Below are 57,021 nucleotides of genomic sequence, written 5' to 3' on the forward strand. Positions count from 1 at the left end.
CCACGATGGCCGCGTGAAATGCCATGTTCGCGCTGCCCACCCCGCGCCAGTCGCCGGCCTCGCGCGCGATGCGGGCCTGGGCCACGCATTCGGCCATGCGCAGCACCGCCGCGTGGCGGGGCCAGGCCTGGGCCAGGGCCGGCACCTCGATCAGGCGGCGGACGCGATAGATGTCCAGCACCCCCGCCATCGTCGGCACCGCGACCGAGACGCCGCGATTGGGCGCATGGGTCAGCAGGCCCTCTCGCGTCAGCAGGCGGAACACCTCGCGCAGCGTGTTGCGCGACACGGACAGATCGCCTGCCAGCCGCGTCTCCGACAGCCGTTGTCCTGGGCGCAGGTGCCCCGCGATCACCTGCGCGCGCAACCGGGCCGCGGTGTCTTCAGCCAGGCCGGACGGGCTCTGTCCGGTCGCGATGGTGCCTGCGGGATTCGTGTCGGTCATGGGTCGTCCTGTGATGTCGGGTCGATCATGGCGGGACGGCAGGGACAGGGCAAGCGGCCGGTTGCCCTGATTTCGGGCAGATTGCCGCGCAGGTCATGCGGAATTGTTCAACAAAAGACACTTAACTGTCAGATAATCGTTGACGGATCACGGAATCGTGGCAGGCTGGGGGCAATCAACAGCAGTCCGACACGGGGAAACATCCATGACCACCGACCGCAGCGTTGCGGCCGCCAGCCTTCGCGGAGGCCTTCTGGCGGCGATCTTCCTGATGGCGACATCGGCCATCGGCCCGGGCTTCATCACCCAGACCGCGACCTTCACCGCCCGGATGGGATCGGCCTTCGCCTTCGCGATCCTGGCCTCGATCCTGATCGATTTCGTGGTCCAGTTGAACATCTGGCGCATCACCGCCCTGACCGGCAAGCGCGCGTCAGAGACCGCGAACGCGGCCATTCCGGGGGCGGGCTATCTGCTGACGGCGCTGGTCGTCATCGGCGGGCTGGCCTTCAACGTGGGCAACATCGCGGGCGGCGGCTTGGGCCTGAACGCCATGCTGGGCCTGGACCCCAAGATCGGCGGCGCGATCACCGCGGTGCTGGCCATCGCGATCTTCCTGTCGCGGCAGGCGGGGATCCTGCTGGACCGGGCGATCATCGGGCTGGGCATCGTCATGATCCTGCTGGTCCTGTTCGTGGCCGTGCAGTCGAACCCGCCCGTGGGCGAGGCGCTGCGCCAGACGATTTGGCCCGACACGATCGATTTCGCGACAATCACCACGATCGTCGGCGGCACGGTCGGCGGATACATCACCTATTCCGGCGCGCACCGCCTGCTGGACAAGGGCCTGACCGGCCCGCACAATCTGACCGCCGTCACCCGCGCGGCGCTGACCGGGATCGCGGTCACGGGCGTCATGCGCTTCGTTCTGTTCCTGGCGATTCTGGGCGTCGTCGCGTCGGGCGTGACGCTGGACCTGTCGTCGCAGGCGGCGAACCCGGCGGCCCAGGCCTTCCAGGCGGCGGCGGGCGATTGGGGGATGCGCGTGTTCGGCGTGGTCCTGTGGGCGGCGGCGCTGACCTCGGTCATCGGGGCGGCCTATACCTCGGTCAGCTTCCTGGACGTGGTGGGCGTGCGCAGCGATGCGGCGCGGTCCAAGGCGACGGTAGGGTTCATCGCGTTCTCGCTGGCGGTGTATCTGGCGCTTGGCACGGCGCCGGCGGCGATCCTGGTCTTCGTGGGCGGCTTCAACGGGTTGATCCTGCCCATCGGCCTGACGATCTTCACCTATATCGGCTATGCGCGGTCCGACCTGATGGGTGGGCATCGCTACAACCGGGTGCTGCTGGCACTTGGGGCCATCGTTTGCGCGCTGACCTGGTACATGGGCGCGCGGTCGGTCACCACCATCTTTGCCTTCCTGGGCGTGTAAGGAGGATCCATGCCAATCGACCTGAACAGCGACCTGGGCGAGGGCTATGGCCCCTGGACCATGGGGGACGACGCCGCGATGCTGGACATCGTCAGTTCCGCCAACATCGCCTGCGGCTTTCACGCGGGCGATCCGGCGGGGCTGCTGGCGGTGCTGCGTCAGGCGGCGGCGCGGGGCGTCGCGGTGGGGGCCCATGTCAGCTATCCCGACCGCGTGGGCTTCGGGCGGCGCAACTTGGATGTGGCGCCCGACGACCTGACCGCCGACGTGATCTATCAGATCGGCGCGTTGCAGGGTCTGGCGCGGGCGGCGGGCACGCGGGTCACTTACGTGAAGCCGCATGGCGCGCTCTACAACACCATCGCCGATGATGTGCGCCAGGCCGATGCGGTCATCGCGGGCATCAGGGCCGTGGACCCGTCGCTGGTGCTGATGGGTCTGGCCGGGGCGCCCGTGCTGGACCGCGCGCGTGCCGCGGGCCTGACCGTGGTGGCAGAGGCCTTTGCCGACCGCGCCTATACCGCCGGGGGCGCGCTGGTCTCGCGCAGGCAGCCGGGCGCGGTCCTGCACGACCCCGACCTGATCGCCGCGCGCATGCTGCGCCTGGCGACGGACGGCGTGCTGGAGGCCGAGGATGGCAGCATCCTGCGCCTTGAGGCCGACAGCATCTGCGTGCATGGCGACAGCCCCGGGGCGGTGGCCATCGCAGCAAAGGTTCGCGATGCGCTGGTCGCGGGCGGGGTCGCCATCGCGCCCTTCGCCGGGGGTGGGGCATGACCCCGCAGCAGGCGCGGCTGGCCGCGCGGCAGGGACCTGCGCGCCCGACCTCGGGTCAGGCGCCGGGCTTTACCCAGTGCAACATGATCTCGCTGCCCCGCGATTGGGCCTGGGACTTCCTGCTGTTCGCGCAGCGCAACCCGAAACCCTGCCCGGTGCTGGACGTGACCGATCCGGGCAGCCATCGCACGGTCATGGCGCCTGATGCCGACCTGCGCACCGACATCCCCCTCTATCGCATCTGGCGCGACGGCGTGCTGACCGAGGAGGTCACCGACGCCACCGCCCATTGGGCCGAACATCCCGATCTGGTGACCTTCCTGATCGGCTGTTCCTTCACCTTCGAAGGGGCGCTGATGGCGGCGGGCATTCCGGTCGCGCATGTCGATCATGGCTGCAATGTGCCGATGTTCCTGACCGACCGCGACTGTCGCCCGGCGGGGCGGATGTCGGGGCGGCTGGTCGTGTCGATGCGCCCCATCCCCGCCGACCGCGTGGCCGAGGCCGCGATGATCTCTGGCCGCACCCCCGCCGTCCATGGCGCCCCGGTCCATGTGGGCGCGCCCGAGGCCTTGGGCATCGCGGACCTGCAGCGGCCCGATTTCGGCGATCCGGTGCCGGTCGGCCCGGGTCAGGTGCCGGTCTTCTGGGCCTGCGGAGTGACGCCGCAGGCGGCGGTCATGGCCTCGCGTCCGCCCTTTGCCATCACCCATGCGCCGGGGCACATGTTCGTCACCGACGTGCCCGAAACGCGGTGGCAGGCATGACCCGCATCCTGCCCATCGGCCCCCGCGCCTTCCTGGTCGAGCTGGCCGATCTGGACGCGACGCTGGCGCTGTTCGATGCGCTGGCGGCTGATCCGGTCGCGGGCGTGGCCGAGATCGTGCCCGCCGCCCGCACGCTGATGGTGACCACCGATCCCGGCGTGCCGGCCGATGCCGCGCTGGCCCGCGCCGTGCTGGCCCGCCAGCCCGCGCCGGGCACCGCGCCCGCGCCCCGTGCGACTGAGACGGTCGAGATCCCTGTGACCTATGACGGCGAGGACCTGGCCGAGGTCGCGACCCTGATGGGCCTGACCACGGACGAAGTCATCGCCGCCCATCAGGCCGCGACCTGGCAGGTGGCCTTCTGCGGCTTTGCGCCCGGTTTCGCCTACATGACCTGCGCCGATGCGCGCTTCGATCTGCCGCGCCGCCCCGCGCCGCGCACCAGGATCCCGGCGGGGTCGGTCGCGCTGGCGGGACGGTTCTGCGGCATCTATCCGCAGGCCAGCCCCGGCGGCTGGCAGCTGATCGGCCGGACCGAGCTGCCGATGTTCGACCTGACCCGCGACGTTCCCGCGCTGCTGCGCCCGGGCGTCCGGGCGCGCTTCGTGACCGGGTCCGCGCGCGTCCATCCGGTCGCGGTCCCCGACCCCGCGCCGGTCGCCGGACTGCGCGTGGTCCAGACCGCCTTCCCGATCCTGGTGCAGGATGCCGGGCGCATGGGGCAGGCGGGGCAGGGGGTCAGCGCCTCGGGTGCGCTGGACCTCGGCGCGCTGCGCCGCGCGAACCGCGCGGTGGGCAACCCCGCGGGGGAGGCCGCGCTGGAGATCACGCTTGGCCCCGTCCGCCTGCGGGCGGAGTTGGCGATGACGCTGGCCCTGACGGGTGCTGCGACGGCCCGCGTGGGCGGGCAGGCGCAGCCCGTGGCCTTTGCGCTGGATGCGGGGGACGAGGTCACCATCGACCCGCCCGCCCAAGGCATGCGCAGCTATCTGGCGATCCGGGGCGGCTTCGACGTGGCCCCTGTGCTGGGCTCCTGCGCGACGGACACGCTGGCGCAGATCGGGCCCGCGCCGCTGATGGCGGGCGATGCGCTGGCTCCTGCGGGCCGCGCGGCGGGGGCGGTGACCGATCCCGGCCCCGGGCCCGACCTGCCGCAGGCGGGGGCGGTCGTCACCCTGCCCGTGACGTTGGGCCCGCGCACCGACTGGTTCGATGACGTGACCGTCCAGCGGTTGCTGGCACAGGAGTGGACGGTCACGCCGCAATCCTCGCGCGTGGGCATCCGCCTGTCGGGCGAGGCGCTGACCCGCGAGGACGCGCGCGAACTGCCAAGCGAGGGCACCGCGACTGGCGCCATCCAGGTGCCCCATTCCGGACAGCCCGTGCTGTTTCTGGCCGACCATCCGCTGACCGGCGGCTATCCGGTCATCGCGACGCTGCACCCCTCGGCGCTGGATCTGGCGGGACAGCTGCCGCCCGGCACGCGCATCCGCTTTGCCGCCGACGCCCCTTTTGCCGATATCGACCCGGAGGCCTCCGATGTTTCGTGACACCCCCCTGACCCCGATCCGCCGCATCCTGATCGCCAATCGCGGAGAGATCGCCCTGCGCGTCATCCGCGCCTGCGCCGACGAGGGCATCGAATCGGTGGCGATCTATGCCGATCCCGACCGCGATGCGCCCTTCGTGCGCGCGGCCGATCAGGCCTGGGCGCTGGAGGGGCATCGCCCCGCCGACACCTATCTGGACGCGGCCAAGGTGCTGGCCATCGCCGCCAAGGCCCGGGTCGACGCGATCCATCCCGGCTATGGCTTCCTGTCGGAGAACGCCGATTTCGCCCGCGCGGTGCAGGATGCGGGCATCCTCTGGATCGGGCCCGACCCCGACGTCATCGACGCGCTTGGCGACAAGATCCGCGCGCGAGAGATCGCCCAGGCCGTGGGCGCGCCGCTGGTCGCGGGCAGCCCCGGCCCCATCGCCAGCGGGGCCGCGGCGCTGGCCTTTGCCCGCGAACACGGCCTGCCCCTGGCGATCAAGGCGGCCTTCGGCGGCGGCGGACGCGGCATGCGCGTGGCCCGCGACCTGGACGAGGTCGAGGAGCTGTTCGACGCCGCCACGCGCGMGGCGGTCACGGCATTCGGCCGCGGCGAATGCTATGTCGAGCAGTTCCTGGACCGCCCCCGCCATATCGAGGCACAGGTCCTGGCCGACCGGCACGGCACGGTCAAGGTGCTGGGAACCCGCGATTGCTCTCTGCAGCGCCGCAACCAGAAGCTGGTCGAGGAGGCGCCGGCCCCCTTCCTGACCGACGACCAGCGCGCCCGCATCCATGACAGCGCCCGCGCGATCTGCGCCCATGCGGGATACAGCGGCGCGGGCACGGTCGAGTTCCTGCTGTCGGCCAATGGCACGATCAGCTTCCTGGAGGTAAACACCCGCCTGCAGGTCGAACATCCGGTGACCGAGGAGACGACCGGCATCGACATCGTCCGCGCGATGATCCGCGTGGCTCAAGGCGCGCGCCTGACCGATGACGGCGTGCCCGAACCCACCGGCCACGCGATCGAGTTCCGCATCAATGCCGAGGACCCGGGCCGGGGCTTTCTGCCCACGCCCGGCCCGATCACGCTGTGGTCGGCGCCCGGCGGCATCGGCATCCGGCTGGACAGTGGCGTCGAACAGGGCGGCCAGGTCGCAGGGCAGTTCGATTCGATGATGGCCAAGCTGATCGTCACCGGTCCCGACCGCGCCACCGCCATCGCCCGCGCCCGCCGCGCGCTGCGCGAATTCCGCATCGAGGGCGTGGCGTCCGTCCTGCCCTTCCACCGCGCTGTGCTGGAGGCGCCCGAGTTCACGGATGATTTCGCCGTCCACACCCGCTGGATCGAGACGGATTTCGCCGATCGCCTGGCCGCCGCCGTCCAGCCCGCAGGCCGCGTGACCCCCGTCCCGGACCAGCCCATGCTGCGCCTGTCGATCGAGATCGACGGCAGGCGTCATGACCTGGCGCTGCCCCAGGGGGTGCTGGCCGCAGCCGCCCCTGCGGCCCCGCAGGAGGCGGCGTCCGATCCGGATTGCGTCAGTGCCCCGGTCGCGGGCACGCTGTCCTTGTGGCAGGCAGCCGACGGGGCGCAGGTCCAGGCCGGCGAGGTGATCGCGGTGATCGAGGCCATGAAGATGGAGACCAGCATCGAGGCTCCGCATGCCGGTCGCCTGACCCGCCTTGCGGCAGAGGGCGCGACCTTGGCGCATGGGGCGCCGCTGGCCCGGATCGACGCCGACGAAGGATGACCCCATAGGGCTATTCCCGGGGTGGGTATCTGTGATATTCTGCACGTTGTGAATGTCACCCTTGTCCGAGGTCCCGATGAAAGAGCCGACCGCCCATGCCCGGCCGGGCCCCCTGGCCGTTCAGGCACGGGCCGAATTCACGTTGGACATGCTGCGCAACCTTGTCGTGGTCTTCGAGGCCGCCGCCGAGGATCGCAGCGTTCTGGTCGAGATGGGAGACCGCGGGGTCTGGGCCGTCACCCATGACGGACACCGCCTGTTCATTGGTCAGACGGCCGCGCCACCGCCGCTGGATGCCTGATCCGATTGCTTTTTGTCAGAATGCGGGAACGCCTTCGCATCCCGGTCATTGACCCCCGCAGCCACTGTCGGAGGGACCGGGACGATGCGACACCTTTGGGGACCGGTGCGGGATGACGACGGCTTGACCTTCCGCCTGTGGGCGCCGCGCGCGCAACAGGTTGACCTGCTGGTCGACGGGCAGGCGCAGCCCATGCACAAGGGCGATCTGGACATCTGGCAGGCCCGCAGCCATGCCACCCCCGGCGCCCGCTATCTGTTCCGCGTGGACGGCACCGACATGCCCGACCCGGCCAGCCGCTTGCAGGCGGGGGGCGTGAACGACGCATCCGTGGTGACCGACCCGCCGATGCCGCAGGAATGGGCGGGACGCCCCTGGTCCGAGGCAGTCATCTATCAGCTGCATGTCGGCTGCTTCACCCCCGAGGGCACGTTCTCTGCCGCCGTCGACCGGCTGCCGGGGCTGGCGGCGCTTGGCTTCACCGCGATCCAGCTGCTGCCCGTGGGCCAGTTTCCCGGCAACCGGGGCTGGGGCTATGACGGCGTGCTGCCCTATGCCCCGCATCCGGCCTATGGCAGTCCGGGCGATCTGCGCCGGCTGATCCGGGCCGCGCATGCTTGCGAGATGATGGTGATCCTGGACCTGGTGATGAACCATTTCGGCCCGGACGGCGCGTGGATCCACCACGCGGCGCCGGACTTCTTCGACCCCGACAGGCACACGCCCTGGGGCGCGGCGATCGATTTCTCGCGTCCGCAGGTCTGCGATTTCTGGATCGGCTGCGCGATGCACTGGCTGCGGGATTATGGCTTCGACGGCTTCCGGCTGGATGCGGTGCACCAGATCACCGGGCCGGGTTCGGCCGAGTTCATGAAGGACCTGGCCGCCGAAATCGCCACCCTGACCCCCCGCCGCCACCTGATCACCGAGGACGAGCGCAACATCCCCGACCTGCGCGAGGTGGGCTATGACGCCAGTTGGAACGACGATTTCCATCACGCGGTCCATGTCGCGCTGACCGGGGAATCGGACAGCTATTACGCCAGCTTTGCGGTCGACCCGATCGCCGACCTGACGCTGGCCCTGTCGCGCGGCCATATCGAGGAGGGCCAGCCGCGGGAAGGCCTGGACCATCCGCGCGGCGCGCCCTGCGGTCACCTGCCGCCGACGGCCTTCGTGAACGCGATCCAAACGCATGACCAGATCGGCAACCGCGCCTTGGGAGAGCGCCTGCTGACCTTGGCCAGGCCCGAGGCGGTCCGCGTCGCCTATGCGCTGCTGCTGGTCGCGCCCTATGTGCCGATGGTCTTCATGGGAGAGGAGCGCGGAGAGACCGCGCCGTTTCAGTTCTTTGCCGATTATTCGGGCGATCTGGGAGAGGCCGTCCGCAAGGGCCGCGCATCCGAGTTTCCGGGCATCGCCAGCCTGGGCGACGGCGTGCCGGACCCGATCGACCCCGCGACGATGGAGCGGTCGCGCCTTGGCTGGCGCGACGATGCCGACGCCCGCGACTGGATGGACCTGACCCGCCGGGCGCTGGCGTTCCGCGCGGCCCATGTCGTGCCGCTGCTGAACAGCGGCAAGCCCGAAGCCAGCGTCACCCGCGAGGGGCCGGGCCTGATCCGCGCCCTGTGGCAGTTCCCCGGCGGCGGCCTTGCGCTGTCGCTGGCCCTGGGCCAGCCTGACCCGACACCGTTGCCCGATGCCGACCTGTCCGTGGGACAGCCCGGCGATCTCTTTTCCCTCACCGTGAAAGCCTTGTCATGATTCCGCGTATTCCGACTGCCACCTGCCGCATCCAGCTGCGCGAGGGGGTGGATTTCGCGGCCCTGACCGCACGCCTGGACCAGATCGCCGATCTGGGCGTGTCCCACCTGTACCTGTCGCCGATCTTCGCCGCGACCGAGGGGTCGACCCACGGCTATGACATCACCGATCCGACCCGGATCGAGGACAGCCTGGGCGGGGCAGAGGGATTTGCCGCGCTTGCCGAACAGGCCAAGGCGCGCGACCTGGGGATCATCCTGGACATCGTGCCGAACCACACCGCGTTTTCCGTGCAGAACCCGTGGCTGGCCGACGTGCTGACGCATGGCCGGTCCAGCCCGCGCGCCCGGCATTTCGACATCGACTGGCAGGCGGGGCCGCTGGTCCTGCCTTGGCTGCCCGCCCCGTTCGAGCAGATGCTGACCGAGGGCGCGTTCCGCGTCCGCGATGGCCAGTGGATGTTCGGCGATTTGGCACTGCCGCTGGCGCCCGGCACGAATGCCACCGACGATCTGCGGGCCCTGCACGAGGCGCAGCACTGGCGGCTGGTCCATCACGTGCTGGAGAGGGACGGCATCACGCATCGGCGGTTCTTCAACGTCACCGACCTGATCGGCATGCGGGTCGAGGACCCGTCGGTGTTCGAGGACACCCACGCGCTGATCCTGGAGCTGGTGCGCAGCGGTCAGGTTCAGGGTCTGCGGGTCGACCATGTCGACGGGCTGGCCGATCCTGCGGACTATCTGGACAGGCTGGCGGCGGCGTTGCCCGACACGCCGATCTGGATCGAGAAGATCCTGACGGGCGACGAACCGCTGCCCGATGCCTGGGCGACCGAGGGCACGACCGGCTATGAAGCCGGGCGCCTGATCACCCGCATGCTGACCCCCGCCGCGGGGCTGGAGCGTCTGGATGATGCCTGGCATGACGCCATCGGCCCGACGCCGTCCTTTGCCGACACTCTGACGCAGGCCAAGCACGAGATCCTGGACAACGAGCTGGCCGCCGAGCGGATGCAGCTGTCGCGCATGGCGGCCCATGCGCTGGCGCCGGTCTCGGAGGTCGAACCCGGCCCCGAGGCCCTGCGCGAGGCGGTGACCGCGCTGCTGATCGCCACGCCGCGCTATCGCACCTATGTCACCGCACGGGGCGCAGGCGCCGATGATCGCGCGCTGATCGAGCAGGTGGCCGAGGAGGCCGCCAAGGGGTTGCGCAGCGATCTTGTGGTGCGACAGCTGGCCGGGGTCTGGGCCGAGCCGTCCGCGCCCGCGCAGCAGGCGTTCGTCACGCGGCTTCAGCAGGTTTCGGGCGCGCTGCTGGCCAAGGCGCAGGAGGACACCGCGGGCTTTCGCTGGACCCGCTATCTGCCCGCCAACGAGGTCGGCGCCGAACCCGACGAGGCGACCATCACCGGGACCGAGGCGACCGAGGCCATGGCCCGCCGCCGCGTGGGCGACATGGTTCTGACCTCGTCCCATGACAGCAAGCGGTCCGAGGATGCCCGTGCGCGCCTGATCGCCGCAAGCCACCTGCCGGAGGATCTGGCGGCGCTGGATGAGGCCGCAGCCCGGATGCCGCAGGCGAAGGGCGTGGACCCGCGCTGGCGGTGGTACATGGTGCAGACCGCCCTGGCCCTGCACGGGGCCGAGGATGCGGGCGAACGCGTCAACACCCATGTCGAGAAGGCCCTACGCGAGGCCAAGCAGGAAAGCTACTGGACCAACCCCGATGAGGCGGTCGAGGGGCGCATCGCCGATCTGGGCCGCGCCCTGCTGGAGGAGTGGGACCGCGATGCCCCCGCTGCCCTGACGCGGCTCCTGGAACGGGGACAGGCGCTGATCCTGGCGCAGCTGATGTTCAAGATGGTCATGCCGGGCTTTCCCGACGTCTATCAGGGCACGCAGGGCCTGTTCCTGGCACTGACCGACCCGGACAACCGCCGCCCCGTGCCGTGGGATGCACTGGCCGCGGGCGATCAGGGAGACGACATCGGCGCGGTCAAGGCCCGCTGGACCCATCGCCTGCTGGCGTTGCGCGCGCAGATGGCCGATCTGCTGCACGATGCCGACACGCGGGTCCAGATCGACGATGCGGGCATCGGCCTGACCCGCTGCGCGGGCAAGCGACAGCTGATCGCCCGCCTGGATCTGCCCGGCGGGGCGGCAGCGGCCGACGACGGTGCCGCAATTCTGGACTGGCATGGGCCCGACGGCTGCCGGGTGCATCTGAGAGAGGCATGATCCCCTTTCGCCCGATTGATATTTGACGCGCGTGGGAACAACCGGAGGACATGGCGGTTCGACAGGTGACGCGCCACATGCCCTCTTCCATTGGGCAGCATGGCGGGATGAAACCCTAGCCTGCAAGAGATGTCGCCATGTCAGAATACATGCCCGCCGTGCCGCGCCTGGCCACCCCCGTCACCCGTCCTGCGCCCGTCCCCGTCACCGGGGTCGCAACCCTTCTGCTGGCGGGGGGAAAGGGCACGCGCCTGCATGAACTGACCGCCCGCGACAGCAAGCCCGCCGTGCCCTTTGCGGGCGCGAACCGCATCATCGACTTTGCGATGGCGAATGCCGTACGGTCCGGCCTGCCGCGGATGCTTGTCGCCACGCAATACGCGCCGCACAGCCTGCATCACCACCTGCCGACACGGTGGGGCCACCGTTTCCCCCAGGCCGGCTTGGCCCTGCGCGATGGTCAGGACCGGTTCATGGGCACCGCCGACGCCGCGCGCCAGACATGGGACGCGCTGGAGGCGATGGGTGGCGATCAGGTCCTGATCCTGGCGGCCGACCATGTCTATGACATGAACTATGCCGATCTGCTGGCGGCGCATCGCGTGTCGGGGGCGGCGGTGACCGTGGCCGTCGACACGGTACCCCGGGCCGAGGCGCGCGGCTTTGGCGTCATGCAGGCCGATGCGCAAGGTCGCATCCTGTCGTTCCTGGAAAAGCCCGCCGACCCCCCCGGCATGATCGATAAGCCCGATCGGGCTATGGTGTCGATGGGCATCTATGTCTTCGACCGTCGCTGGCTGCAGAAGGCGCTGTTCGACCGTCCGGTCGAGGCGATGGATTTCGGCCATGACGTGATCCCCGATGCGGTGGCGCAGGGCGTGGCCGGCGTGTGGCGGATGCCCGCCGGGCCGTCGGGCCGCGGCTATTGGCGCGACGTGGGCACGCTGGACGCGCTGCGTCGCGCGCAGCTGGATTTCGTGTCGGCCGAGCCCGCGCGCCTGCCTTTCGCCAGCCCGGCATCCGACTGGTACCTGGGACGCGGCAGCATCGCCATGCCGGGCGCCGTGGTGCCCGAAAGCGCCCGCCTGACCTGCACGCTGGTCGCCCCCGGAACGCAGGTCCCCCCGGGACTGGTCACCGGAGAGAACGCGACCGAGGACGCCCGCTGGTTCACCCGCACCCCGGCGGGAACCGTCCTGATCACGCAAACGATGCTGGACCGCCGTGCCGCACACGCGCATATCCGTCGTTCCGTCACCCCMCCCCCTTCCAACCGCCGAGGACTTCATGCGTGATCTGACCACCCCTCCTATCTTTGATGCCACCCAGGCCCGTTCCGACATCCTGGGCGCCGAATTCATGGGCGAGGGGACGAATTTCGCGCTGTATTCCGATCACGCGACCAAGGTCGAGCTGTGCCTGTTCGACGACGAGGGCCAGGAGGAACTGTACCGCCTGCCCTTGCCGGACATGGAGGGGGGCATCTGGTTCGGATACCTGCCCGACATCATGCCGGGCCAGGTCTATGGCTATCGCGTGCACGGCCCCTACGAGCCCGAGAACGGCCACCGCTTCAACCCCAACAAACTGCTCTTGGACCCCTATGCCCGCGAACTGCGGGGCGAGATCATCTGGGACGATGCGCTGCATGGCTATACGATCGGCGAGGACGACCTGTCCTTTGACGAACGCGACAGCGCGCCCTTCATGCCCAAGGGCGTGGTCGTGGACAGCCGCTTTGACTGGGACACGGAACGCGCGCTGCGCACGCCTTGGGCGGACACGGTCATCTACGAGGCCCATGTCAAGGGCGTGACCAAGCGCCATCCCGACGTCCCCGAGGACCTGCAGGGCACGTTCCGCGGCCTGGCGACCGAGCCGGTGATCAGCCACCTGCAGAAGATCGGCGTCACCGCGATCGAGCTGCTGCCGATTCATGCGTTCGCCAACGACCGCTATCTGGTCGAGAAGGACCTGTCGAACTACTGGGGCTATTCGACCCTGTCATTCTTCGCGCCTCACACGCCTTATCTGAAGACGGGCCAGATCCGCGAGGTCAAGGAGGCGATCCGCAAGTTCCACAAGGCCGGGATAGAGGTCATCCTGGACGTGGTCTTCAACCACACTTGCGAAGGGTCCGAGCTGGGCCAGACGCTGTCCTTCCGCGGCATCGACAATGCCAGCTACTATCTGCTGTCCGAGGACAAGCGCCACAGTTTTGACACCACCGGTACCGGCAACACGCTGAACGTCGCGCATCCGATGGTGCTGCGCATGGTGATGGATTCGCTGCGCTACTGGGTGCAGGTGATGCATGTTGACGGGTTCCGGTTCGACCTGGCATCGACCCTGGGCCGCGAATCCGAAGGGTTCGAGCGTGACGGGTCGTTCTTCAATGCCATCCGCCAGGACCCGGTCCTGTCCGGCATCAAGCTGATCGCCGAACCCTGGGACATCGGCGAGGGCGGCTATCAGGTCGGCGGATACCGCTGGCCGTTCCGCGAGTGGAACGACAAGTTCCGCGACGACACCCGCGCCTTCTGGCGCCGCGATTCCGGCCAGCTTGGCGTCATCGCCGAGCGTCTGGTCGGATCGCCGGTGCAGTTCAACCACAGCCATCGTCCAGCCACCAGTTCGGTGAACTTCGTCGCGGCGCATGACGGGTTCACCCTGTGGGACACGGTCAGCTATTCCGACAAGCACAATGATGCCAACGGCGAGAACGGGCGCGACGGGCACGACCACAACCTGTCCGACAACCTGGGCGCCGAGGGGCCGACGGACGATGCGGGCATCGACACCGCCCGCGTCCGCCGCGTGCGCGGCATGTTGGCCACCATCTTCCTGTCGCAGGGCGTGCCGATGATCCTGGCCGGGGACGAATTGGGCAATTCCCAGGACGGCAACAACAATGCCTATTGCCAGGACAACGAGATCAGCTGGCTGGACTGGGACGGCGCGCGCGCCGACATCCGCGATGCCGTGGCGGCGCTGACCGCATTCCGCAAGGACAGCGGTTTGGCACAGACGCATTTCAGCGGACCCGAAGGTCAGCCCGTCGCCCGCTGGTTCCACCCGCGCGGCGACGCGATGACCGACGCGGACTGGTCGGATGGAGAGTTGCGGATCCTGGGCCTGATGCTGCAGCCCACTGACGCGCCCGAGATCCTGATCATCGTAAATGCGGGCGATGATGGCGAATTTGCCCTGCCCGAAGGCGACTGGACGCTGCGCATCGACACGGCGCGCGACGACGTCGCCTGCATGGATACCGTTTCGGGGGTTCTGCCCTTGGGATGGCAAAGCGTGGTGGCCCTGACCCGTGCGTGAGGACCGCCCCGACCCGAAGTCTCATCAATGGAGGACATGATGACCGATCTGGACAAAGACGACCTGATCCGCGCCCGCGCCCATCAGATCTGGGAAAACGAGGGCTGCCCCGAGGGCCAGGAGGCCGACCACTGGGCCCGCGCCACCGCCGAGATCGAGGCCGGTGCGGGACAGCCTGACGCCGCGCAATCCGCAGCCGATGCTGGTGAGCGCGCCGAGGAGGAGGGCAACGTCCCCTCTGCCGTCGCCGGACCCGCGGCGCGTCGTCGCGCGGCCCGCTGATCGCCGCAGGCATGACGTGAAAATAGGGCCGCGGCGCTGAAACCTTCGGCGCCGCGGCCCGTATCTTTCTGCAGGGCCCGAACGGTCCGGGTCAGGCCGCGATGGCGGATCGGGGACGCATGACGCGGGCGACGGCCAGCATCGACATCACCGCGCCGGCCAGCGTGGACAAAAGAAGGATCATCAGCAGCGCCTGCACCGCCGTTACGTGCAGCAATGATACCGCCGCCACCGCCGCGATCAGGGGGATATGGATTCCGGCAAAGACGATCAGCATGATCTTGGTCCTGATGCTCATCTCGGCAATACCCTCCGGCTGTTTTGAATCAAATGATCGACAACTTGAAATTGTGGTCCAGTCTGGAACTATGCAGCACGACCATCAAAAATCAAGACTGTACGGTTCATGACGGATCACGACGACAACGTTCGGATGCTTGTGGCCATCGCGGCCGGGTCGCGGGCGGACTTTGCCGACTTCTATCGCACGAATTGCGACGTGGTGTTTGCAATTCTGCTGCGGATGCTGCGCGACCGCACCGATGCCGAGGATCTGCTGCAGGAGGTGTTCGTGCGGGTCTGGACGCGGGCCGGCCGCTATGACCCGCGGCTGTCGAATCCGCGGACCTGGCTTGTGGCGATCACCCGCAACGCGGCCATCGACCGGCTGCGCTCGCGGCAGGTGCGCCCGGTCACCCAGCCCGTCGATCCGGGCCTGCCCGGTCCCGGCCCGGGCCCCGAGGCGCAGGTGATCGCCGCCGATCAGCGGACGCGGCTGGATGGTTGCCTGGATGAACTGGACGCAGACAAGGCGCAGGCCGTGCGCCGGGCCTATCTTGACGGCTGGAGCTATGAGGAGCTGGCCCGCGATGCGGACGTTCCCCTGAACACGATGAAGACCTGGCTGCGGCGGTCGCTGCAGCGTCTGCGCGCCTGCATGGATCAATTCACGGACCCCGAATGACCGACCCCTCGACCGACGACATCATGGCTGCGGAATACGCCATCGGCCTGCTGGACCCGGAACAGCGGGCCCTGGCGGATCGGCGTCTGGCCCGCGACCCGGTCTGGGCGGGACTGGTCACTGCCTGGCAGATGCGCCTGTCGCCGATGAACGGGCAGTTCGGATCGGTGCCGGCGCCCAATGTGCTGCCCCTGATCCAGCGGCGGCTGTTCGGACCGCCGGTCCGCCGATCGCCCCTGTCCGGCGTGCCGGTCCCTGTGATCGTCGGCGTGGTGCTGGCCGCCAAGGCGCTGGTGCTGTGGATGCTGCTGGGGTGACAGGCCATCGCACGGCCATGTGCATAACGCGCAAATATTCCCGTTCAAGGTGAAACAAACGGTACTGTAGGTGCGTATCTTCCGGATGCACGACCCATGCGCCGGAGCCTTGTCATGTCGCACGCCCAGGACGTCTGCTTGCACGACTATGCCGGCCCTGTCCTGGCGGGACAGCTGTTGGACGGGCGACAGGTCCTGCGGCTGGACGCGTTCGGCCCGCGGCGGTCCGGGGTGGCGCTGGACGACGGGCTGCCGCTGGACATCGGGCGGATCGTGCATCCCGAACCTGACCGTCCGGCCGTGGTTCTGGGGTCGGGCACGGTCACGCCGGCCTTCGCGGCCGGAACCGCCGTGGTCCCGTTGGGCAGCCCGCGCACGGTGGTCCTGTTGCAGGACGGGGGCGGGGGCCTGATGTTCCTTTATCCCGACGGTGCGCCGGACCTGCCGGGGGCCACGCGGCTGATCGCAGAGGTGCGGCGCCTGCCCCACGCCTTTGCCGCCGGGGTGATGTGCTTTGCCCGCGACACGATGATCCGCACCGCCGGGGGCGACATGCCGGTCCAGATGCTGCGCCCCGGCATGGCGGTCCAGACCCGCGATGCGGGCCTGCAGCGGATCGCATGGATCGGCACCCGTACCCTTGGCCCCGCCCGGCTGCACGCGGAACCCGACCGGCGTCCCATCCTGATCCGGCGCGATGCGCTTGGCCCCGGCATCCCGGCCCGCGACCTGGTCGTGTCCCCCCAGCACCGCCTTCTGGTCGGGTCGCGCATCGCCCGGCGGATGTTCGACGAACCCGAGGTGCTGGTCGCGGCACAGCACCTGACCTCTATCCCCGGGGTGGGTCCGGCGCCGTGGCAGGGGGGCGTGACCTATCTGCATTTCGTCTGCGAGGAGCACCAGCTTGTCCTGGCCGAAGGCGCCTGCGCCGAGACGCTGCACACCAGTCCCGACGCGCTGAAAACGCTGTCCGAGACCGCCCGGCGCGAGGTGCTGGCCCTGTTCCCCGATCTGGGGCTGATGACGGGTGCCGCCGACGGTCCGACCCGCCCGGCGGCGCGTCGGATGCTGAACGGGGCCGAGGGGCGCCAGCTGGCCCGCCGCCATGCGGTCAACCGGGTCATGACCCAGGGCTGATCATGTTCAACGGTCTTGCCAACTGTTGAACATGGTTGTATTCAACAGATGTCACAACTGTTGTACATGATGCCACGATCCCATTCCGCCTTGGCCCATGCCGCCTATCACGACCTGCTGCGCGCCTTGCGCGACGAGGGGCTGCGTGATCTGCGTGGTGCGCCTACCTTGGTCGAACGCAACGGGCGGGGCTACTGGTACGACAGCTTTCGCGTCGGCACCCAGGTCCGCAAGCGCTATCTGGGAGAGGACGGCCCGGACATGGCCGCCCGCATGCAGGCGCTGCGCGACGATCGGGTGCCCGCCGAACAGCGCCGTCGCGATCGCGCCCGGCTGGTGCGCCTGCTGCGGGCCGAGGGGTTTCTGGGCCTGGACCCAACCAGCGGCAGCCTGATGGCGGCGCTGTCGGGGGCGGGGGTGTTCCGCCTTGGCGGCACGGTCGTCGGCACCCACGCCTTTCGCCTGTACGAGGGGGAACTGAACCTGGCCCTGTCGCTGGAACAGACCGCGCAGACCGACGATCTGGACATCGCCAGCTTTGAGCGCCTGTCCCTGGCGCTGGAGGATGCGGCGGCGCCCCCGGTCACGCAGGTCCTGGCAGATTTCGACTTTGCCCCGGCGCCAAGCCTGCAGCCGGGCCGCGCCTGGCGCTGGCGGCAGACGCAGGGCAATGCGCTGGTCGAATTCCTGACCCCGGCCTTTGGCGAGGAGGGGCTGCGCGACCTGCCCGCGCTTGGGGTGCAGGCGCAGGCGCTGCACCATCTGAACTATCTGATCGCGGATCCGATCCCCGCGGCCATTCCCTATCGCAGTGGCGTGCTGGTCCAGGTGCCGCGCCCGGAACGGTTCGCCATCCACAAGCTGATCGTGGCAGACCGCCGTCGCGCCGATGACCGCCTGAAATCCGCCAAGGACCGGGCGCAGGCCGCGTTCCTGATCGACGCTCTGGCCCGCGACCGCCCCGACGATCTGGCCGAGGCGCATGAGGACGCCCTGTCGCGTGGCCCGCGGTGGCGCGACCGCATCGCGGCCAGCCTGTCGCGCATGCCCCAGGCCGCCGCCCTGCTGGCGGCGCTGTAGCCGGCGATCAGGGCAGCATCACGCGGGTCTGCCACCCTTCGCAGGCGCGGGCCAGATCGCCGGGCAGGGGGCGGTCGGTGAAGATCGCGTCCAGCTGCGACAGCGATCCGATGCGGGCGGGCGCGCTGCGCGACAGCTTGGAATGGTCCGCCACCAGGAAGGTGCGGCGCGACTGGCGCAGGATGGTCTGGCTGACGCCGACCTCCTGGATGTCGAAGTCCAGAAGGTCGCCGTCGCGGTCCAGCGCGGAGCAGCCGATCACGGCCAGGTCGAACTTGAACTGGCGGATGGTCTCGGCCGCCAGCGTGCCGACCAGGCCCCCGTCCGCGCGGCGCAGGCTGCCCCCGGTGACGATCACGTCGCAATCGGTGTTGGCCGCCAGGATGTTCGCCACGTTCATGTTGTTCGTCACTACCAGCAGGTCGCGATGGCCCAGCAGTTCGCGGGCCACGGCCTCGGTGCTGGTGCCGATGTTCAGGAACAGGCTGATCTTTTCGGGCACCTCGGCGGCGCAGGCGCGGGCGATGGCGGTCTTGGCGTCGTGGTGCAGGGCGCGGCGTTCCTCATAGCCGATATTGGCCACGCCCGAGGGCAGGATCGCGCCGCCGTGAACACGCTCCAGCCGGCCGGCCTCGGCGAGGTCGGTCAGGTCGCGTCGGATCGTCTGCAGCGTGACGCCGAAATGCCCGGCCAACCCTTCGACCGTGACCTTGCCGTCGCGGCGGGCGATCTCCAGGATCTCGGGCTGGCGGAAGCTTTGCGACATGGGGCACCCCTTGCGGTTTCGTCGATCTTGCACGACCCGGCCGAACAGGCAAGATGTTCGCTTTGTTGCGGTTTGTGCAGATCGTGCAAGGAATGGCACGATGAATCGGCATCGGACACGCCGTTTCTTTGCTAATTCAGGGCATAATCCGTGACGTGTTCTCTGTAAGATCATAAGAATCATATGAAAAATACAAATGAACCGAAACGAAAATAAAATCCTTTCTTTTTGGTGCGAACGACGGCACACATAGGCAGGGTCCATGAAAGGATGGCGGCGCGTGACGGGTACAGGCAAGACGGTCGATCTGTTCGTGATCGGGGGCGGCATCAACGGTTGCGGGATCGCCCGCGATGCGGCCGGGCGCGGCCTGTCCGTCACCCTGGCCGAGATGGGCGACTTGGCGCAAGCGACGTCCAGCGCCTCGACCAAGCTGTTTCACGGTGGCCTGCGCTATCTGGAGTATTTCGAGTTCCGGCTGGTCCGCGAGGCGCTGATCGAACGCGAGGTGCTGCTGCGCGCGATGCCGCATATCAGCTGGCCGATGCGGTTCGTGCTGCCCTATCACCCCGACATGCGGTTCGAATCGGACACGCCGACCTCCAAGCTGCTGGGCATGGTGATGCCCTGGATGAAGGGCCGTCGGCCCGCCTGGCTGATCCGCTTGGGGCTGTTCATGTACGACACGCTTGGCGGCCGCAAGATCCTGCCCGGTACGCGCACGCTGTCGCTGGACGGCACCCCCGAAGGCGCGCCGCTGCAGGAACGCTTTCACCACGCCTATGAATATTCCGACTGCTGGGTCGAGGATTCGCGCCTGGTGGTCCTGAACGCACGCGACGCCGAGGCGCGCGGCGCCACGGTGATGACCGGCACCAAGGTGCTGTCCGCCGATCGCCATCCCGACCACTGGATCGTGACCACTCAGGACGTGGCGACGGGCCGGACGACCAAGCACCTCGCACGGATGCTGGTCAATGCCGGCGGCCCTTGGGTGGGCGACCTGATCCAGGGCACGATCCGCCTGAATTCGACCGAGGGTGTGCGCCTGGTGCGGGGCAGCCATATCGTGACGCGGCGCCTTTATGATCACGACAAATGCTATTTCTTTCAGGGCACCGACGGGCGGATCATCTTTGCGATCCCCTACGAGACCGACTTCACCCTGATCGGCACGACCGATGCCGACCACCAGGACCCGTCGGTCAAGCCGGAATGCACGCCGCAGGAGCGCGATTACCTGCTGGGCTTTGCGAACCAGTATTTCCGCCGCCAGCTGACCGCGGATGACGTGGTCTGGTCCTATTCCGGGGTGAGGCCGCTGTATGACGACGGCGCGCAAAGCGCCACGGCGGCGACACGCGACTATACGCTGAAGGTCGACCAGACCGGCGGCGCGCCGGTGCTGAACGTCTTCGGCGGCAAGATCACCACCTATCGCCGGCTGGCGGAATCGGCGCTGGCCAAGATCGCGCCGTTCTTTCCGAACCTGCCCGGCGACTGGACGCGTGGCGTGGCGCTGCCCGGCGGGGATTTCCCTGTCGACGGGGTGCCGGCGCTGGTCGCACGGCTGCGCGCGGATCATCCGTTCCTGACCGAAGGTTGGGCCCGCCGCCTTGTGCGCGCCTATGGGACCGAGGCCGCGACGATCCTTGCGGGGGCGCAACAGGCCGCCGATCTGGGCGTCGATTTCGGCGCCACGCTGACCGAGGCGGAGGTCGTGTGGCTGATGGATCACGAATATGCCCGCCGCGCGACCGACGTGGTCTGGCGGCGGACCAAGCTGGGGCTGCGCCTGAACGCCGATCAGGTGCAGGTCCTGGACCAGTGGATACAGGCCCGATGGGCGCAGGGGGCGGCCGCGGAATAGACGCGCCGTCAGGAGGGCCTTGGGAGGGGACATGACGTTAAAATTGCAGGGCGTGACGAAGGTGGTCGAGGGGCAGGTGCATGTTCATCCCACCGATCTGGTGCTGGAACGCGGCACGATGAACGTGCTGTTGGGGCCGACGCTGTCGGGCAAGACATCGCTGATGCGGCTGATGGCGGGGCTGGACCGTCCGACCAGGGGGCGCATCCTGTGGGAGGGCCGCGACGTCACCGGCATGCGGGTGCAGGACCGCAAGGTCGCGATGGTCTATCAGCAGTTCGTCAACTATCCGGCGATGACCGTCTTTGAGAACATCGCATCCCCTCTGCGCCTGATGGGCGTCGACCGCGCCGAGATCGACCGCCGCGTGCGCGCGACCGCCGCGATGATGCGCCTGACCCCCATGCTGGACCGCAAGCCGCTTGACCTGTCGGGCGGCCAGCAACAGCGCTGCGCGCTGGCGCGCGCGCTGGTCAAGAACGCCGGTCTGGTGCTGTTGGACGAGCCGCTGGCGAACCTGGACTACAAGCTGCGCGAGGAGCTGCGCGTGGAAATCCCGCGCATCTTCGCGGAATCGGGCGCGATCTTCGTCTATGCCACCACCGAACCCGAAGAGGCGCTGCTGCTGGGTGGCAACACCGCGACCCTGTGGGAGGGCCGCGTGACGCAGTTCGGGCCCACGCCGCAGGTCTATCGCCAGCCGGTGGATGCGACCACCGCGCGGGTCTTCAGCGATCCGCCGATGAATTTCCTGCCCTTCCAGGTGGCGGGCGGGCGGGCGTCGGTCGCGGGCATGCCCGCGCTGCCCGACGGGCGCTATCTTGCCGGGTTCCGGCCCAACCACCTGCACCTGTCCCGGCATGCCCCCGACGCGGTGCAGTTCGACGCGCAGCTGGTCGTGACCGAACTGACCGGGTCCGAGACCTTCGTCCATCTGGACCATCACGGGCAACGGTGGGTCGGGCTGATCCACGGTGTCCACGAACTGCCCCTGGGGCAGGTGCTGCCGGTCTGGCTGGACCCGCGCCACGTCTATGTCTTTGCCGAGGATGGCCGCATGGTCACCCCCGCCGCCTATGCAAGCGCCGCCTGAGGAGGGGTTATGGCCAAGATCACGCTGGAGAACCTCGCCCATTCCTATTCGGCCCATCCCAAGGGCCCGGAGGATTACGCGCTCAAGGAGCTGAACCACGACTGGCAGGACGGGGCGGCCTATGCGCTGCTGGGCTCCAGCGGCTGCGGGAAATCGACGCTGCTGAACATCATCTCGGGGCTGCTGATCCCGTCGCAGGGACGCATCCTGTTCGACGGGGTGGACGTGACCCGCGCGCCCACGGCGGAAAGGAACATCGCGCAGGTGTTCCAGTTCCCGGTCGTCTACGACACCATGACCGTGCGCGACAACCTGGCCTTTCCCCTGAGGAACCGCGGCCGCCCAGAGGCCTATGTGGCCGAGCGCGTGGCCCAGATCGCCGCGATGATCGGGATGGAGCACATGCTGGACCGCAAGGCCCGCGGCCTGACGGCGGATGCGAAACAGAAGATCAGCCTGGGCCGCGGCATGGTCAGAAAGGACGTGAACGCCCTGTTGTTCGACGAGCCGCTGACCGTGATCGACCCTCACATGAAATGGGAGCTGCGCACCCAGCTGAAGAAACTGCACCACGATTTCGGCCACACGATGATCTATGTGACCCATGACCAGACCGAGGCGCTGACCTTCGCCGACAAGGTTGTCGTGATGTATGACGGCCGCGTGGTCCAGATCGGCACGCCGGAGGAGCTGTTCGACCGGCCGGAACATACCTTCGTGGGCTATTTCATCGGCTCGCCCGGCATGAACCTGCTGCCCGCCACCGTGGCGGGATCGCATGCGCAGGTTCCGGGCGGCACGACCGCGCTGGCCGGGTCCTATGGCGCGCTGTCGGGCAAGGTGCAGCTGGGCATCCGCCCGGAACACGTGCGCCTGTCCGCCGATCAGGGCCTGCCCGTGACCATCCGCCGGATCGAGGATGTGGGCCGCCACCGCATCATCCGCGCCGACCTGTCGGGGCACGACCTGAACATCATCGCGCCAGAGGATCAGGCCATCACCGCGGACATGACCCGCGCGGTCTTCGATCCGGGCCGCGTGAACATCTATGCCGACGACTGGCGCGTGGCTGCGGCGTAAGGGGGGACCATGGAAAAGACCGTCAATCACAAGGCCTGGTTCCTGGTTCTGCCGGTGCTGGTGCTGGTCGCGTTCTCGGCGGTGATCCCGCTGATGACCGTGGTCAACTATGCGTTCCAGGACACGTTCGGGAACAACGTCTTCTTCTGGAACGGCACCGGCTGGTTCCAGGACCTGCTGTCGTCCGAACGCATGTGGAACGCGCTTGGCCGCCAGCTGATCTTCTCGGCCATCATCATCGCGATCGAGATCCCGCTTGGCATCTTCGTCGCGCTGAACATGCCGAAACGCGGGGTCTGGGCCAGCGTCGTGCTGGTGCTGATGTCGCTGCCGCTGCTGATCCCGTGGAACGTGGTCGGCACAATCTGGCAGATCTTCGGGCGCGTCGACATCGGCCTGCTGGGCTATACGCTGGACGCCCTGGGGATCAACTACAACTATACCCAGAACCCGATCCATGCCTGGGCCACGGTCATCGTGATGGATGTCTGGCACTGGACCTCGCTGGTCGCGCTTCTGGCCTATGCCGGGCTGCAGTCGATCCCCGATGCCTATTACCAGGCGGCGCGGATCGACCAGGCCAGCCGCTGGAAGGTCTTCCGCTATATCGAGCTGCCCAAGATGGCGGGCGTCCTCATGATCGCCATCCTGCTGCGCTTCATGGACAGCTTCATGATCTATACCGAGCCCTTCGTGGTCACCGGGGGCGGGCCGGGCAACGCGACGACCTTCCTGTCGATCGACCTGGTCAAGATGGCGCTCGGGCAGTTCGACCTGGGTCCGGCGGCGGCCTTCTCGCTGATGTACTTCCTGGTGATCCTGCTGATCTCCTGGGTCTTCTACACGGTCATGACCAATCTGGACAAAAGGGGCTGAGAGCATGGGCAAGCGCATCAACGGCAGCGCCGTCGTCATGATCCTGTATCTTCTGTTCCTGATGCTGCCGATCTACTGGTTGATCAACATGAGCCTGAAGACCAATGCCGAGATAACCGGCACCTTCGGCCTGTGGCCCCGGAACCTGACCTTTGCCAATTACGCGACCATCCTGACCGATCCGGCCTGGTACATGGGCTACGTGAACAGCCTGATCTATGTGGTGATGAACACGGTAATCTCCGTGGCCGTGGCGCTGCCGGCGGCCTATGCGTTCAGCCGCTATCACTTCATGGGCGACAAGCACCTGTTCTTCTGGCTGCTGACCAACCGCATGGCACCGCCCGCCGTCTTCGCGCTGCCGTTCTTCCAGCTGTACTCGTCGGTGGGGCTGTTCGACACGCATATCGCGGTGGCGCTGGCGCATTGCCTGTTCAACGTTCCGCTGGCCGTGTGGATCCTGGAGGGCTTCATGCGCGGCGTGCCGAAGGAGATCGACGAGACCGCCTACATCGACGGCTACAGCTTCGGGCGGTTCTTCACCCGGATCTTCATGCCGCTGATCTCGTCGGGGATCGGGGTCGCGGCGTTCTTCTGCTTCATGTTCTCTTGGGTCGAACTGCTCTTGTCGCGGACGCTGACCTCGGTCGCGGCCAAGCCGATCGCGGCGACCATGACCCGGACGCAAGGGGCATCGGGCGTCGATTGGGGCGTGCTGGCCGCGGCGGGCGTTCTGACCATCGTGCCGGGTGCCTTGGTCATCTGGTTCGTCCGCAACTATATCGCCAAGGGCTTTGCCCTGGGCCGCGTGTAAGGGGGATACGCCATGTCATGGATGGCCTGGACGCTGCCGACCGCGATCTTCTTCGTCACCATCGCGTTGCTGCTGGTCACCTTCACGGTGCTGGCGGTCCGGTTTCCCGAAACGCCGCGCCGCGGCGTCCTGGGGATCGAGACGACGCGGGGCGACCGCCTATTCATCACGCTTCTGGGCTCTGCCTTCATCACCCTGGCTTGGCTGGGTCTGACGACGGCGGCACTGCCCTGGGCGATGCTGGTTTGCCTGGTCTGGGCCGCCGCCGTCTTTCGGTGGGTCTGACACAGCGCATTGGCCTGCGGGGGATGAGGGTCCCGCCGGCCGTCTGCCAACCTCGAAAATCCCAGGGAGGGAAAGACCAATGAGCCTGAGATTGCTGTCCACAACCGCGGTGATGCTGGCATTGTCCGGCCCCGCCTTCGCCGACATCGAGGCCGCGCGCGCGTTCCTCGATGCCGAGATCGGCGACCAGTCCGTCCTGACCCGCGAGGAGCAGGAGGCCGAGATGCAGTGGTTCATCGACGCCGCCCAGCCCCTGTCCGGCATGTCGATCAACGTGGTGTCGGAAACGATCACCACCCACGAATACGAAAGCCGCGTCCTGGCGCCGGCCTTCACCGCCATCACCGGCATCCAGGTCACCCATGACCTGATCGGCGAGGGCGACGTCGTCGAGAAGCTGCAGACGCAGATGCAGACCGCCGAGAACGTCTACGACCTCTACATCAACGATGCCGACCTGGACGGCACCCACTGGCGCTATCAGCAGGTCCGCAACATCACCGACTGGATGGCCGGCGAGGGTGCCGATTTCACGAACCCCGGCCTGGACCTGGACGATTTCATCGGCCTGGCGCAGGCGACCGCGCCCGACGACAAGCTGTATCAGCTGCCCGTCCAGCAGTTCGCGAACCTCTACTGGTTCCGCCACGACTGGTTCACCGACCCCGAGATCATGGCCGAGTTCCGCGCCGAATACGGATACGACCTGGGTGTGCCGGTGAACTGGTCCGCCTATGAGGACATCGCCAAGTTCTTCACCGGACGCGAGATCGACGGCCAGCAGGTCTATGGCAACATGGACTATGGCAAGAAGGACCCGTCGCTTGGCTGGCGCTTCACCGATGCGTGGCTGTCGATGGCGGGGGCCAGCGACAAGGGCGAGCCCAACGGCTTCCCGGTCGACGAATGGGGCATCCGCGTGAACGACAACTTCCAGCCGGTTGGATCGTGCATGGCGCGGGGCGGGGCCACGAACAGCCCGGCCGCCGTCTATGCGATCGAGAAGTACATCGATTGGCTGCAGAACTACACGCCCCCGGCCGCCGCGGGCATGACCTTCAGCGAGGCGGGCCCCGTTCCCGCACAGGGCAACATCGCCCAGCAGATGTTCTGGTACACCGCCTTCACCGCCGACATGGTCAAGGAAGGCCTGCCGGTCATGAACGAGGACGGCACGCCGAAATGGCGCATGGCCCCCTCGCCCTATGGCGCCTACTGGGAAGAGGGCATGAAGGTCGGCTATCAGGACGTGGGTGCCGCGACGCTGATGCAGTCGACGCCCGTGGACCGCGCGCAGGCCGCCTGGCTCTATGCGCAGTTCATCGTGTCGAAGACCGTCGACACGAAGAAGAGCCATGTCGGCCTGACCTTCGTGCGTGACAGCACCGTGCGCCACGAAAGCTTCACCGAACGCGCGCCGCAGCTTGGCGGTCTGGTCGAGTTCTATCGCTCGCCCGACCGGGTCCGCTGGTCGGATACCGGGGCGAACATCCCCGACTATCCGCGCCTGGCGCAGCTGTGGTGGCAGAACATCGGCGATGCTTCCTCGGGTGCCAAGACCGCGCAGGAGGCGCTGGACGCGCTGTGCGAACAGCAGGAGGACGTGCTGTCGCGCCTGGAGCGGTCCGGCGTGCAGGGTGATCTGGGTCCGGTCCTGAACGAGGAGCAGGACCCCCAGTACTGGATCGACCAGCCCGGCGCCCCCGTCGCCAAGCTGGAGAACGAGAAGCCCGCGCCGGTCACCATCGCGTATGAGGAGCTGATCAAGCGCTGGCAGGAATGATCCCTGCCCATTAGCCTGAAGGGGGCGCGGTCGATCCGCGCCCCCGTTCGTGACGAAAGGACCGCCCATGACCCATATCCTTGCCATCGACCAGGGCACGACCTCGTCCCGCGCCATCGTCTTCGACGCCAAGATGGTCCCCTGCGGCAGCGCGCAGGAGGAGTTTCCCCAGCATTTCCCGCAATCGGGCTGGGTCGAACATGATCCTGCCGACCTGTGGGCCAGCACGGCGGCCACCTGCCGCGCCGCGATCGAGAAATGCGGCAATCCGCGCATCGAGGCCATCGGCATCACCAACCAGCGCGAGACCGTCGTGGTCTGGGACCGCAGGACCGGCAAGCCCGTCCACAACGCCATCGTCTGGCAGGACCGCCGCACCGCCGAATTCTGCCGCGAGCTGGAGGCCGCGGGCCATTCAGACATGATCACCGCCCGCACCGGGCTGCTGGTCGATCCCTATTTCTCGGCCACCAAGCTGAAATGGATCCTGGACCACGTGGACGGTGCCCGCGATCGCGCGCAAGCGGGCGATCTGGCCTTCGGCACGGTGGACAGCTGGCTGATCTGGAACCTGACCGGCGGCGCGGTCCATGCGACCGACGCGACCAATGCCGCGCGCACGATGCTGTACGACATCCACAAGGGCCGCTGGTCGCAGACCATCTGCGGCCTGTTCGACATCCCCATGGCGATGCTGCCCGAGGTCAAGGACTGCGCCGCCGATTTCGGCACCACGCGGCCCGACCTCTTCGGGCGCCCCATCCCCATCACCGGCGTCGCGGGCGATCAGCAGGCGGCCACCGTGGGCCAGGCCTGTTTCGAGCCGGGCATGATGAAATCGACCTATGGCACCGGCTGCTTCGCTCTGTTGAACACGGGGGACAAGCCGGTGGCGTCCACGCAGCGGCTGCTGACAACCATCGCCTATCAGCTGGACGGCAAGCCGACCTATGCGCTGGAAGGCTCGATCTTCATCGCGGGCGCGGTCGTGCAATGGCTGCGCGACGGGCTGAAGATCATCCGCGACGCGAAGGAGACCCAGCCTTTGGCCGAACGCGCCGATCCCGGCCAGCAGGTGATCCTGGTTCCGGCCTTCACCGGTCTGGGCGCGCCCTATTGGTCGCCCGACAGCCGCGGCGCGATCTATGGCCTGACGCGCAATTCCGGCCCCGCCGAACTGGCCCGCGCCGCGCTGGAATCGGTGGGCTTCCAGACCCGCGACCTCCTGGAGGCGATGAAGGCCGATTGGGAGCCCAAGGGAGAGACCGCGCTGCGCGTCGATGGCGGCATGAGCGCCTCCGATTACGCGATGCAGTTCCTGTCCGACATCCTGGGCGCCCCCGTCGACCGGCCCAAGGTGCTGGAGACGACGGCCCTGGGTGCCGCCTGGCTGGCGGGGCAGGGGCCGGGGATCTATCCCGACATGGCCGGTTTCGCCAAGGACTGGGCGCTGGACCGCAGCTTTGCCCCCGCGATGGAGGAGGACGACCGCGCCGCGCGCTATGACGCGTGGCGACGTGCGGTCAAGGCCACCATGTCGCTGTGACCGGCTGTTGACGCGGCCCGGTGGGACGTTACATCGGGCCGATCACAGACAGGACATGACGATGACCCAGCACAAGGTGATCTTTGACACCGACCCCGGCGTGGACGACGCGCTGGCCCTTTACTATCTGGTGCGCCACCCGCAGATCGACCTGCTGGGCGTGACCACCGTCTTCGGCAACGCGCCGGTGGCGATAACCACCCGCAATGCGCGCTTTCTGCTGCAGGCCTGGGGGCATGATGCCCCGGTCCATCGCGGGGCCGAGGGGCCGATGACCCCCGACATGCCGCCCGAATTCTGGCCCACCCACATTCACGGCGACAACGGCCTGGGCAACCATCCCACCCCCGAGGCGCCGGTGGAGGGCCCCGAGACCGCCGCGCAGTTCCTGATCGACACGATCCGCGCCCATCCAGGCGAGGTCCGCGTGCTGGCCGTGGGGCGCATGACGAACCTGGCGCGTGCGGTGCAGATGGCGCCCGACATCGCCGGGCTGGTGCGTGACGTGGTGATCATGGGCGGCGCCTTCCGCGTGCCCGGCAACATCACCCCCGCGGCCGAGGCGAACATCTGGGGCGACCCGCTGGCAGCCGACGTCGTCTTCGGCGCCGACTGGCCGGTGGTCGCGGTGCCGCTGGACCTGACCACGCGCACCTTCATGGACAGCGCCACGCTGGCCGATCTGGGCGCGCGGGGCGGCGCGGGGATGCAGCTGGTGGCCGATCTGTCGCAGGGCTATGTCGGCTTCTATCAGACGGCGGGCTATGACGGGATGCTGGTTCATGACTGCACCGCCGCCGTCTATCTGACCGATCCGGACCTGTTCACCCTGACCCAGGGCGAGGTCCGCGTCCTGTCCGAGGGCATCGCCCTGGGCCTGACGCTGATGAACCCGGCCGACCGCCAGGGCCCCCTGGGCGCATGGGAGGGCCGCCCGCGGCAATCGGCCACGCTGGACGGACAGCCCGACGCGATTCTGGCGCGCATCGCGCAGGTCTGCACCGCCTGACCGACCGGACGGGACGATCCCGCACGATTGTCCCGTCCCATCGAACACAGAGCGCGCGATTTTACGCCTAATCTTTCGTTTGTGCCCCCCTTATCTGACAGTCATCGGAACGGACCAGACGCGCATCCGGCGCGCCACCGCTTCCAAGATGTTGCAAGAACAAGGAAAACGATCATGAAAAACTTTGTGTACGCCCTGGCCGCCCTGTCCCTGACCGCTGGTGGCGCGATGGCCGCCGTCAATGGTACCAACGAGCGGCCCTATTCCAGCTCGTCGGTCGAAAAGGTCGCCGAGACCGTGCAGGTTCCGGCCCGCACCGTGATGACCTCGACCGAGCTGGCACGCGCCAACCTGTCGGGCGACGAGATGCTGACCGTGACCAAGATCTCGGGCGACAGCCAGATCGCCGAGATGAACAGCGATCGCTGAGCCGCGTCGTCCCCGGACGATGACGACTGATGACGGGCCGTCACGCAGATGCGTGGCGGTCTTGTCATTTGTGCCGTATGCCCATCCTGATGCGGGACCATCGGGCGGATCGGGACATATGACGGACCTCAAGGCATTGCGCAGTTTCGTGGCCATCATCGACGAGGGCAGCTTTGCCGCCGCCGCACGGCGGATGGGCATCTCCAAAAGCATGTGCAGCAAGATGATCGCCGACCTGGAGGCCGATCTGGGCACGCGCCTGCTGACCCGCACGACGCGCGCGGTCACGCCCACGGCGGCGGGCCTGGGCTTTCACGCGCAGGTGGCCGACATCCTGTCCCGCCTGGACGCCGCGTTCGAGGACGTCCGCGCGGCCTCCAGCCGCCCCTCGGGCCCGCTGAAGCTGGGCGTGCCGGTGCAATACACGCTGAAGGTCTTTCAGCCGCATCTGATGCGCTTCATGGACGAACATCCCGACATTCAGCTGGACGTGGTGCTGGACGACAGCCGGTCGGACATGACCCGCGACGGTTTCGACGCGGTCATCCGCATCGGCACGCTGGAGGACAGCAGCCTGCACGCCCGCCGCCTGCACGACGCCAACATCATGCTGGTCGCATCGCCCGATTACGTCGCCCGTCACGGCAGCCCGCAGCGCCCGGCCGACCTGCGCGACCACCAGTGCCTGCATTACACCAACCTCAAGGGGCCGGGCACCTGGCCGCTGCGCAGCGGTACCGAGGTCGTCTATCAGAAGATCACACCCGCCTTTTCCAGCAACAACGGCGAATTGCTGCGTGCGCTGGCGGTGGGCGGCAAGGGCATCGCGCTGGCACCCGAATTCCAGGTGGCCGACGATCTGGCGCGCGGCCTGCTGGTGCCGGTCCTGGCCGATCATGCGTTGCCGGGGGTGCCGATCCATGTCGTCTATTCCAGCCGCAAGCTGGTAACGGCGGCCCTTGCGGCATTCCTGGACTTTGTCGGGCGGCTGGATCTGGCCTGATCCTGCGGGCGGACAGAATGCCGCCTTGCGCCTGTCGTCGCACTCTGTCCTGCTGATCGCGACAGGAAAGGCGGGCGGCATGGGCGGACAGGTCAGGGTGGCGGTCATCGGCGGGGGCATCACCGGGCTGACCTGCGCGCGGGCGCTGGCGGATGCGGGGCATGCCGTCACGGTGTTCGACAAGGGTCGCGGCATCGGCGGCAGGCTGGCCACGCGCCGCACCGACGACGGGTTGCGGTTCGATCACGGTGCGCAGGTGCTGCCAGCCACCGATCCCGATTTCGCCGCGCTGCTGCAGGCGATGATCCGCGACGGCCACGCCGCGCCGTGGGACGGCGGCATCATCGGCACGCCCGGCATGGCCCAGATCCCCCGCGCGCTGGCGCAGGGACTGGACGTCCGGTCCGGCCTGATGGTCACCGCGCTGGACCGGGACCCCGACGGCTGGCACCTGCGCGGAGAGGGGATCGACCACCGGGCCGACATCGTCGTTCTGGCCATTCCCGCCCCGCAGGCGCGTGATCTGCTGGGCGAGGCCCACGCCTTTGCCGCGCCGCTGGCGCAGGTCCGCTATCAGGCCAGCGTCACGGTCATAGCGGGGCTGGACCCCGCCGCCCCGCGCCCCTTCGTCACGCATCGCGGCACCGGCGCGCTGGCTTGGGTCGCGCAGGACGGCGCAAAGCCGGGCCGGCAGGGGCAGCCGCTGACCACTTGGGTCGTTCAGGCCGACCCGGATTTCAGCATGGCCCATATCGACCTGCCCTTTGCCGAACTGGCGGATCTGATCGCACCGCAGCTGCTGGATCTGTTGGGGGCCAAGCCGGATCACCTGCGCCACGCCGTCGCGCATCGCTGGCTGTACGCGCAGACCGATGCGGCGCTTGGCCGACCGTTTCTGGCGGATGACGCGGCGGGGCTGATCGTCGGCGGGGATTGGGCGTTGGGACCCCATGCGGAACATGGCTGGGCCAGCGGCCGCGCGATGGCCGCGCATCTGCTGGCGCGATCATGACGGAAGACCGCACCCCCCGCCCCGTACCGCAGGGCCGCCTGACGCGGATGCTGCGCCTTGGGGGGCTGGCGGGCGGGATGGGCGGCCGCGCGCTGGCGCAGGGCGCGCGGCAACTGGCGACGGGGCAGCGGCCTTCGGCCCAGGACCTGTTCCTGACGCCCGCGAATGCTGCCCGCTTGGCCGGGCAGCTGGCTCAGATGCGTGGCGCCGCGATGAAGATGGGCCAGTTGGTGTCGATGGAGGCCGGTGACTTTCTGCCCCCCGAACTGACGCAGATCATGGCGCGGCTGCGCGCCGACGCCGATCCGATGCCGCCCAAGCAGCTGCAGGCGGTGCTGGACCGGGCCTGGGGGCCGGGTTGGTTGCGTCATTTCGCCCGCTTTCAGGTCAGGCCGATCGCGGCGGCCTCGATCGGGCAGGTGCACCGCGCGCAGACCCGCGACGGGCGCGACCTGGCGATCAAGGTCCAGTATCCCGGTGTGCGCGACAGCATCGACAGCGACATCGACAATATGGGCCTTTTGCTGCGCATCCCCGGCCTGATTCCGCAGGGGGTCGACCTGCCTGCCCTGATGGACGAGGCGCGCAACCAGCTGCATGCCGAGGCCGATTATCTGCGCGAGGCCGCACAGATGCGCCTCTATGCCGCCAATCTGGCGGGGCGCGACGAATTCCGCCTGCCGGTGCCCGACGATCAGTTCAGCACGGCCGACGTTCTGGCGATGGATTTCATCGACAGCCGCCCGATCGAGGCGCTGTCCGACGCCCCCCAGTCCACCCGCGATCGTGCCGCCCATCATCTGGCCCGTCTGGTCATCGAGGAGCTGTTCCGGTTCGACCTGATGCAGACCGACCCGAACTTTGCCAACTATCGCTGGCAGCCTGACGAGACGCATCCGGATGGCGGGCGCATCGTGCTGCTGGATTTCGGGGCGACGCGCGGCTTTTCGGCGCCGGTGGCCCCGCGCTATCTGACGCTGCTGCGTGCCGCGTTGGCCGATGACCGCGAAGGGGTACGCCGCGCCGCCATCGATATCGGCTATTTCCGCGACCAGACCGATGCCGCGCATCAGGACGTGCTGCTGCAGATCATGGACCTGGCGTTCGATCCCCTGCGCGCGGGCGGCATCATGGACCTGACGCACAGCGACATTCCCCGCCAGGTCGCCGATCTGGCGATGCAGGTGGCCCGCACCCGCACCCGGGCCGAGATGCCCCCGCCCGAGATCCTGTTCCTGCACCGCAAGATCGGCGGGCTGTACCTGCTGCTGTCGCGGCTGCGCGCGCGGGTCGACCTGGATGCACTGATCCGGCCCGACGATCTGGCGCAGATGCTGCAGGCGCGGGGCTAGGGCTGGTCCATCTCGTGCAGGCGGTCCTGGGCCAGGCGCAGGATCATGCGGAATTCGTCCGTGACGGTCAGGGCCTGGCCCACGCCCTCGGCCGGGACGGCACCGGGATCCTCCTGCCCGTCGCGCAGCGTTTCGCGCTGGTCCAGCCAGTCCAAGACGGGCTGTCGGGCCTGCGGCTCCAGCGCCGCGACCAGCCGCGCCAACAGGCGGCGTTGCGCGACAAGACGGGCTTCCAGCGTGGCAAGGGCGGTGTCGGTCATCAAGGCCTCCCGGGGCGGACATGCAGCAGGGGCAACGCCGGTGCGGGGCGCGGGGTTCATCCGGTGACGAACCCCTCCTCTAGCAGGTCGCCCATCAGGGCCGCGATGTCGCGGGTCAGGCGGTCGCGGGGAACGTCGGCAAAGACCTCGGCCAGGGTGTCGGCCAGATCGGCGGCGCTGCCGGGGATCTCCAGCAGCGCCCAGACTGCGTGTCCGACCGGATTCAGGTGCCAGACGACCGGGTCGGCGGGCGTCCACAGGAATGCCCCCGACCCCATGCGCCGCAGCACGATCCCCGGAGCCTGCCGCAGTACCCGGTCGGGATGCACCGGAACGGACCGCCTTTCCGGCGCATGCAGCGGATCGGGCAGCGGACCGGCCAGCGGCACGTTGGTCTGGGGTGGCGCGTCGGGGGCGAAGGCCCGGCGCAGCAGGGCGACCGCGTCCTCCAGATCGGCATAGACCAGTCTCAGGCAGGTCATCGCGGCGGCCATGTCGCGGGTCTTGGCAAAGGCCTGGTCGGCGCTGCCCAGATCGCCCATGTTCTGCGCCAGCAGGTGGTGCATCGCCTGATCGCGATCCATGCGGTGCAGCGTGGCGGGGCCGATCTGGCGCCGGTCCAGCACGATCAGCGTGCCGGGCCGGGCCTGGGTGCCGTGTGGGGCGACGTTGGGCGCCGCCAGATAGGCATAGCGCCTGTCGCGCGGCCCCGGCGTCATGGCGACATGCCGGCGGAAGGCGGCGGTCGTCCCCTTCGGCAGGGGCAGCCGCAGGCGGGGCGCGATGCCCAGGGCCACGGCCTGCAGATCGGCGGTCAGCGGCAGCACGTCGTCGCAGAACACCGTGACGTCCGGTTCCGCCGTCAGCCGCCCGATCAGCGTGCTTTTTCCGGCCCGCATCGGACCCGTCAGCAGGATCAGGTCGCCCGCGAAACGGAACGCCCCGCAATGCAGCGCCATGCAGCCCGGACTGTTTGCCAGAAACCCCGTGGACAGATCGGCGATCAGGGCGCAGGCGGCGCTGGCCGCATCCAGCCCCCCAAGATCGCCCTGAAAGAACGGGGAACGCGCCACGAACCCGCCCGGCCCTTGCGTCACCAGCGTCTGGCGGTGGCCCGGTCGTGGCGCGGACAGGGTCTGCGGCTGCCATCCGCGGATCGCGCCCATCAGCGCCCTGCGGACCGGCCCCGCACCCTGCAATCGCAGTGACAGGCCAGTGCCGGGAAAGTGCAGATGGCTGTCCGCGCCGGGCGACTGGCGCGCGGCGCGGACGGGGCGGGTTCGGGACGGGGGCGCCATCGTGGATCAGCGCGACGGCTTGGACCAGTCACGGCGCGTGCCCGGCCGCGAGGGACGGCTGCCGCGCTGGCCGCGAATGCCACGGTTGTCGGGACGCGACGCGCGGCTGGCCCGGCTGGCGCGACCGCGGCCGCCATTGCCCCGCCCGCTTCCTCCGCGACCGCTGCCGCCCCGACCACTGCCACCCCGGCCGCTGTTGCCGCGACCGCTGCCACCCCGGCCGCTGCGACCGCTGGCGCCGCTGGCATGGGCCGCCCCGAACCCGACCAGGGTGGGGGCGGCATAGATCACGCCGGCGGCCCCTGCGGCCAGGCCCAGCTTGGCCAGAAGGCCGCGACGCGAGAGGCGGATATCGGACGTATCGGACATGGGCTTCTTCCTTTGTGTTGCCGGAACCGGTCCTGTCCGGTTCATGGATGCAACGGGCCGGCGGGGCGGCTTATTCCCCGCTGACGGAAAGAATCTGCGATCCTGCCTCGGGGCAGGCCGACGGCGACGCGACCATGCCGTGGCCGAACACCGGGTCGCGGCCCGGTGCGCCCAGATCGGCGGCGCAGCGGAACAACCGGTCGCGCGCATCCGTCGCGCTCAGCCCGTCGCGCGCCATGCCAAGCGCCAGCGCCGCCGCCACGAAGGGCGCGGCATATGAGGTCCCCGACCGCAGCCGTCCCCCCTCGATCGAGGCGGCGGTCCACAGGTTCACCCCCGGCGCGGCCAGCGCGACATGCGGACCCCGCGCCGCCTGGCGATAGGGGGCACGGTCGGCATCGACGGCGGTGACGGCGATCACCTCGGGCCAGGCGGCGGGAAAGGCGGGGGCGGCGCCCGGCCCGCCGTTCCCCGCGGCCGCGACCAGGCCGATGCCCGCATCGCGCGCCTCGACCACGACCTGGCGCAGCACGGGGTTCGCGGGGCCGGAAAAGGACATGTTGATGACCTGCACCCGCGCCTGGATCAGCACGTCCAGCGCGTTCAGCAACGAGAACGCATCCGCCGCTGCCCCATCGGCGCGGCTGTGGAACGCCTCGACCGCGATCAGGTCGGCACGCGGCAGCAGGCCGGGGGCGCGACCCTGCGCATTGCCGATCAGAAGGGCAGCGACGGCGGTGCCATGCCGGCGCCCCGCCGCGTTCCGCCCGTCCAGGTCGACCTGGTTCACGCGCAGCGACTGGCCGCGCAACGCGGGATGGTCGGGATTGACACCCGTGTCGATCATGCCGATCCGCGGCCGGGCCTGCAGATCGGCAGGGCGCCAGCCGATCATCTGCTGGGCCGCGCAGTCCGCGCCGTCGCAGGTCAGGTCGTCGGGGCGATAGAGCGAATTCAGCGCCGCGGTCGATCCGGGCAGCAGGCGGGCGATCTCTGCCCGGGCCTGTGCCGGGTTGCGGCCCGGCGGCAGGCGCAGCCGGGCGGCGCGGCGCGCCAACGTCGCGTTGTCGCGCTGCGACAGCACGTCATAGCCTGCCGCCTGCAGCGGCTGCAGGCTTTGTCCCGGCGCCAGGATCACGACCATCTCGGGACGGGCAGGCGCGCGGCGCCGTCGCTGGCGCACCGGGCGCGACACCGATGCCCGCCCCGACGGCGCGCTGGCATCGGACGCGCGGGCCGTGCCGGTCCCGATCAGCGTCGGCGTCGCATAGGCCAACCCGGCCGCCAGTCCCATCCGGGTCAGCAGCGCGCGGCGGGTGGTCGGGGCGTCCTGGGTCATGGGCGGGTCCTTGATGCGATCGGGTCGGGTCATGGAAACGGTCGGCGGGACCAGTCTATTCCCATCGGCCCGCTGCGCGCACTTTTCTTTCGCGTGCGATGGAATAAAAGCGAAGGGGCCACGTTTCAAGGTCAACCAAGACCGCAAGGGGGGACCCTGTCCGTGACCGATGMCCTGCGCGCCCAGATGATCGCGCTGCTGCCCCGCCTGCGGTCCTTTGCCCGCGGCCTGTCGGGCCAGCATGCGCTGGCCGACGACCTGGTGCAGATCACCGTCGAGAAGGCGTTGCGAAACCTGGACGCCTTCGTGCCGGGGACGCGGATGGACAGCTGGTTGTTCCGCATCCTGCGCAACAGCTTCATCGACCATGTACGCGCCCGGCGGGACACCGACAGCCTGGACGATGACGACGCCATGCCCCTTGTGGGCCAGGACGGCCGCGAGGTGACCGAGACCCGCCTGCATCTGGCCGATGTGCGTCGCGCCATGAACCGCCTGCCCGAGGATCAGCGCGTCGTGCTGATGCTGGTCTGCGTCGAGGGCATGCGCTATCGCGAGGCCGCGCTGGCGCTGGACGTGCCGTTGGGCACGGTGATGAGCCGCCTCGGCCGCGCCCGCGCGGCCCTGGCGCAGGCGCTGCAGGACGATCCCGCCCTGCTGTCGGCCAGGCTGGGCTGAAGCAATCCGCAAAGGCATGATCCGATGACCCGTATCGACCCCCCGATTGATCCCAACGACGAGAGCGACGAGATGCTGATGGCCCTGGCGGATGGCGAACTGGACAACACCACCGCCGAACGCCTGTGGCGGCGGATCGAGACCGACCCCGCCTTGGCTAACCGCTTCGCGCTGTTCGCCGATACCCGTCATGGCCTGCAGGCGGCCTATCCTCCGGAACCCGTGCCCGACCGGCTGATCGCAACCGTCATGGCGGGCACGCCTGCTTCCGATCCGGTCGTCGTGCCATTCAGGCGCAGGTTGTCTGCGCGGCCGATGGCGGCCTGGGCAATGGCCGCGTCGCTGGTCCTGGCAGTGGGCCTGGGTGGGTTCCTGGCCGGCCGGGCGACGCCCCCTGCGGGCGCCACCCTGCAGCAGGCGGCGGCCGCCCTGGCCCAGGTGCCGACGGGGGGCGAGGCTGCCCTGCCGGGCGGGGCGGTGGCGCGGGCGCTGGCCAGCTATGACACCGACCTGGGTCTGTGCCGTCTGATCGAGGCGGGCGCGGAACGCGCGCTGATGTGCCGCGACCAGGGCGGCTGGTCGGTGGCGCTGGCGGTCCCGGGCGCGGGGCAGGACGCCTATCTGCCTGCGTCGGACCTGGGAACCGGCCTGATCGACACCGCGCTGGACGATCTGGGGGCGGGGCCGGCGCTGGCCCCCGCGGCCGAGGCTGCCGCCCTGACTGACTGATCCCATCATGGAACATCCGGCACGCGGGTCGTGTTGGGGGCCTTGAGGAAAGGCCGGGTGGGGCATGTGGGACTGGATATCTGAGAACAGCGGGCTGGTTCAGGCCGGAATGGCGGCGGTCACGGCGCTGGTCTGGRTGGTGTATCTGCACATCATCGTGTCGGGCCTGCGCCGCCAGCGCCGGACCGAGATCCTGATCCAGCTGGGCGGTGCGCGGAACCTGTCCGCACGCATCCTGGTCAGCAACCTTGGGTTCGAGCCGATCTATGTGCTGGAGATCATGCTGACCGTCCGGACCGCCAGCGGAGAGCGCATGTCCTCGGTCGCCGACCGAACCGAGATCGCGCAGGGCCAGCACGCCACCCCGCGCGAGGCGACGCTGCAGGGACCGCTGAAAAGCGGGGATCACGTCGATATCGGCAGCGTGCTGGACCTGCTGGACCGCGCCCGCCACCGCAGCTTCGACGCGCTGGAGCCCGGCGACATCCGCGAGGTCGAGGTGACGGTGGCAGCCATCACCGCCGCCGACAGCCGCATTGCGGCCGCCGCCCGCCGTTTCGCGATGAAGGGAGAGGGCGACGACATGTCTCTGTGTCCGCAGGATCTCTATGCACGCCAGATCCGGTCGCGCTGGCGACGCCGCCAGATCGAGGCCAAGCTGCGCGAGCGTCTGTGATCAGTCCCCGCCGAACAGATCGCGGGTGAACACGCGGTCGGCCACGTCCTGCAGGTCCGGGGTCAGGCGGTTCGCCACGATCAGGTCGGCACGCGCCTTGAACGCGGCCAGGTCGCGGATCACCTCTGACCCGAAGAAACGCGCGTCGGGAAGGGCGGGTTCGAACACCACGACCTCAAGCCCCTTGGCCTTCAGCCGCTTCATGATGCCTTGGACGGCGGATTGGCGGAAATTGTCGGACCCGGCCTTCATCACCAGGCGATGGATGCCCACCACCTGCGGCCTGCGCGCCAGGATGGCGTCGGCGATCACGTCCTTGCGGGTCCGGTTCGCCTCGACCACCGCGGCGATCAGGTTCTGGGGCACGTCGTTGTAGTTCGCCAACAGCTGCTTGCTGTCCTTGGGCAGGCAGTAGCCGCCATAGCCGAAGGACGGGTTGTTGTAATGGGCGCCGATGCGCGGATCCAGCCCAACACCCTGGATGATCTGGCGGCTGTCCAAGCCAAGCGACAGGGCATAGCTGTCCAACTCGTTGAAATAGGCCACGCGCAGGGCAAGATAGGTGTTCGCGAACAGCTTGATCGCCTCTGCCTCGGTCGAGCCGGTCAGCAGGACCGGCACGTCGTCCTCCAGCGCCGCCTCGACCAGCAGGTCGGCAAAGGCCCGGCCGCGGGCGCTGTCCTCGCCGACCACGATGCGGGAGGGGTGCAGGTTATCGTGCAGCGCGCGCCCTTCACGCAGGAATTCGGGGCTGAAGATCACCTGCTCCGTGCCAAGCCGGGCGCGAACGTCTCGGGTAAATCCCACCGGAACCGTCGACTTGACCACGATCACCGCCTGCGGCGCCAGCCGTGTGACATCCCGGATCACCTCCTCGACGCTGGAGGTGTTGAAGTAGTTGGTGACCGGATCATAATCGGTGGGCGTCGCCACGATCACGAAGTCAGCCCCCGCATAGGCCGCCGCCGGGTCGGTCGTCGCGGTCAGGTCCAGGTTCTGAGTGGCCAGGTGGTGGGCGATGTCCTCGTCGATGATCGGACAGCGCCGGTCGTTCAGCATGGCCACACGCCCCGCGTCCACGTCCAGCGCGCGGACGGTATTGCGCGCGGCCAGAAGGACGGCATTGGACAGGCCGACATAGCCGATGCCCGCGATGGCGATTGTTTTCCCGGACATGGTTGGCCCCTTGATGATGTGGCCGGCACAATAGCGTGCGGCGGCGGCGTTGCAACCGCCGCCGCGTGGCGTGCTAAATCGCCTTGGCTTCCGCCCGGCGGGCATGCAGTGCCGGTTCGGTATAGCCGGACGGCTGCTGCGTTCCGGTCAGCACCAGGTCACGGGCGGCCAGGAAGGCCGGCCCGTCAAAATCGGGTGCCATCGGGCGATAGGCGGGATCGCCCGCGTTCTGGCCGTCGACTTTGGCGGCCATACGGCGCAGCGCGTCCTCGACCTGAGCTTCGGTGATCAGCCCGTGCTCCAGCCAGTTAGCCAGGTACTGCGCGCTGATACGGCAGGTGGCGCGGTCCTCCATCAGTTGCACATCATCGATGTCGGGCACCTTGGAACAGCCGATGCCCTGATCGACCCACCGCACAACATAGCCCAGGATGCCCTGCGCGCTGTTGTCCAGCTCGCGCAGGACCTGGTCCTGCGGGATCGGGCCGTCGGCCAAAGCCGGAGTCAGCAGCAGGTCCAGGTGGGGGATCGGCTGACCCTGCAGCTCGTCCTGGCGGGCGGCCACGTCGATCTGGTGATAGTGCAGCGCGTGCAGCGTCGCCGCGGTGGGCGAGGGAACCCAGGCCGTGCTGGCGCCCGATTTCGGGTGGCCGACCTTGACCTCCAGCATCTCGGCCAGGGCGTCGGGCTTGGCCCACATGCCCTTGCCGATCTGCGCGCGGCCCCGCATGCCCGACGCCAGGCCGATCAGCACGTTGCGGTCCTCATAGGCTTTCAGCCAGGTGGCGGTCTTCATCCCGTCGCGGCCCACGAAGGCACCCGCCTGCATCGAGGTGTGGATCTCGTCGCCGGTGCGATCCAGGAAGCCGGTGTTGATGAAGAAGATCCGGTTGCGGATCGCGTGGATGCAGGCGGCCAAGTTGGCGCTGGTACGGCGCTCCTCGTCCATCAGGCCCAGCTTGACGGTGTTGGGGGCCAGTCCCAAGGCGGTCTCGACATGGGCAAAGACGCGGTCCGCGAATGCCGCCTCTTCGGGGCCATGCATCTTGGGCTTGACGACATAGATGGCGCCGGCACGACTGTTGCGGGGGCCTTCGGTCTTCTTCAGGTCATGGATGGCGCAGGCGACGGTGACCATCGCATCCATCAGCCCCTCGGGCGTGGACTGGCCGTCCTTGCGGATCACGTCGGTGGTCATCAGATGGCCCACGTTGCGCACCAGCAGCAGGGCGCGGCCCTGCAGCGTCACGGTGCTGCCGTCGGGCCGCGTGACGGTCCGGTCTCCCTCCAGGCGGCGGGTCATCGACGTGCCGCCCTTCTCGAAGGTCTCAGCCAGATCGCCCTTCATCAGGCCCAGCCAGTTGCCATAGACGCCGATCTTGTCCTCGGCATCGACCGCGGCGACGCTGTCCTCGCAATCCTGAATGGCCGACAGGGCGGCCTCCAGCACGACGTCGCGCAACCCGCTGGCGGATGCCGCCCCGATCGGGTGGTCGCGGTTGATCACCAGCTCGACATGCAGCCCATTGTGGCGCAGGACGTATCCGGTGTCGGCGCCGTCGCGGTGGGTGCCGACAAAGGCTGCCGGATCGGCCAGCCGCACCGCCTGGCCCCCAACGGTCGCGGCCAGACCCTGCGCGTCGACGTCATAGGCGGTGACGTCGGCATGGCTGCCCCCGTCCAGCGGCAGCGCCTGGTCCAGGAACGCGGCCGCCTTGGCCACGACCGCGTCACGGCGCGCCGGATCGAACCCGCCCGACGGCACGGGACCCATCACGTCCGACCCGTACATCGCGTCATAGAGCGAGCCCCACCGCGCGTTCGCCGCGTTCAGGGCAAAGCGGGCATTGCTGACCGGCACGACCAGCTGCGGCCCGGCCAAGGTGGCGATCTCGGGGTCGATGTCGCCGTTCTCGACGGCAAACGGGGCCGGTTCGGCGACAAGATAGCTGATCTCGGTCAGGAAGGCGCGATAGGCGGCGGCGTCCCAGGGCTGGTTTCCGCGAGCCTTGTGCCACGCGTCGATCTGGCGCTGCAGCTCGGTGCGGCGTTCCAGCAGGGCGACGTTCTCGGCCGCGAATCCGTCCAGCAGCCCGGCGTAGCCCTGCCAGAAGGCATCCGCCGTCACGCCGGTCCCGGGCAGCACCTGCGCCTCGATGAACTGCGCAAAGTCGGTATCGACCTCAAGGCCGTGGCGGGGGGTGGCGGAACGGGTCATGGGGCTCTCCTCGGATGGCGGGGATTCGGCATCGGGCCATACCCCAAGGGTGGGATACGTCACCCCGGCAGGTTTGCCAAGGGTTTTGGAACGATTTTCCATTGTGTCCGCAAACCGGGCGTCGCGGCGTGGTGTCGCGGGGGTCCGGGGGCCCCGCAGCCTTGTCGCCCCCCTCGATGGGGGGTGGCGAGGCTTCCTTCCCTCAAAGGCGCGCACATGATCACGATGTCCGTTTCCGCTGGCAGAATGTCGCAATTCTGCCGCGCCGTCGTTCGCCTGCGACTAGTTTGGGGCGAAAGCCACCCCGGACCCCCGAGCAGCGCCATGACCCAGACCTCCGACTTGACCACAGCCCAGCTGATCGCCGCCCGTCTTCCCGGCCACGCGCTTCCCCGCGACCTGTATTGCGGCGAACAGGCCTTCCAGGACGACCTGGAGCAGATCTGGTACCGGGAATGGCTGTTCGCCGGACCCAGCTGCGAGCTGCCCAAGACCGGCAGCTACATCACCATGCAGGTCGGCCAGTATCCGGTCATCGTCACCCGCGGCGCAGACGGCCGCATCCGTGCCTTCCACAACGTCTGCCGCCACCGCGGCCAGCGCCTGTGCGCCAAATCGAACGGGACCAATCCCAAGCTGGTCTGTCCGTATCACCAGTGGACCTACGACCTGAACGGCAAGCTGCTGTTCGCGCGCGACATGGGCCCCGAGTTCGACCCCTCGAAATACAGCCTCAAGCCGGTTCATTGCGTGGACCTGAACGGCATGATCTTCATCTGCCTGGCCCAGGTGCCCCCCGCCATCAACGAACTGGCGGCCAACCTGACCCGCTATGCCGCGCCCTCGGGGCTGGCCGATGCCAAGATCGCCTTCAGCTCGACCATCGTCGAGAAGGGCAACTGGAAGCTGGTGATGGAGAACAACCGGGAATGCTATCACTGCAGCGGCAGCCATCCGTCGCTGTGCCGGACCTATTCCGACGATCCGCTGATGACGGTGATGGAGGGGCCGAACGCGGCCTCGCCCGAGATCCTGGCCCATTGGGACCGCTGCGACGCCGCCGGTCTGCCCGCCCGCTTCGTCAACGCGCCCGACATGCAGTGGCGCATGGCGCGGGTGCCACTGATGGACCATCAGGAAAGCTTCACCATGTCCGGCAAGGCCGCGGTGGCGCGGCGCATGGGCACGATGCCCTGGAATGACGCGGGCAGCCTGATGTTCTATCACTTCCCCTCGTCCTGGAACCACTTCCTGCCCGATCACGCCATCGTCTTCCGCATCCTGCCGATCAGCCCGACCGAGACCGAGGTCACGACCAACTGGCTGGTCCACAAGGACGCGGTCGAAGGCGTCGATTACGACATCGAGACCCTGACCCGCGTCTGGCTGAACACCAATGACGAGGACCGCCAGGTGGTCGAGGAAAACCAGGCCGGCATCCTCTCCCCCGCCTATGAGCCCGGCCCCTATTCCCCCACGCAGGAGGCCGGTGTGATCCACCTGATCGACTGGTATTGCGGGTTGATGGCATCACGCCTCGGGATGCGGCAGGCGGCCGAATAGATGGCCAAGCCCCGCGTGAACTGGGCCGCCGAGCCGTGGTCCGATGACGAGCCGCTGGAATGCGTCATGGTCGTGCCCGAGACGCGCGACACCTCGACCTTCATCTTCCGGGCGCCGTCTGGCGCGTGGTTCGACTATCAGCCCGGCCAGTTCGTGACGCTGGACCTGCCCGTCGATCCCGCCAGGGGGCCGGCCGGCAACGTCCAGCGGACCTACACGATCAGTTCGTCGCCCTCGCGGCCGCTGTCGATCTCGGTCACGGTCAAGGCGCAGTCGACCTCGATCGGCACGCGCTGGATGCTGGATCACCTCAAGCCGGGAATGCGGATCCGGGCCTTTGGCCCCAACGGCATCTTCAGCTTTCACCGTCATCCGGCGGCGAAGTACCTGTTCATCTCGGCCGGGTCGGGCATCACGCCGATGATGTCCATGACCACCTGGGCCTGGGACCGCGCGCAGGACACCGACATCGTCTTTGTCCATGCCGCGCAGCGCCCATCCGACATCATCTTCCGCGACCAGCTGGAACATTACGTCGCCCGCGTGCCCGGCCTGCAGCTGCGCCTGACCGTGGAACAGCCCGAGCCGTTCCGCGTCTGGCACGGCTATCAGGGGCGGTTGAACAGCCTGATGCTGGGCCTGATGGCCCCCGACTATCTGGACCGCGAGGTGTTCTGCTGCGGCCCCGAGCCGTTCATGCAGGCCGTGCGCGAGATGCTGATCTCGCTTGGCTACGACATGGAGCGCTATCACCAGGAAAGCTTTGGCGCCCCCGTCGCCACCGAGGCCGAGGCCCCGGTCATCGAGGATGTCACCCCGGCCGACGATGCCAGCGCCCAGGTGACCTTCGCCTCCAGCGGCGTGACGGCGTCCTGCGCGGAAACCGACACGGTTCTGGCGGTGGCCAAGCGGGCGGGGCTGAACATTCCGTCCGGCTGCACCTTCGGCCTTTGTGGCACCTGCAAGATCCGCAAGACCGCCGGAGAGGTCCACATGGTCCATAACGGCGGGATCAGCGACGAGGACATCGCCGAGGGCTGGATCCTGGCCTGCTGTTCGAACCCGATGGGGCGGATCACCGTCGAGGTCTAGCCCAGGATGACCCGATGCTCCTGCTGGCCCGTGACGCCTGCGGGAACCGCATAGGTGCAGCCGTCCGTGTCGCGCGGATCATCCAGCCCCTGCCGTGCGGTCGTCGCGAACAGCGTCGTCAGGTCCGCGCCGCCGAAGGCCGGGCAGGAGACGTGCGGTGCGGGCAGATCGATCGCCCGGTCAAAGCGGCCCTGCCGGTCATAGCGCGCGACGCGCCCCGCGCCCCATTGTGCCGACCACAGCCCGCCCTGGGCGTCGATGACCGCGCCGTCGGGGTTCAGCCCTTCGGCGTTCAGGTGGATGAACACCTGCGGATCGCCCGCGGGCCAGCCGTCGCGGTCCAGCCGGACCTGCCAGATGGTCGAGCGGTCGGTATCGGCGAAATGCGCCAGATCGCCTTCGGGCGAAAAGCAGATCGCGTTGGTGATGGTGATGTCGGGGAACAGACGGCGCAGCTCTCCGCGGTGGAACCGCCAGATCGACCCGGCATCGGGTTCCGCGTTCAGCCCCATCGTCCCGATCCAGAACCCGCCCTGCGGGTCGGCACGGCCATCGTTGCTGCGCGTCACGACGTTGTCGGCCTCCAGCGGCAACAGGACCTGTGCCGCGCCGTCGCGCAGATCCACCAGCGACAGCGCACGGCTGGACGCCACGATGATCCGGTCCGCATCGACGATCCCCGCGGCCGAAACGGGGTCGGCAAAATCCCAGTGACGCCGCGCGCCGTCCATCGGCTTTTCGAACATGCGGCGACCGATGATGTCGAACCAGATCAGCGATTGGCGATCGGGATGCCACAGGGCGCCTTCGCCCAGGGTGCAGGGGGTGTCGTCAAAGATCATGCGCTGGCCTCCCATGCGGCGACGATGGCGGCGGCCCTGGCGGCCACGGTGTCGGCACTGTCACCGGGCTTGTACAGGCTGGATCCAATCCCGAAGCCCGCGGCCCCGACACGCCGCCATTCGGCCATGTTGTCCACGGACACGCCGCCCACGGCCCAGCAGTCGGTTCCCGCGGGCAGCACCGCGCGCATGGCGCGCAGGCCCGTGGGACCGATCAGCTCTCCGGGAAACAGCTTCAGCCCGGTGGCGCCCGCCGCCAGCGCGGCAAAGGCCTCGGTCGGGGTCATGACACCGGGATAGCTGGCCATGCCCGCCTCCACGGTGGCGCGGATCACGCCCGTGTCGCAATTGGGCGACAGGATCATCCGCCCGCCCGCATCGCGGACCGCCTGCACCTGATCGGGCGTCAGCACGGTGCCCGCGCCGATCTGTGCGGCATCACCGAATTCGCGCGACAGGATGCGGATGCTCTCCAGCGGGTCCGGAGAGTTCAGCGGCACCTCCAGCCGGGTGATGCCGGCCTGGATCAGGGCATGGCCGACGGCGCGGGCGTCCTGCGGCGTCAGGCCGCGAAGGATGGCGATCAGGGGACGGGACATGGATTATCCTTGCAGAAATTGACGATGGGCCGCGGACAGGCCGGCCAGTGTGGCGTCCTGGACCGACATGCGCGCGGCGGGGACGCCCTGCGCGGACAGCGCATCGGCGTAAACCGCCGACAGGGCAGGGGCGCCGATGATGGTGACCTGCGATCCCAGCCACCAGGGCCGGGCCGCGGCCATCTCCCACCCGATCAGCGTACCCGACAGGCGTGCGCGTGCCGCAGCCGGGTCCAGCCCGGACAGCAGCGATTCCGCGCGCAGCTGGAACAGGCCCGCATAACCGCGTTCCGGACGGCTCATCGCGTCCGACACCGCGTCGCGGAACACCGCGGGATCACAGTCACCCTCGCCCACCGAATGGCGTAGGACCGACTGATTGGCAATCAGGCCGAACAGCTCACCGGTCATGAAGCTTTTGAAGTTGCAGATCTCACCGGCCGAGATGCGGACCCATTTCGTATGCGTGCCCGGCAGGCAGGCGATCCCGTCGAAGTCCGGGTCCAGCGCCAGAAGGCCCGCGATCTGGGTCTCCTCTCCGCGCATGACATCGGCGGGGTCGTCCTGACGGACACCGCAGATGACCCGCACGGGACGGCCGCCCGGATCTCCCGGCACCGCGACCATGCGCGGGGCGGCGGGGCAGGGGACGGGCGCATAGGGTGCCTCGACCCAGCCCTGGCGCGATCCGACCATGCCGCAGGCAATGACCGGCACGGCGGGCCACCCTTGGGTCGCCTGCGCCAGCACGCCCGCAAAGCGGTCGGGGGTCAGGCCGCCCATGCCCTGGTCGCTGTCGCGGGCCTCGACCACGGTGCGGCCGGACATGGCCCACAGCCGCAGGTTGGTGGTGCCCCAATCGGCGGCAATCCAGTCTATCGTCACAGGCGCGTCCCTTCGATCACGGCGATGGTTTGCGGAAAGGCCGGGGGCAGGGCCACGCCCTGCGCCATCAGCGCCGCGCCGTTCAGGGTCACCGCACCCCGCGACAGCGCAACAGAGGAACTGTGGTGACCCACGGGATGTTCCAGCATCGTCAGACGATAGCGCGCCTGCGGGTCCAGTCCGGTCAGACGAAGCAGCGGCGGCTGCAGCGCCACGGGGGCGTCGATCTGGGCGGCAAAGACCACCATGCGGCTGCCGTCGGCGGCCAGCTGTATCTCGGCCAGGCTGCCCGCAGGGCGGTCCAGCCGCCAGATGTCGCCTGCCATCATCCAGTCGCGGTTGGCCTTCCACCAGGTGGTGACGCGGGTCAGCGTCCTGGCCTCGGCCGTGGTCAGTTCACGCGGGTCCATCTCGAACCCCATGTGCCGCTGTGCCGCTGTCCAGGCGCGCAGGGCCATGGGCAGGACGCGCCCCGAGGTGTGGCACTCGCGCGGGCCGACATGGCTGCCCGTGACGCAGGCGGGCAGCAGCATCGCCGCGTGATGCTGGATGCGCAGGCGTTCGATCGCGTCGTTGCTGTCGGACAGCCAGACGCGACCGCAGCGGGTCAGGATGGCCGTGTCGATTCGTCCCCCGCCCGACGCGCAGCTTTCGAATTCCACCTGGGGATGGGCCGCGCGCAGCCGGTCGAACAGCGCATAGACGCCGCGCGTCTGCGCGGCATCGGGAAAGGGCGTCAGCCGATTGTGATCCCATTTGACATAGTCGATGTCCCAAGCGCCCAGGATGCCGCCGATGCGGTCGAACAGATGGTCGCGCACGTCGTCGCGGGCCATGTCCAGGTGCAGCTGGCTGCGCCCGCGGATCTGGTCCGCGGGGCCCAGCACCCAGTCCGGATGGGCGCGATAGAGGTCGCTGTCCTCGTTGATCATCTCGGGTTCGAACCACAGGCCAAAGCGCATCTTCAGCGCACGGAGCTTGTCGATCAGCGGCTTGAACCCCTGGGGATGCTTGCGCGGGTCGATGGTCCAGTCGCCCAGGGACGAGCTGTCGTCGTCGCGCCGCCCGAACCAGCCGTCGTCCAGCACGAACCGTTCCGCGCCAAGGGCCGCGGCGCGTTCGGCGATCTGGGCCAGTTCGGTGGCGTCGTGGCGGAAATAGATCGCCTCCCACCCGTTGTAATGCACGGGGCGGGGCCGGCGCGCGGGGGGCAGGGCATCGCGGATGGTGCGCTGAAAGGGGACCGCCACGCTGTTCAGGCCCCGATCGCCGCGCGCCAGCCAGATCTCGGCCGTCTCGAAGACCGTGCCGGGTGCGCGTTCCGACCCCGAGCAATGGCCCAGCTGGATCTGGCAGCGGCCGTCGGGCAGGGCCTCGACCAGCATCCGGTGGCCGCCGGACCAGCCGTAATGCAGGGCCACGGCCTCTCCGCCGGTATTGGTGGTGCCGGGGGCGGTCAGCCACAGATGCGGCGGATGTTCGTGACCCGACCGACCGGTGCGCGCGTCGCGCAGGCGCGCGCCGTGGTCCAGCGCGGTGGTCACCGGCTGGAATTCCCGCGTCCAGCGCCCGGCCAGTTCGGTCAGGTCGGACAGATGCGCGGGGACCGGCAGGGCCAGCGCCAGATGGTGCAGCGTCACCGCGGCGTCGGACGACAGCCGCGCGCGCAGGCCGATCAGCCCGTGATCCATCGCACGGATGGTGATGTCCAGCCGCAGGCCGGGTGCGACATGGCGCAGGGTCAGTGCGTTGCCCTGATCCGCGCTGTCGAGGCGCCAGTCCGGCTCCAGCGGCAGGCCGTTCTGGAACGCGACCAGCCCTGGCTGACCCGGAAAGCTGCGCCGCGCCTCGGGGACCAGCGACAGGGGCGGCAGGGCGTCCAGCATGCCGCCGGTGATGCCGCCCGCCGCCGCCGCGACCAGCGCGTCCAGGTCGGTGTCGCCGGGCAGGGGCGCGCCCCAGTAATGGCAGCAGGCCATGCCGTCGTCGCTGCCCAGGACCATGGTCTGGGCGGGCGTGTCGATGCGCCACAGCCTCATTTCACCGCGCCCAGGGTCAGTCCGGCGATGAAATGCCGCTGCATCAGGAAGAACATCAGCACGGGCGGCAGGGCGGCCAGGATCGAGCCTGCGCTGACCAGGTGCCATGCGGCGATCCACTGGCCGTTCAGGCTGTTCAGCCCCGCCGTTACCGGCTGCGTGTCCGCACCCGTGGTCAGCACCATCGCCCAGAAATAGTCGTTCCAGATGAAGGTGAAGACCAGCACCGAAAGGGCCGCGATGGCGGGCCGGACCAGCGGCAGGACGATATGCCAGAAGATCTGCCATTCGGTGACGCCTTCGACACGGGCGGCCTCGATCAGTTCGCGCGGCAGCGCCTTGATGAAGTTGCGCATGAACAGCGTGCAGAACCCTGTCTGAAACGCGATGTGGAACAGCGCCAGGCCGGTGATGGTGTTGTACAGTCCCATGTCCACCGTCAGGTCGCGCACCGGCACCATCAGGATCTGGAACGGCACGAAATTGCCCGCGACGAACATGAAGAACACCACCAGCGACAGGCGGAACTTGTAGACCGCCAGCGCGAAGCCGGTCAGGCAGGACAGCCCCACCGCGCCGATCATCACCGGAATGGTGATGCGGAAGCTGTTCCACAGGTACTGCGCCAGGGGCGAGTTGCGGAACACGTCGGCATAGTTCTCCCACGCGAAACGCGAGGGGATGCCGAAGTAGTTGCCCGCGGCCAGGTCGCCCGACGGGCGGACCGAGGTCATCGCGACCCCCAAGAGGGGCAGCAGCCACAGGACCAGCATGATCGGCAGCACGATCTTATAGGTGCGCTGTGCCGCGGGGGACATCGACTGGATGGGACGGGGAAACATGGGTCAGACCCCTTTCTCGTCGCGCCACATCTTCCAGATGAAGCCCGAGATGAAGATCATCATGATCGCGAACAGGACGACCGCGATGGCCGCGCCGTAGCCCATGCGATAGCCGTATTCCGACAGCGCCTGTTCGTACATGTAATAGGACAGCACGCGCGACGACCCGAAGGGTCCGCCCGAGGTCATGATGCTGACCAGATCGAAGCTGCGCAGCGCACCGATGACGGTCACGACCACGGCGATGAAGGTCGCCGGGCGCAGTTGCGGCAGCACGACATGCCACAGCATCCGCCAGCCCTTGGCGCCGTCCAGGCGCGCGGCCTCGATCTGGTCGGGGGCGACGGCGTTCAGGCCTGTCAGGTACAGGATCATGCAATAGGCGATCTGCGGCCACAGGCCCGCCGCGATGATGCCATAGGTGACGAAGCGTTCGTCGGCCAGGATCGCGACGCCCGTGCCCGTGGCCCATTCGATCAGCGCATAGAGCAGCCCGAAGCCCGGCGCATAGAACCACGAAAAGATCAGTCCCACGACCACCTGGCTGATGACGAAGGGAAAGAAGAACAGCGACTTGTAGATGCGGATGCCGCGGATCGTCTGGTTCAGGAACAGCGCGATCATCAGCCCCAGGGGCACCGCCAGCAGATACAGCGCCAGCCAGATCACGTTGTTCTTCAAGCTTGTATAAAAGGCCTCGTCCCACCACAGCTCGTCGTAATTGGCCAGGCCGACCCAGGTCATCGGGCCCAGCCCGTCCCAATCGTGGAAGCTGACCCAGACCGACTGGAAGATCGGGATGATCACGTAGACCGAAAACATCAGCAGGCCCGGCGCCAGGAACAGCCAGGGCGTCAGCTGACGCCGGGACCGGCGGCGCGGCGGGGGGGTGTCGGGCAGGGCGGTCATGGTGCCACCTTCATCTTACGGGGAAACGCGCGGGCAGGGGCGTCCCTGCCCGCGACGGGATCACTGGGCGTAGACGCGCTGGCGCTGACGCTCCAGCCGTTCGAGGATGGCGTCCAGGCGTTCGGGGCGGACCATGAATTCCTGGAACCCCTCCATCCCGGCCTTGGCCATCTCCGGCGGCGCGTCGCGGTCAAAGAACTGCGCGATGCCGCCCTCGGCGGTGGAAAGCAGCTCGAAGCCCGCCTGCAGAAACGGGTCGTCGCCCACGCTGCTTTCGGCGTTGATCGGCAGCTGGCCAAGCGTGGCGTTCATCTTGGTCTGCACGTCGGGGCGCGCCATGAAGGCCAGGAACAGCTTGGCATCCTCGGGGTTCTTGGCCGCGGCGGGGATGTGGACGGTGTCGGTCGGCGCCTCCTCGGCGCGCGGGATGTCGGGGTTGATGGTCGGGAAGGGCATGAAGCCCAGGGTCTCGTCCGTCATGCCGCCGTCCTTGAAGGCCGCCACGGCAAAGTTGCCCATGACATAGTTCGCGGCCTTGCCCTGGACCAGGTTCGACACGGCGTCCTGCCAGTCGATCGCGGCGTGGTTGGCCGAGACATAGGGCAGCACCTTGGCGAATTCGGCAAAGACCGCGCGCACGCTGTCATCCGTCCAGGGGATTTCCCCGTTGGTCAGCTGCATGTGCCAGTCATAGCCGTTCGTGCGCAGCGACAGATAGTCGAACAGCCCCGCGACCGGCCACAGCGCTTTGGACCCAGTGGTCAGGCAGTCGATGCCCGCGGCCTTGAACTTCTCGCAATTGGCGATGAACTCGTCCCAGGTTGCGGCAGGCTCGACGCCGACCTGCGCATAGACGTCCTTGTTGGTGTAGATGCCCCATTGGTAGTAGGTGTAGGGGATGCCCCACTGCTTGCCGTCGATGGTCATCGATGACAGCGCGGACCCCAGGGTCTCGGTCAGGTTGTTCTCGGCCCAGATGTCGGACACGTCCATGAACTGGCCCGCCTCGACGAAGGGGCCCATCCGGTTGCCCGCGTACCAGTTCGCCAGGTCCGGCGCGTCGGCGGTCATGAAGTTCCGGATCGCGGTCTTATAGCCTTCGTGGTCGAACGTGTTCACCTGCACGTCGATCTCCGGGTACTCGGCCTCGAAATCCGCGATCAGCTGGTCGAACGCCGCCTTGGGCGCGGGATCGGACGCATCGGTATTGAACACCAGCACCCGGCTTTGCGCGAAGGCGGGGGCGGTGGTGGCAAGCAGCATCGCCAGCACCAGCCCTTTTCTCAGATGGACCATGGTCTCCCTCCCATTTTGGTTCCATATATTGAAACTTAGTTTTGAATATTGAAACTATGCTGCGAATCGCATAGCCTGTCAACAACGGGGGAGGGTGACGTGACGGTGCAGGGACGCGAAACGACGGATGGCACGGTGGGCCGCACGCTGGCCGTGCTGGACCTGGTCGCCGCCTTCGGCCGCCCCGTCCGCTTTGCCGAGATCCTGCCCGTCGCGGGCCTTCCCAAGGCGACGCTGTACCGGTTCCTGCAGGCGCTGACCCATCAGGACATGCTGGCCTATGACGAGGACCGCCAGACCTATGCGCCCGGCATGCGGCTGGTGCGGTTGGCCCATTCGGCCTGGGCGCAGTCCAGCCTGGCGCCCTTGGCGCAGCAGGTCCTGGACCGCCTGGCGGTCGATCTGGGCCAGACCATCCACCTGGCGCAGCTGGACAACGGCGCCGTCCTCTATGTGGACAAGCGCAACGCCAAGCTTCCGGTCGAGATGTTCGCCCAGTCCGGCAAGGTGGGCCCGGCCTATTGCACGGGCGTGGGCAAGGCGATGCTGGCCCATCTGCCCGAGGACAAGCTGGCCGCGGCCCTGTCGCGGCAGTCCTTCCACGCGCACACGCCCAACACGCTGACCACGCCAGACGCCCTGCGCGACGAGCTGGTCCGCATCCGCCAGCGCGGCTATGCGCTGGACGACGAGGAACACGAGACCGGCATCGCCTGCCTTGCCGCCCCCATCTTGTCGGGGACCGGGCGCATCCTGGGCGCGATCTCGGTGACGACCACGACGGCCACGACCAGCCGCGACCAGCTTCTGTCGCTGGCAGGCCCCGTGACCCAGGCTGCGGCGCAGATCGCCGCGACCGCCGACACCTGGCGGTTCCCCGAACACAAGCAAGCATGAGGTTGCCATGTCCGGCGTCCAGCTAAGCCGCGTCACCAAGGATTTCGGCCCCGTGCGGGTCATCCACGGCGTCGATCTGCAAGTCAGGCAGGGAGAGTTCTGCGTTTTCGTTGGCCCCTCGGGCTGCGGGAAATCGACCCTGCTGCGCATGATCGCGGGGCTGGAGGAGACCAGCGCCGGCCAGATCATGATCGAGAACCAGGACGTCACCGATGCCGACCCGGCCGACCGGGGCGTGGCGATGGTGTTCCAGACCTATGCGCTGTACCCGCACATGACGGTCGCGCAGAACATGGGCTTCGGGCTGAAGATGAACGGCCATCCCAAGGCCCAGATCGCCACCAAGGTGGCCGAGGCGGCCCGCATCCTGAAGCTCGACCCGCTGCTGGACCGCAAGCCCGCCAACCTGTCGGGCGGCCAGCGTCAGCGCGTGGCCATCGGCCGCGCCATCGTGCGCGGCCCCAAGGTGTTCCTGTTCGACGAGCCGCTGTCGAACCTTGACGCTGAACTGCGCGTCGAGATGCGGGCCGAGATCGCGCGCCTGCACCGCGAGCTGGGCGCGACGATGATCTATGTCACCCATGACCAGGTCGAGGCGATGACCATGGCCGACAAGATCGTCGTGCTGCGGTCGGGCCGCATCGAGCAGGTCGGCAGCCCGATGGAGCTGTACGACGATCCCGACAACCGCTTTGTCGCGGGCTTCATCGGCAGCCCGGCGATGAACTTCGTGGCCGGGCGCGTGCAGGGTGGCCAGGTCGTCACCCCGGCCTTTGACGCGCCGCTGGACCGCCACGGTCCCACCCTGACCGAGGGGCGCGCGGTCGAGATCGGGCTGCGTCCCGACGCGCTAACGCTGACGCCGCAGGGCCCCTTCCGCATCGACCTGGCCGAGAACCTGGGCGGGACGACCTATGCCCATCTGCGCGCCCCGACCGGAGAGAAGCTGATCGTGCAGACGACGCAGCGGCTGGACCCGGCCGGCGGCGGCAGCGTGCGCCTGAGCTTCGACGCGGCGGATGCGTTCTTCTTCGACGCGGACAGCGGGCAGCGGCTGAGATGAGCCTGCGCATCGGACTCGTGGGCCTGGGCACCATCGCGCGTGCGCAGCACCTGCCCGCCATTGCCGCGACGGACGGCCTGACGCTGACCGCCATCGCCAGCCGCAACGCCACGCTGGAAGGCGTCGCCAACCACCGCGACGTGACGCAGATGCTGGGCGATGTGGACGCGGTGTCGCTGTGCACCCCGCCGCAGGCGCGGTTCGATCAGGCCATGGCGGTGCTGCGCGCGGGCCGCCACCTGATGCTGGAGAAACCCCCTGGCGCGACCCTATCCGAGATGGCCGTCCTTGAGGCCGAGGCCGCGCGCCAGGGCGTGACCATCCACGCCACCTGGCACTCGCGTGAGGCCGCGGCGGTGGACGCGGCCCGCGACTGGCTGGCCACGACCCGAATCCGCGCCGTCCGCATCGACTGGTGCGAGGATGTGCGGAAATGGCATCCCGGGCAGGAGTGGATCTGGCAGCCCGGCGGCTTGGGCGTCTTTGATCCCGGCATCAACGCGCTGTCGATCCTGACGGCGCTGATCCCCGGCGTGCGGCTGGTCGGCGCCGACCTGCACATCCCCACGAACCGCCAGACCCCCATCGCCGCCGATCTGAGCCTGGAGGCGGGCCATCCCATCGCCGCGCATTTCGACTGGCGCGTGACGGGGGATGAGACCTGGCAGATCGCCTTCGACACCGATGCCGGCCCCGCGACCCTGTCCGAAGGCGGCGCGCGCTTCACCGCGCCGGGCCTGGAGACCCTGGGTGAGAACCGCGAATATGCCCGCCTTTACGCCCGCTTCCGCGATCTGGTCGCGGCGGGCGGCAGCGATCTGGATCTGGCGCCGCTGCGGCTGGTCGCCGATGCCTTCCTGACGGGCCGCCAGCACGCGGCCCCTGCCTTCGAGGACCACCCATGAAAATCACCGCCATCGAGACCTTCATCGTTCCGCCCCGCTGGTGCTTCGTCAAGATCAGCACGGATGAGGGCATCAGCGGTTGGGGCGAACCCGTCCTGGAAGGCCGCGCTGCCTCCGTCGCCGCCTGCGTCGAGGAGCTGTCGGATTACCTGATCGGCCGCGACCCCCGCCTGATCCAGGATCATTGGACGGTGATGTATCGCGCGGGCTTCTATCGCGGCGGCGGCATCCACATGTCGGCCATCGCGGGGATCGACCAGGCGCTGTGGGACATCAAGGGCAAGGATCTGGGCGTGCCGGTCCATGCCCTGCTGGGCGGCCAGCAGCGCGACCGCATCCGCGTCTACAGCTGGATCGGCGGCGACCGTCCGGGCGACACGGCGCGGATGGCGCGCGATTGCGGCGACCGCGGCTTTACCGCCGTCAAGATGAACGGCACCGAGGAGATGCAGTTCGTCGACAGCCACGCCAAGGTCGATCAGGTCCTGGAGCGCGTGCAGGCCATCCGCGAGGAGATGGGCCCCGATTTCGGCATCGGCATCGACTTCCACGGTCGGGTGCATCGTCCGATGGCCAAGGTGCTGGCGCGTGAGCTGGAGCCCTTCCGCCTGATGTTCATCGAGGAGCCGGTCCTGTCCGAACATGCCGAGGCGCTGCGCGAGATCGCCAATCACTGCTCGACCCCCATCGCTCTGGGCGAACGCCTCTACACGCGGTGGGATTTCAAGGCGATCCTGCAGGGCGGTTTCGTCGATATCATCCAGCCCGATCCCAGCCATGCGGGCGGCATCACCGAGACCTATCGCATCGCCGCCATGGCCGAGGCGCATGACGTGGCCCTGGCGCTGCACTGCCCGCTTGGCCCCATCGCGCTGGCCGCGAACCTGCAGCTGGATGCGGTCTGCTACAACGCCTTCATCCAGGAACAGTCGCTTGGCATCCATTACAATCAGGGCAGCGACCTGCTGGATTATCTGACCGACCCGTCGGTCTTTGCCTATGACGACGGCTTCGTCGCGATCCCGCAGGGGCCGGGTCTGGGCATCGAGGTGAACGAGGACAAGGTCCGCCAGCTGGCCGCCGAAGGGCACCGCTGGCGCAACCCCGTCTGGCGCCATGCCGACGGCAGCTTTGCGGAGTGGTGATCATGCGGACCGTCCAGAAACTGAACCCCGGCTGGATCTTTGCCGAAGGCGCGGCCGATCCTGCCGCGCCGCTGTCGGGCGCGTCGGTCACGCTGCCGCATAACGCGGTTGACCTGCCGCTGAGCTATTTCGACGAGACCTGCTATCAGCGCGCCTTCACCTATCAGCGCGTGATCGCGTGGGATGACGCATGGGCGGGCCGCCGGGTGCAGTTGCGCTTTGACGGGGCGATGGCCGATAACGTGGTCTGGGTGAACGGCGTGCAGGTCGTGGCCCATCCCGACGGCTATACCCCCTTCGTGGCCGACCTGACCGACCATCTGCGCCCTGGCGACAACCGGGTCACGGTGCGGATCGACGGGTCGGAAAACCCCGCCATCCCGCCCTTCGGCGCGCAGATCGACTATCTTACCTATGCGGGCATCTATCGCGATGTCTGGCTGATGGTGCTGCCCGAACGGCACCTGACCAATGCCCGCATCCTGACGCCCGACGCGCTGGCGGACGCGAAAACTGTCGTGATCCGCCCCGAGGTCACCGCCCCCGGCCCGGTCCGCGCCCGGCTGCTGGACGGCGACCGTGAGATTGCCGTCGTGGAGGGCGAGGGGGAGCTGACCCTGTCGGGCCTGACCGGCCTGTCGCTGTGGTCCACCGAGAACCCGCAGCTTTACACGGTCGAGTTGACCCTTCCCGACAGCGGTGACGTGACCACGCATCGCTTCGGCTTCCGCACCGCGGAGTGGACGCCGCAGGGGTTCGTGCTGAACGGCCAGCCGATGACGCTGCGCGGGTTGAACCGGCATCAAAGCTGGGCCCATCAGGGCTATGCCGCGGGCCGTCATGCGCAAGAACGCGACGCCGAGATCGTGCGGTTCGATCTGGGCTGCAACATGGTGCGTACCTCGCATTACCCGCAGAGCCCATGGTTCCTGGACCGCTGCGACGAGATCGGGCTGCTGGTCTTCGAGGAGATCCCGGGCTGGCAGCATATCGGCGATCAGGCGTGGCAGGATCGCAGCGTGGAGAATGTCCGCGCGATGATCACCCGCGACTGGAACCACCCCAGCATCGTCATCTGGGGCATTCGCATCAACGAAAGCCCGGACAACCACGATTTCTATGTCCGCACCAACGCGCTGGCGCGCGAGCTGGA

At 68.4% G+C, this 57,021-nt stretch carries 54 protein-coding genes (1 of these 54 only partly in view); 38 read left to right on the plus strand and 16 right to left on the minus strand.

Translation table 11 applies throughout. The features are described 5' to 3' along the window. Positions 1–445, minus strand: a 445-nt coding sequence (locus GBO37_RS01075) for a GntR family transcriptional regulator (protein ID WP_252926598.1), incomplete at its 3' end; no start/stop codon positions are given. Between the two features lie 205 nt (positions 446–650). On the opposite strand from GBO37_RS01075, the gene GBO37_RS01080 reads away from it, so the two are divergent. The 11 genes from GBO37_RS01080 to GBO37_RS01130 all read left to right on the plus strand — a co-directional run bounded on the left by GBO37_RS01080 (position 651) and on the right by GBO37_RS01130 (position 14,632). After that, positions 651–1,877, plus strand: coding sequence for an NRAMP family divalent metal transporter (locus GBO37_RS01080; RefSeq protein WP_045999849.1), 1,227 nt, complete (start codon positions 651–653; stop codon positions 1,875–1,877). A gap of 9 nt (positions 1,878–1,886) precedes the next feature. After that, positions 1,887–2,654 (plus strand): LamB/YcsF family protein, encoded by a 768-nt coding sequence (locus GBO37_RS01085; protein WP_252926600.1) that lies wholly within the window; start codon positions 1,887–1,889, stop codon positions 2,652–2,654. Continuing rightward, positions 2,651–3,421 carry a putative hydro-lyase gene (locus tag GBO37_RS01090; protein ID WP_252926601.1) on the plus strand — a complete coding sequence of 257 codons (771 nt, stop codon included), beginning with the start codon at positions 2,651–2,653 and terminating at the stop codon, positions 3,419–3,421. The genes GBO37_RS01085 and GBO37_RS01090 overlap by 4 nt, the downstream gene beginning before the upstream one ends. Further along, entirely contained in the window at positions 3,418–4,971 is a 1,554-nt protein-coding gene (locus tag GBO37_RS01095) for an urea amidolyase family protein (protein ID WP_252926602.1), read from the plus strand. The genes GBO37_RS01090 and GBO37_RS01095 overlap by 4 nt, the downstream gene beginning before the upstream one ends. Beyond that, positions 4,961–6,712, plus strand: coding sequence for a biotin carboxylase N-terminal domain-containing protein (locus GBO37_RS01100; RefSeq protein WP_252926603.1), 1,752 nt, complete (start codon positions 4,961–4,963; stop codon positions 6,710–6,712). The genes GBO37_RS01095 and GBO37_RS01100 overlap by 11 nt, the downstream gene beginning before the upstream one ends. Before the next feature lie 76 nt (positions 6,713–6,788). Continuing rightward, entirely contained in the window at positions 6,789–7,013 is a 225-nt protein-coding gene (locus tag GBO37_RS01105) for a hypothetical protein (protein ID WP_045983681.1), read from the plus strand. 84 nt (positions 7,014–7,097) lie between these two features. Then, positions 7,098–8,780 (plus strand): malto-oligosyltrehalose trehalohydrolase, encoded by a 1,683-nt coding sequence (gene treZ, locus GBO37_RS01110; RefSeq protein ID WP_252926604.1) that lies wholly within the window; start codon positions 7,098–7,100, stop codon positions 8,778–8,780. Then, on the plus strand, positions 8,777–11,020 hold the full coding sequence (treY, locus tag GBO37_RS01115; protein ID WP_252926605.1) for a malto-oligosyltrehalose synthase: 2,244 nt from the start codon (positions 8,777–8,779) through the stop codon (positions 11,018–11,020). The genes treZ and treY overlap by 4 nt, the downstream gene beginning before the upstream one ends. A 137-nt stretch (positions 11,021–11,157) precedes the next feature. After that, positions 11,158–12,315 (plus strand): sugar phosphate nucleotidyltransferase, encoded by a 1,158-nt coding sequence (locus GBO37_RS01120; RefSeq protein ID WP_252926606.1) that lies wholly within the window; start codon positions 11,158–11,160, stop codon positions 12,313–12,315. Beyond that, positions 12,308–14,350 (plus strand): glycogen debranching protein GlgX, encoded by a 2,043-nt coding sequence (gene glgX / locus GBO37_RS01125; RefSeq protein ID WP_252926608.1) that lies wholly within the window; start codon positions 12,308–12,310, stop codon positions 14,348–14,350. The genes GBO37_RS01120 and glgX overlap by 8 nt, the downstream gene beginning before the upstream one ends. 36 nt (positions 14,351–14,386) lie before the next feature. Continuing rightward, entirely contained in the window at positions 14,387–14,632 is a 246-nt protein-coding gene (locus GBO37_RS01130; protein WP_052715213.1) for a DUF2934 domain-containing protein, read from the plus strand. Positions 14,633–14,723: 91 nt separating this feature from the next. Here GBO37_RS01130 and GBO37_RS01135 read toward each other — a convergent pair whose 3' ends face one another. Continuing rightward, complete coding sequence (locus GBO37_RS01135) at positions 14,724–14,930, minus strand: hypothetical protein (protein WP_045999841.1); 207 nt, start codon at positions 14,928–14,930, stop codon at positions 14,724–14,726. A 108-nt stretch (positions 14,931–15,038) separates the two neighbouring features. Between GBO37_RS01135 and GBO37_RS01140 the strand changes: the two genes are divergently transcribed. The 4 genes from GBO37_RS01140 to GBO37_RS01155 all read left to right on the plus strand — a co-directional run bounded on the left by GBO37_RS01140 (position 15,039) and on the right by GBO37_RS01155 (position 18,130). Continuing rightward, complete coding sequence (locus GBO37_RS01140) at positions 15,039–15,596, plus strand: sigma-70 family RNA polymerase sigma factor (protein WP_252926609.1); 558 nt, start codon at positions 15,039–15,041, stop codon at positions 15,594–15,596. Next, the gene (locus GBO37_RS01145; protein WP_252926610.1) at positions 15,593–15,913 is read left to right on the plus strand and encodes a hypothetical protein; all 321 of its coding nucleotides are present in this window, start codon (positions 15,593–15,595) and stop codon (positions 15,911–15,913) included. Before GBO37_RS01140 ends, GBO37_RS01145 begins: the two co-directional genes overlap by 4 nt. 114 nt (positions 15,914–16,027) lie before the next feature. Further along, on the plus strand, positions 16,028–17,050 hold the full coding sequence (locus GBO37_RS01150; protein WP_252926612.1) for a Hint domain-containing protein: 1,023 nt from the start codon (positions 16,028–16,030) through the stop codon (positions 17,048–17,050). Positions 17,051–17,098: 48 nt separating this feature from the next. Next, entirely contained in the window at positions 17,099–18,130 is a 1,032-nt protein-coding gene (locus GBO37_RS01155) for a GSU2403 family nucleotidyltransferase fold protein (protein ID WP_252926614.1), read from the plus strand. A gap of 7 nt (positions 18,131–18,137) precedes the next feature. Here the strand turns inward: GBO37_RS01155 and GBO37_RS01160 are convergent, their stop codons facing one another. After that, positions 18,138–18,896, minus strand: a complete 759-nt coding sequence (locus GBO37_RS01160; RefSeq protein WP_045983688.1) for a DeoR/GlpR family DNA-binding transcription regulator — start codon at positions 18,894–18,896, stop codon at positions 18,138–18,140. A gap of 280 nt (positions 18,897–19,176) precedes the next feature. On the opposite strand from GBO37_RS01160, the gene glpD reads away from it, so the two are divergent. The 13 genes from glpD to GBO37_RS01225 all read left to right on the plus strand — a co-directional run bounded on the left by glpD (position 19,177) and on the right by GBO37_RS01225 (position 33,048). Continuing rightward, the gene (glpD, locus tag GBO37_RS01165) at positions 19,177–20,766 is read left to right on the plus strand and encodes a glycerol-3-phosphate dehydrogenase (protein WP_252926616.1); all 1,590 of its coding nucleotides are present in this window, start codon (positions 19,177–19,179) and stop codon (positions 20,764–20,766) included. Positions 20,767–20,797: 31 nt separating this feature from the next. Further along, positions 20,798–21,859 (plus strand): ABC transporter ATP-binding protein, encoded by a 1,062-nt coding sequence (locus GBO37_RS01170; RefSeq protein ID WP_252926618.1) that lies wholly within the window; start codon positions 20,798–20,800, stop codon positions 21,857–21,859. A 9-nt stretch (positions 21,860–21,868) separates the two neighbouring features. After that, entirely contained in the window at positions 21,869–22,939 is a 1,071-nt protein-coding gene (locus tag GBO37_RS01175; RefSeq protein WP_252926620.1) for an ABC transporter ATP-binding protein, read from the plus strand. Positions 22,940–22,948: 9 nt separating this feature from the next. Then, positions 22,949–23,815: a carbohydrate ABC transporter permease gene (locus GBO37_RS01180; protein ID WP_045983692.1), complete on the plus strand. Its 867-nt coding sequence runs from the start codon at positions 22,949–22,951 to the stop codon at positions 23,813–23,815. Between the two features lie 4 nt (positions 23,816–23,819). Continuing rightward, the gene (locus tag GBO37_RS01185) at positions 23,820–24,629 is read left to right on the plus strand and encodes a carbohydrate ABC transporter permease (RefSeq protein WP_045983693.1); all 810 of its coding nucleotides are present in this window, start codon (positions 23,820–23,822) and stop codon (positions 24,627–24,629) included. 12 nt (positions 24,630–24,641) lie between these two features. After that, complete coding sequence (locus tag GBO37_RS01190; protein ID WP_045983694.1) at positions 24,642–24,914, plus strand: DUF2160 domain-containing protein; 273 nt, start codon at positions 24,642–24,644, stop codon at positions 24,912–24,914. A 79-nt stretch (positions 24,915–24,993) separates the two neighbouring features. Then, positions 24,994–26,697, plus strand: coding sequence for an ABC transporter substrate-binding protein (locus GBO37_RS01195; RefSeq protein ID WP_252926622.1), 1,704 nt, complete (start codon positions 24,994–24,996; stop codon positions 26,695–26,697). A gap of 67 nt (positions 26,698–26,764) precedes the next feature. Further along, positions 26,765–28,243, plus strand: a complete 1,479-nt coding sequence (gene glpK / locus GBO37_RS01200; protein WP_252926624.1) for a glycerol kinase GlpK — start codon at positions 26,765–26,767, stop codon at positions 28,241–28,243. A gap of 61 nt (positions 28,244–28,304) precedes the next feature. Further along, positions 28,305–29,252 (plus strand): nucleoside hydrolase, encoded by a 948-nt coding sequence (locus GBO37_RS01205; RefSeq protein ID WP_252926625.1) that lies wholly within the window; start codon positions 28,305–28,307, stop codon positions 29,250–29,252. A 174-nt stretch (positions 29,253–29,426) separates the two neighbouring features. Then, positions 29,427–29,681 (plus strand): hypothetical protein, encoded by a 255-nt coding sequence (locus tag GBO37_RS01210; RefSeq protein ID WP_045983698.1) that lies wholly within the window; start codon positions 29,427–29,429, stop codon positions 29,679–29,681. Positions 29,682–29,799: 118 nt separating this feature from the next. Beyond that, positions 29,800–30,684: a LysR family transcriptional regulator gene (locus tag GBO37_RS01215; protein ID WP_045983699.1), complete on the plus strand. Its 885-nt coding sequence runs from the start codon at positions 29,800–29,802 to the stop codon at positions 30,682–30,684. Further along, positions 30,641–31,696 (plus strand): NAD(P)/FAD-dependent oxidoreductase, encoded by a 1,056-nt coding sequence (locus tag GBO37_RS01220; RefSeq protein ID WP_252926627.1) that lies wholly within the window; start codon positions 30,641–30,643, stop codon positions 31,694–31,696. The genes GBO37_RS01215 and GBO37_RS01220 overlap by 44 nt, the downstream gene beginning before the upstream one ends. Continuing rightward, on the plus strand, positions 31,693–33,048 hold the full coding sequence (locus tag GBO37_RS01225; RefSeq protein ID WP_252926629.1) for an AarF/ABC1/UbiB kinase family protein: 1,356 nt from the start codon (positions 31,693–31,695) through the stop codon (positions 33,046–33,048). Before GBO37_RS01220 ends, GBO37_RS01225 begins: the two co-directional genes overlap by 4 nt. Here GBO37_RS01225 and GBO37_RS01230 read toward each other — a convergent pair. The 4 genes from GBO37_RS01230 to GBO37_RS01245 all read right to left on the minus strand — a co-directional run bounded on the left by GBO37_RS01230 (position 33,045) and on the right by GBO37_RS01245 (position 36,314). Continuing rightward, entirely contained in the window at positions 33,045–33,308 is a 264-nt protein-coding gene (locus GBO37_RS01230) for a hypothetical protein (protein WP_045999830.1), read from the minus strand. The two genes, GBO37_RS01225 and GBO37_RS01230, sit on opposite strands and share 4 nt — an antisense overlap. A gap of 56 nt (positions 33,309–33,364) precedes the next feature. Next, positions 33,365–34,606, minus strand: a complete 1,242-nt coding sequence (locus tag GBO37_RS01235) for a PqqD family protein (protein ID WP_252926630.1) — start codon at positions 34,604–34,606, stop codon at positions 33,365–33,367. Between the two features lie 6 nt (positions 34,607–34,612). After that, the gene (locus tag GBO37_RS01240; protein WP_127899458.1) at positions 34,613–34,975 is read right to left on the minus strand and encodes a hypothetical protein; all 363 of its coding nucleotides are present in this window, start codon (positions 34,973–34,975) and stop codon (positions 34,613–34,615) included. Between the two features lie 70 nt (positions 34,976–35,045). After that, entirely contained in the window at positions 35,046–36,314 is a 1,269-nt protein-coding gene (locus tag GBO37_RS01245) for a S8 family serine peptidase (RefSeq protein WP_252926631.1), read from the minus strand. A gap of 162 nt (positions 36,315–36,476) precedes the next feature. Here GBO37_RS01245 and GBO37_RS01250 point away from each other — a divergent pair, with 162 nt between their 5' ends. The 3 genes from GBO37_RS01250 to GBO37_RS01260 all read left to right on the plus strand — a co-directional run bounded on the left by GBO37_RS01250 (position 36,477) and on the right by GBO37_RS01260 (position 38,397). After that, positions 36,477–36,992, plus strand: a complete 516-nt coding sequence (locus GBO37_RS01250; protein WP_252926632.1) for a sigma-70 family RNA polymerase sigma factor — start codon at positions 36,477–36,479, stop codon at positions 36,990–36,992. Positions 36,993–37,016: 24 nt separating this feature from the next. Further along, positions 37,017–37,721, plus strand: a complete 705-nt coding sequence (locus GBO37_RS01255) for an anti-sigma factor (protein WP_252926634.1) — start codon at positions 37,017–37,019, stop codon at positions 37,719–37,721. A gap of 64 nt (positions 37,722–37,785) precedes the next feature. Next, positions 37,786–38,397 (plus strand): hypothetical protein, encoded by a 612-nt coding sequence (locus tag GBO37_RS01260; RefSeq protein WP_252926636.1) that lies wholly within the window; start codon positions 37,786–37,788, stop codon positions 38,395–38,397. Here GBO37_RS01260 and GBO37_RS01265 read toward each other — a convergent pair whose 3' ends face one another. After that, the gene (locus GBO37_RS01265; RefSeq protein ID WP_252926639.1) at positions 38,398–39,573 is read right to left on the minus strand and encodes a nucleotide sugar dehydrogenase; all 1,176 of its coding nucleotides are present in this window, start codon (positions 39,571–39,573) and stop codon (positions 38,398–38,400) included. It abuts the gene before it with no gap. Between the two features lie 73 nt (positions 39,574–39,646). After that, positions 39,647–41,791, minus strand: coding sequence for a malate synthase G (locus GBO37_RS01270; protein ID WP_252926641.1), 2,145 nt, complete (start codon positions 41,789–41,791; stop codon positions 39,647–39,649). 324 nt (positions 41,792–42,115) lie between these two features. Here GBO37_RS01270 and GBO37_RS01275 point away from each other — a divergent pair, with 324 nt between their 5' ends. Next, a complete protein-coding gene (locus GBO37_RS01275; RefSeq protein WP_127899463.1) occupies positions 42,116–43,354 on the plus strand; it encodes an SRPBCC family protein in 1,239 nt (412 codons plus the stop codon). Further along, on the plus strand, positions 43,355–44,446 hold the full coding sequence (locus GBO37_RS01280) for a hybrid-cluster NAD(P)-dependent oxidoreductase (protein WP_127899464.1): 1,092 nt from the start codon (positions 43,355–43,357) through the stop codon (positions 44,444–44,446). Here the strand turns inward: GBO37_RS01280 and GBO37_RS01285 are convergent. From GBO37_RS01285 to GBO37_RS01315, 7 genes are read right to left on the minus strand one after another with little or no spacing between them, the layout of a single operon-like run. Continuing rightward, positions 44,443–45,288: an SMP-30/gluconolactonase/LRE family protein gene (locus GBO37_RS01285; RefSeq protein ID WP_252926643.1), complete on the minus strand. Its 846-nt coding sequence runs from the start codon at positions 45,286–45,288 to the stop codon at positions 44,443–44,445. The genes GBO37_RS01280 and GBO37_RS01285 overlap by 4 nt on opposite strands. Then, on the minus strand, positions 45,285–45,887 hold the full coding sequence (locus tag GBO37_RS01290) for a 2-dehydro-3-deoxy-6-phosphogalactonate aldolase (RefSeq protein ID WP_252926646.1): 603 nt from the start codon (positions 45,885–45,887) through the stop codon (positions 45,285–45,287). The genes GBO37_RS01285 and GBO37_RS01290 overlap by 4 nt, the downstream gene beginning before the upstream one ends. Positions 45,888–45,890: 3 nt before the next feature. After that, entirely contained in the window at positions 45,891–46,772 is an 882-nt protein-coding gene (locus tag GBO37_RS01295; RefSeq protein WP_252926649.1) for a 2-dehydro-3-deoxygalactonokinase, read from the minus strand. Next, the gene (locus tag GBO37_RS01300; protein WP_252926651.1) at positions 46,769–48,811 is read right to left on the minus strand and encodes an alpha-galactosidase; all 2,043 of its coding nucleotides are present in this window, start codon (positions 48,809–48,811) and stop codon (positions 46,769–46,771) included. The genes GBO37_RS01295 and GBO37_RS01300 overlap by 4 nt, the downstream gene beginning before the upstream one ends. Next, positions 48,808–49,653, minus strand: a complete 846-nt coding sequence (locus GBO37_RS01305) for a carbohydrate ABC transporter permease (protein WP_127899469.1) — start codon at positions 49,651–49,653, stop codon at positions 48,808–48,810. Before GBO37_RS01305 ends, GBO37_RS01300 begins: the two co-directional genes overlap by 4 nt. A gap of 3 nt (positions 49,654–49,656) precedes the next feature. Further along, a complete protein-coding gene (locus GBO37_RS01310; protein ID WP_127899470.1) occupies positions 49,657–50,562 on the minus strand; it encodes a carbohydrate ABC transporter permease in 906 nt (301 codons plus the stop codon). A 60-nt stretch (positions 50,563–50,622) separates the two neighbouring features. Beyond that, a complete protein-coding gene (locus tag GBO37_RS01315; RefSeq protein WP_045999817.1) occupies positions 50,623–51,858 on the minus strand; it encodes an ABC transporter substrate-binding protein in 1,236 nt (411 codons plus the stop codon). A 105-nt stretch (positions 51,859–51,963) separates the two neighbouring features. Here GBO37_RS01315 and GBO37_RS01320 point away from each other — a divergent pair, with 105 nt between their 5' ends. The 5 genes in view from GBO37_RS01320 to GBO37_RS01340 are tightly spaced (at most 7 nt apart) and all read left to right on the plus strand, a layout consistent with a single transcriptional unit that may run on beyond the window. Next, positions 51,964–52,755, plus strand: coding sequence for an IclR family transcriptional regulator (locus tag GBO37_RS01320; protein WP_127899557.1), 792 nt, complete (start codon positions 51,964–51,966; stop codon positions 52,753–52,755). Positions 52,756–52,762: 7 nt separating this feature from the next. Continuing rightward, complete coding sequence (locus tag GBO37_RS01325; RefSeq protein WP_252926653.1) at positions 52,763–53,818, plus strand: ABC transporter ATP-binding protein; 1,056 nt, start codon at positions 52,763–52,765, stop codon at positions 53,816–53,818. Next, on the plus strand, positions 53,815–54,723 hold the full coding sequence (locus tag GBO37_RS01330; protein WP_252926655.1) for a Gfo/Idh/MocA family protein: 909 nt from the start codon (positions 53,815–53,817) through the stop codon (positions 54,721–54,723). The genes GBO37_RS01325 and GBO37_RS01330 overlap by 4 nt, the downstream gene beginning before the upstream one ends. Further along, positions 54,720–55,868, plus strand: a complete 1,149-nt coding sequence (gene dgoD / locus GBO37_RS01335) for a galactonate dehydratase (RefSeq protein ID WP_252926657.1) — start codon at positions 54,720–54,722, stop codon at positions 55,866–55,868. Before GBO37_RS01330 ends, dgoD begins: the two co-directional genes overlap by 4 nt. A gap of 2 nt (positions 55,869–55,870) precedes the next feature. Next, positions 55,871–57,021 carry the 5' portion of a glycoside hydrolase family 2 protein gene (locus GBO37_RS01340; RefSeq protein WP_252926659.1) on the plus strand. Its footprint extends 1,045 nt past the window's final position, so the window shows 1,151 of its 2,196 coding nt (coding positions 1–1,151); it begins with the start codon at positions 55,871–55,873; the stop codon falls past the right edge of the window.

This window comes from Paracoccus sp. 08 (assembly GCF_024105395.1).
Taxonomy (GTDB): Bacteria; Pseudomonadota; Alphaproteobacteria; order Rhodobacterales; family Rhodobacteraceae; genus Paracoccus; species Paracoccus marcusii.

What these genes read in the sequence shown, in the direction of transcription:
- GBO37_RS01155 (WP_252926614.1), top strand. Translation starts at nt 17,099, where the DNA reads ATGTCACAACTGTTGTACATGATGCCACGATCCCATTCCGCCTTGGCC.
- GBO37_RS01265 (WP_252926639.1), bottom strand. Translation starts at nt 39,573, where the DNA reads ATGTCCGGGAAAACAATCGCCATCGCGGGCATCGGCTATGTCGGCCTG.
- GBO37_RS01305 (WP_127899469.1), bottom strand. Translation starts at nt 49,653, where the DNA reads ATGTTTCCCCGTCCCATCCAGTCGATGTCCCCCGCGGCACAGCGCACC.
- GBO37_RS01085 (WP_252926600.1), top strand. Translation starts at nt 1,887, where the DNA reads ATGCCAATCGACCTGAACAGCGACCTGGGCGAGGGCTATGGCCCCTGG.
- GBO37_RS01160 (WP_045983688.1), bottom strand. Translation starts at nt 18,896, where the DNA reads ATGTCGCAAAGCTTCCGCCAGCCCGAGATCCTGGAGATCGCCCGCCGC.
- GBO37_RS01270 (WP_252926641.1), bottom strand. Translation starts at nt 41,791, where the DNA reads ATGACCCGTTCCGCCACCCCCCGCCACGGCCTTGAGGTCGATACCGAC.
- GBO37_RS01275 (WP_127899463.1), top strand. Translation starts at nt 42,116, where the DNA reads ATGACCCAGACCTCCGACTTGACCACAGCCCAGCTGATCGCCGCCCGT.
- GBO37_RS01330 (WP_252926655.1), top strand. Translation starts at nt 53,815, where the DNA reads ATGAGCCTGCGCATCGGACTCGTGGGCCTGGGCACCATCGCGCGTGCG.
- GBO37_RS01285 (WP_252926643.1), bottom strand. Translation starts at nt 45,288, where the DNA reads ATGATCTTTGACGACACCCCCTGCACCCTGGGCGAAGGCGCCCTGTGG.
- GBO37_RS01300 (WP_252926651.1), bottom strand. Translation starts at nt 48,811, where the DNA reads ATGAGGCTGTGGCGCATCGACACGCCCGCCCAGACCATGGTCCTGGGC.
- GBO37_RS01105 (WP_045983681.1), top strand. Translation starts at nt 6,789, where the DNA reads ATGAAAGAGCCGACCGCCCATGCCCGGCCGGGCCCCCTGGCCGTTCAG.
- treY (WP_252926605.1), top strand. Translation starts at nt 8,777, where the DNA reads ATGATTCCGCGTATTCCGACTGCCACCTGCCGCATCCAGCTGCGCGAG.
- GBO37_RS01175 (WP_252926620.1), top strand. Translation starts at nt 21,869, where the DNA reads ATGGCCAAGATCACGCTGGAGAACCTCGCCCATTCCTATTCGGCCCAT.
- GBO37_RS01230 (WP_045999830.1), bottom strand. Translation starts at nt 33,308, where the DNA reads ATGACCGACACCGCCCTTGCCACGCTGGAAGCCCGTCTTGTCGCGCAA.
- GBO37_RS01240 (WP_127899458.1), bottom strand. Translation starts at nt 34,975, where the DNA reads ATGTCCGATACGTCCGATATCCGCCTCTCGCGTCGCGGCCTTCTGGCC.
- GBO37_RS01280 (WP_127899464.1), top strand. Translation starts at nt 43,355, where the DNA reads ATGGCCAAGCCCCGCGTGAACTGGGCCGCCGAGCCGTGGTCCGATGAC.
- GBO37_RS01245 (WP_252926631.1), bottom strand. Translation starts at nt 36,314, where the DNA reads ATGACCCAGGACGCCCCGACCACCCGCCGCGCGCTGCTGACCCGGATG.
- GBO37_RS01325 (WP_252926653.1), top strand. Translation starts at nt 52,763, where the DNA reads ATGTCCGGCGTCCAGCTAAGCCGCGTCACCAAGGATTTCGGCCCCGTG.
- glpK (WP_252926624.1), top strand. Translation starts at nt 26,765, where the DNA reads ATGACCCATATCCTTGCCATCGACCAGGGCACGACCTCGTCCCGCGCC.
- GBO37_RS01310 (WP_127899470.1), bottom strand. Translation starts at nt 50,562, where the DNA reads ATGACCGCCCTGCCCGACACCCCCCCGCCGCGCCGCCGGTCCCGGCGT.
- GBO37_RS01130 (WP_052715213.1), top strand. Translation starts at nt 14,387, where the DNA reads ATGATGACCGATCTGGACAAAGACGACCTGATCCGCGCCCGCGCCCAT.
- GBO37_RS01225 (WP_252926629.1), top strand. Translation starts at nt 31,693, where the DNA reads ATGACGGAAGACCGCACCCCCCGCCCCGTACCGCAGGGCCGCCTGACG.
- GBO37_RS01195 (WP_252926622.1), top strand. Translation starts at nt 24,994, where the DNA reads ATGAGCCTGAGATTGCTGTCCACAACCGCGGTGATGCTGGCATTGTCC.
- GBO37_RS01315 (WP_045999817.1), bottom strand. Translation starts at nt 51,858, where the DNA reads ATGGTCCATCTGAGAAAAGGGCTGGTGCTGGCGATGCTGCTTGCCACC.
- GBO37_RS01235 (WP_252926630.1), bottom strand. Translation starts at nt 34,606, where the DNA reads ATGGCGCCCCCGTCCCGAACCCGCCCCGTCCGCGCCGCGCGCCAGTCG.
- GBO37_RS01215 (WP_045983699.1), top strand. Translation starts at nt 29,800, where the DNA reads ATGACGGACCTCAAGGCATTGCGCAGTTTCGTGGCCATCATCGACGAG.
- glgX (WP_252926608.1), top strand. Translation starts at nt 12,308, where the DNA reads ATGCGTGATCTGACCACCCCTCCTATCTTTGATGCCACCCAGGCCCGT.
- GBO37_RS01145 (WP_252926610.1), top strand. Translation starts at nt 15,593, where the DNA reads ATGACCGACCCCTCGACCGACGACATCATGGCTGCGGAATACGCCATC.
- GBO37_RS01150 (WP_252926612.1), top strand. Translation starts at nt 16,028, where the DNA reads ATGTCGCACGCCCAGGACGTCTGCTTGCACGACTATGCCGGCCCTGTC.
- GBO37_RS01210 (WP_045983698.1), top strand. Translation starts at nt 29,427, where the DNA reads ATGAAAAACTTTGTGTACGCCCTGGCCGCCCTGTCCCTGACCGCTGGT.
- GBO37_RS01095 (WP_252926602.1), top strand. Translation starts at nt 3,418, where the DNA reads ATGACCCGCATCCTGCCCATCGGCCCCCGCGCCTTCCTGGTCGAGCTG.
- GBO37_RS01205 (WP_252926625.1), top strand. Translation starts at nt 28,305, where the DNA reads ATGACCCAGCACAAGGTGATCTTTGACACCGACCCCGGCGTGGACGAC.
- GBO37_RS01090 (WP_252926601.1), top strand. Translation starts at nt 2,651, where the DNA reads ATGACCCCGCAGCAGGCGCGGCTGGCCGCGCGGCAGGGACCTGCGCGC.
- GBO37_RS01190 (WP_045983694.1), top strand. Translation starts at nt 24,642, where the DNA reads ATGTCATGGATGGCCTGGACGCTGCCGACCGCGATCTTCTTCGTCACC.
- treZ (WP_252926604.1), top strand. Translation starts at nt 7,098, where the DNA reads ATGCGACACCTTTGGGGACCGGTGCGGGATGACGACGGCTTGACCTTC.
- GBO37_RS01080 (WP_045999849.1), top strand. Translation starts at nt 651, where the DNA reads ATGACCACCGACCGCAGCGTTGCGGCCGCCAGCCTTCGCGGAGGCCTT.
- GBO37_RS01180 (WP_045983692.1), top strand. Translation starts at nt 22,949, where the DNA reads ATGGAAAAGACCGTCAATCACAAGGCCTGGTTCCTGGTTCTGCCGGTG.
- GBO37_RS01255 (WP_252926634.1), top strand. Translation starts at nt 37,017, where the DNA reads ATGACCCGTATCGACCCCCCGATTGATCCCAACGACGAGAGCGACGAG.
- GBO37_RS01185 (WP_045983693.1), top strand. Translation starts at nt 23,820, where the DNA reads ATGGGCAAGCGCATCAACGGCAGCGCCGTCGTCATGATCCTGTATCTT.
- GBO37_RS01140 (WP_252926609.1), top strand. Translation starts at nt 15,039, where the DNA reads ATGACGGATCACGACGACAACGTTCGGATGCTTGTGGCCATCGCGGCC.
- GBO37_RS01290 (WP_252926646.1), bottom strand. Translation starts at nt 45,887, where the DNA reads ATGTCCCGTCCCCTGATCGCCATCCTTCGCGGCCTGACGCCGCAGGAC.
- GBO37_RS01135 (WP_045999841.1), bottom strand. Translation starts at nt 14,930, where the DNA reads ATGAGCATCAGGACCAAGATCATGCTGATCGTCTTTGCCGGAATCCAT.
- GBO37_RS01170 (WP_252926618.1), top strand. Translation starts at nt 20,798, where the DNA reads ATGACGTTAAAATTGCAGGGCGTGACGAAGGTGGTCGAGGGGCAGGTG.
- dgoD (WP_252926657.1), top strand. Translation starts at nt 54,720, where the DNA reads ATGAAAATCACCGCCATCGAGACCTTCATCGTTCCGCCCCGCTGGTGC.